Source organism: bacterium, from assembly GCA_004322275.1.
Classification (GTDB): Bacteria; Desulfobacterota; Deferrisomatia; order Deferrisomatales; family BM512; genus SCTA01.
Genome location: SCTA01000032.1, coordinates 57,672 through 114,666, shown reverse-complemented (window position 1 = coordinate 114,666; position 56,995 = coordinate 57,672). Strand labels below are relative to the sequence as shown.

At 58.9% G+C, this 56,995-nt stretch carries 46 protein-coding genes and 1 pseudogene (1 of these 47 running past the window's edge); 14 read left to right on the top strand and 33 right to left on the bottom strand.

Annotation, left to right across the window (positions count from 1 at the left end):
- Positions 1 to 225: 225 nt before the first annotated feature.
- From EPN96_09755 to EPN96_09735, 5 genes are all read right to left on the bottom strand, one after another.
- Positions 226 to 807: a DNA-3-methyladenine glycosylase I gene (locus EPN96_09755; GenBank protein TAL16406.1), complete on the bottom strand. Its 582-nt coding sequence runs from the start codon at positions 805 to 807 to the stop codon at positions 226 to 228.
- 12 nt (positions 808 to 819) lie between these two features.
- Positions 820 to 2,433, bottom strand: coding sequence for a response regulator (locus tag EPN96_09750; GenBank protein TAL16405.1), 1,614 nt, complete (start codon positions 2,431 to 2,433; stop codon positions 820 to 822).
- 18 nt (positions 2,434 to 2,451) lie between these two features.
- Positions 2,452 to 3,210 (bottom strand): response regulator, encoded by a 759-nt coding sequence (locus tag EPN96_09745; protein ID TAL16404.1) that lies wholly within the window; start codon positions 3,208 to 3,210, stop codon positions 2,452 to 2,454.
- A complete protein-coding gene (locus tag EPN96_09740) occupies positions 3,207 to 5,018 on the bottom strand; it encodes a PAS domain S-box protein (GenBank protein TAL16403.1) in 1,812 nt (603 codons plus the stop codon). The genes EPN96_09745 and EPN96_09740 overlap by 4 nt, the downstream gene beginning before the upstream one ends.
- 83 nt (positions 5,019 to 5,101) lie before the next feature.
- Positions 5,102 to 5,479, bottom strand: a complete 378-nt coding sequence (locus EPN96_09735; protein TAL16402.1) for a response regulator — start codon at positions 5,477 to 5,479, stop codon at positions 5,102 to 5,104.
- Between the two features lie 259 nt (positions 5,480 to 5,738).
- Between EPN96_09735 and EPN96_09730 the strand changes: the two genes are divergently transcribed.
- Together EPN96_09730 and EPN96_09725 are read left to right on the top strand one after the other, a co-directional pair.
- The gene (locus EPN96_09730) at positions 5,739 to 6,011 is read left to right on the top strand and encodes a DUF2325 domain-containing protein (protein TAL16401.1); all 273 of its coding nucleotides are present in this window, start codon (positions 5,739 to 5,741) and stop codon (positions 6,009 to 6,011) included.
- A gap of 216 nt (positions 6,012 to 6,227) precedes the next feature.
- The gene (locus EPN96_09725; protein TAL16408.1) at positions 6,228 to 7,325 is read left to right on the top strand and encodes a DEAD/DEAH box helicase; all 1,098 of its coding nucleotides are present in this window, start codon (positions 6,228 to 6,230) and stop codon (positions 7,323 to 7,325) included.
- 72 nt (positions 7,326 to 7,397) lie between these two features.
- On the opposite strand, the gene EPN96_09720 is transcribed toward EPN96_09725, so the two are convergent.
- From EPN96_09720 to EPN96_09710, 3 genes are read right to left on the bottom strand one after another with little or no spacing between them, the layout of a single operon-like run.
- Positions 7,398 to 8,855, bottom strand: coding sequence for a hypothetical protein (locus tag EPN96_09720; GenBank protein ID TAL16400.1), 1,458 nt, complete (start codon positions 8,853 to 8,855; stop codon positions 7,398 to 7,400).
- A 28-nt stretch (positions 8,856 to 8,883) separates the two neighbouring features.
- A complete protein-coding gene (locus EPN96_09715; GenBank protein TAL16399.1) occupies positions 8,884 to 9,558 on the bottom strand; it encodes a hypothetical protein in 675 nt (224 codons plus the stop codon).
- Positions 9,555 to 10,040, bottom strand: a complete 486-nt coding sequence (locus EPN96_09710) for a hypothetical protein (protein ID TAL16398.1) — start codon at positions 10,038 to 10,040, stop codon at positions 9,555 to 9,557. Before EPN96_09710 ends, EPN96_09715 begins: the two co-directional genes overlap by 4 nt.
- Positions 10,041 to 10,152: 112 nt before the next feature.
- Here EPN96_09710 and rlmD point away from each other — a divergent pair, with 112 nt between their 5' ends.
- From rlmD to EPN96_09680, 6 genes are all read left to right on the top strand, one after another.
- Entirely contained in the window at positions 10,153 to 11,328 is a 1,176-nt protein-coding gene (gene rlmD, locus EPN96_09705) for a 23S rRNA (uracil(1939)-C(5))-methyltransferase RlmD (GenBank protein TAL16397.1), read from the top strand.
- A 126-nt stretch (positions 11,329 to 11,454) separates the two neighbouring features.
- The gene (locus EPN96_09700; GenBank protein TAL16396.1) at positions 11,455 to 11,853 is read left to right on the top strand and encodes a hypothetical protein; all 399 of its coding nucleotides are present in this window, start codon (positions 11,455 to 11,457) and stop codon (positions 11,851 to 11,853) included.
- Positions 11,854 to 12,407: 554 nt separating this feature from the next.
- Entirely contained in the window at positions 12,408 to 13,421 is a 1,014-nt protein-coding gene (locus EPN96_09695) for a hypothetical protein (GenBank protein TAL16395.1), read from the top strand.
- Between the two features lie 346 nt (positions 13,422 to 13,767).
- Positions 13,768 to 15,225 (top strand): acetyl-CoA carboxylase biotin carboxylase subunit, encoded by a 1,458-nt coding sequence (locus EPN96_09690; GenBank protein ID TAL16394.1) that lies wholly within the window; start codon positions 13,768 to 13,770, stop codon positions 15,223 to 15,225.
- Complete coding sequence (locus EPN96_09685; GenBank protein TAL16393.1) at positions 15,222 to 16,877, top strand: hypothetical protein; 1,656 nt, start codon at positions 15,222 to 15,224, stop codon at positions 16,875 to 16,877. Before EPN96_09690 ends, EPN96_09685 begins: the two co-directional genes overlap by 4 nt.
- Before the next feature lie 154 nt (positions 16,878 to 17,031).
- Complete coding sequence (locus tag EPN96_09680) at positions 17,032 to 17,694, top strand: diguanylate cyclase (GenBank protein ID TAL16392.1); 663 nt, start codon at positions 17,032 to 17,034, stop codon at positions 17,692 to 17,694.
- Between the two features lie 197 nt (positions 17,695 to 17,891).
- Here EPN96_09680 and EPN96_09675 read toward each other — a convergent pair whose 3' ends face one another.
- Genes EPN96_09675 through EPN96_09660 form a run of 4 tightly spaced genes read right to left on the bottom strand, consistent with a single transcriptional unit; the run spans position 17,892 to position 21,417 of the window.
- Positions 17,892 to 18,365, bottom strand: coding sequence for a DUF386 domain-containing protein (locus tag EPN96_09675; GenBank protein TAL16391.1), 474 nt, complete (start codon positions 18,363 to 18,365; stop codon positions 17,892 to 17,894).
- Positions 18,366 to 18,384: 19 nt separating this feature from the next.
- Positions 18,385 to 19,551, bottom strand: coding sequence for a DUF386 domain-containing protein (locus tag EPN96_09670; protein TAL16390.1), 1,167 nt, complete (start codon positions 19,549 to 19,551; stop codon positions 18,385 to 18,387).
- A gap of 14 nt (positions 19,552 to 19,565) precedes the next feature.
- Complete coding sequence (locus EPN96_09665) at positions 19,566 to 20,123, bottom strand: GAF domain-containing protein (GenBank protein TAL16389.1); 558 nt, start codon at positions 20,121 to 20,123, stop codon at positions 19,566 to 19,568.
- Positions 20,124 to 20,154: 31 nt separating this feature from the next.
- Positions 20,155 to 21,417, bottom strand: coding sequence for a hypothetical protein (locus EPN96_09660; GenBank protein TAL16388.1), 1,263 nt, complete (start codon positions 21,415 to 21,417; stop codon positions 20,155 to 20,157).
- Positions 21,418 to 21,553: 136 nt separating this feature from the next.
- Between EPN96_09660 and EPN96_09655 the strand changes: the two genes are divergently transcribed.
- From EPN96_09655 to EPN96_09640, 4 genes are all read left to right on the top strand, one after another.
- Complete coding sequence (locus EPN96_09655) at positions 21,554 to 23,734, top strand: adenylate/guanylate cyclase domain-containing protein (GenBank protein ID TAL16387.1); 2,181 nt, start codon at positions 21,554 to 21,556, stop codon at positions 23,732 to 23,734.
- Positions 23,735 to 23,793: 59 nt separating this feature from the next.
- On the top strand, positions 23,794 to 24,288 hold the full coding sequence (locus EPN96_09650) for a hypothetical protein (protein TAL16386.1): 495 nt from the start codon (positions 23,794 to 23,796) through the stop codon (positions 24,286 to 24,288).
- Positions 24,289 to 24,302: 14 nt separating this feature from the next.
- On the top strand, positions 24,303 to 25,148 hold the full coding sequence (locus EPN96_09645; GenBank protein TAL16385.1) for a hypothetical protein: 846 nt from the start codon (positions 24,303 to 24,305) through the stop codon (positions 25,146 to 25,148).
- 449 nt (positions 25,149 to 25,597) lie between these two features.
- Complete coding sequence (locus EPN96_09640; protein TAL16407.1) at positions 25,598 to 27,685, top strand: glutamine synthetase type III; 2,088 nt, start codon at positions 25,598 to 25,600, stop codon at positions 27,683 to 27,685.
- Positions 27,686 to 28,996: 1,311 nt separating this feature from the next.
- On the opposite strand, the pseudogene EPN96_09635 reads toward EPN96_09640, so the two are convergent.
- The 19 genes and pseudogenes from EPN96_09635 to truA all read right to left on the bottom strand — a co-directional run bounded on the left by EPN96_09635 (position 28,997) and on the right by truA (position 52,941).
- Positions 28,997 to 29,394, bottom strand: a pseudogene (locus EPN96_09635) (hypothetical protein).
- 685 nt (positions 29,395 to 30,079) lie between these two features.
- A complete protein-coding gene (locus tag EPN96_09630; GenBank protein TAL16384.1) occupies positions 30,080 to 31,630 on the bottom strand; it encodes an ABC transporter substrate-binding protein in 1,551 nt (516 codons plus the stop codon).
- A 64-nt stretch (positions 31,631 to 31,694) separates the two neighbouring features.
- Positions 31,695 to 32,591, bottom strand: a complete 897-nt coding sequence (locus EPN96_09625; GenBank protein TAL16383.1) for a universal stress protein — start codon at positions 32,589 to 32,591, stop codon at positions 31,695 to 31,697.
- A 102-nt stretch (positions 32,592 to 32,693) separates the two neighbouring features.
- The gene (gene ftsY, locus EPN96_09620; GenBank protein ID TAL16382.1) at positions 32,694 to 33,692 is read right to left on the bottom strand and encodes a signal recognition particle-docking protein FtsY; all 999 of its coding nucleotides are present in this window, start codon (positions 33,690 to 33,692) and stop codon (positions 32,694 to 32,696) included.
- A 158-nt stretch (positions 33,693 to 33,850) separates the two neighbouring features.
- Positions 33,851 to 35,143, bottom strand: coding sequence for a 3-phosphoshikimate 1-carboxyvinyltransferase (aroA, locus tag EPN96_09615; protein ID TAL16381.1), 1,293 nt, complete (start codon positions 35,141 to 35,143; stop codon positions 33,851 to 33,853).
- A complete protein-coding gene (locus EPN96_09610) occupies positions 35,143 to 36,264 on the bottom strand; it encodes a histidinol-phosphate transaminase (protein TAL16380.1) in 1,122 nt (373 codons plus the stop codon). Before EPN96_09610 ends, aroA begins: the two co-directional genes overlap by 1 nt.
- On the bottom strand, positions 36,261 to 37,361 hold the full coding sequence (gene pheA / locus EPN96_09605; protein TAL16379.1) for a prephenate dehydratase: 1,101 nt from the start codon (positions 37,359 to 37,361) through the stop codon (positions 36,261 to 36,263). Before pheA ends, EPN96_09610 begins: the two co-directional genes overlap by 4 nt.
- The gene (locus EPN96_09600) at positions 37,324 to 38,166 is read right to left on the bottom strand and encodes an rRNA pseudouridine synthase (GenBank protein ID TAL16378.1); all 843 of its coding nucleotides are present in this window, start codon (positions 38,164 to 38,166) and stop codon (positions 37,324 to 37,326) included. The genes pheA and EPN96_09600 overlap by 38 nt, the downstream gene beginning before the upstream one ends.
- Positions 38,156 to 38,791 carry an SMC-Scp complex subunit ScpB gene (scpB, locus tag EPN96_09595; protein TAL16377.1) on the bottom strand — a complete coding sequence of 212 codons (636 nt, stop codon included), beginning with the start codon at positions 38,789 to 38,791 and terminating at the stop codon, positions 38,156 to 38,158. The genes EPN96_09600 and scpB overlap by 11 nt, the downstream gene beginning before the upstream one ends.
- Positions 38,792 to 38,793: 2 nt before the next feature.
- Positions 38,794 to 39,573 carry a segregation/condensation protein A gene (locus tag EPN96_09590; GenBank protein ID TAL16376.1) on the bottom strand — a complete coding sequence of 260 codons (780 nt, stop codon included), beginning with the start codon at positions 39,571 to 39,573 and terminating at the stop codon, positions 38,794 to 38,796.
- A complete protein-coding gene (locus tag EPN96_09585; protein ID TAL16375.1) occupies positions 39,570 to 40,211 on the bottom strand; it encodes a site-2 protease family protein in 642 nt (213 codons plus the stop codon). Before EPN96_09585 ends, EPN96_09590 begins: the two co-directional genes overlap by 4 nt.
- 265 nt (positions 40,212 to 40,476) lie before the next feature.
- The gene (locus EPN96_09580) at positions 40,477 to 42,687 is read right to left on the bottom strand and encodes a hypothetical protein (protein TAL16374.1); all 2,211 of its coding nucleotides are present in this window, start codon (positions 42,685 to 42,687) and stop codon (positions 40,477 to 40,479) included.
- On the bottom strand, positions 42,687 to 43,484 hold the full coding sequence (locus EPN96_09575) for a DUF4159 domain-containing protein (protein ID TAL16373.1): 798 nt from the start codon (positions 43,482 to 43,484) through the stop codon (positions 42,687 to 42,689). Before EPN96_09575 ends, EPN96_09580 begins: the two co-directional genes overlap by 1 nt.
- A complete protein-coding gene (locus EPN96_09570; GenBank protein ID TAL16372.1) occupies positions 43,447 to 45,492 on the bottom strand; it encodes a hypothetical protein in 2,046 nt (681 codons plus the stop codon). Before EPN96_09570 ends, EPN96_09575 begins: the two co-directional genes overlap by 38 nt.
- On the bottom strand, positions 45,482 to 46,384 hold the full coding sequence (locus EPN96_09565) for a DUF58 domain-containing protein (GenBank protein ID TAL16371.1): 903 nt from the start codon (positions 46,382 to 46,384) through the stop codon (positions 45,482 to 45,484). The genes EPN96_09570 and EPN96_09565 overlap by 11 nt, the downstream gene beginning before the upstream one ends.
- Positions 46,377 to 47,381 (bottom strand): MoxR family ATPase, encoded by a 1,005-nt coding sequence (locus EPN96_09560; protein TAL16370.1) that lies wholly within the window; start codon positions 47,379 to 47,381, stop codon positions 46,377 to 46,379. The genes EPN96_09565 and EPN96_09560 overlap by 8 nt, the downstream gene beginning before the upstream one ends.
- Positions 47,382 to 47,408: 27 nt before the next feature.
- Complete coding sequence (locus EPN96_09555; GenBank protein TAL16369.1) at positions 47,409 to 49,241, bottom strand: hypothetical protein; 1,833 nt, start codon at positions 49,239 to 49,241, stop codon at positions 47,409 to 47,411.
- Complete coding sequence (locus EPN96_09550) at positions 49,238 to 52,183, bottom strand: hypothetical protein (protein ID TAL16368.1); 2,946 nt, start codon at positions 52,181 to 52,183, stop codon at positions 49,238 to 49,240. Before EPN96_09550 ends, EPN96_09555 begins: the two co-directional genes overlap by 4 nt.
- On the bottom strand, positions 52,180 to 52,941 hold the full coding sequence (gene truA, locus EPN96_09545; protein ID TAL16367.1) for a tRNA pseudouridine(38-40) synthase TruA: 762 nt from the start codon (positions 52,939 to 52,941) through the stop codon (positions 52,180 to 52,182). The genes EPN96_09550 and truA overlap by 4 nt, the downstream gene beginning before the upstream one ends.
- Before the next feature lie 253 nt (positions 52,942 to 53,194).
- On the opposite strand from truA, the gene ychF reads away from it, so the two are divergent.
- Entirely contained in the window at positions 53,195 to 54,262 is a 1,068-nt protein-coding gene (ychF, locus tag EPN96_09540) for a redox-regulated ATPase YchF (protein ID TAL16366.1), read from the top strand.
- 10 nt (positions 54,263 to 54,272) lie between these two features.
- On the top strand, positions 54,273 to 54,731 hold the full coding sequence (locus EPN96_09535) for a hypothetical protein (protein TAL16365.1): 459 nt from the start codon (positions 54,273 to 54,275) through the stop codon (positions 54,729 to 54,731).
- An 817-nt stretch (positions 54,732 to 55,548) separates the two neighbouring features.
- Here EPN96_09535 and EPN96_09530 read toward each other — a convergent pair.
- The gene (locus tag EPN96_09530) at positions 55,549 to 56,271 is read right to left on the bottom strand and encodes a carboxypeptidase regulatory-like domain-containing protein (GenBank protein TAL16364.1); all 723 of its coding nucleotides are present in this window, start codon (positions 56,269 to 56,271) and stop codon (positions 55,549 to 55,551) included.
- A gap of 168 nt (positions 56,272 to 56,439) precedes the next feature.
- Positions 56,440 to 56,995, bottom strand: partial view of an alpha-amylase gene (locus tag EPN96_09525; GenBank protein TAL16363.1) — the 3' end only. 1,283 nt of this gene lie beyond the right edge of the window; the window shows 556 of its 1,839 coding nt (coding positions 1,284-1,839); its start codon lies beyond the right edge, outside the window — the gene reads right to left on this strand; the stop codon is at positions 56,440 to 56,442.

Below are 56,995 nucleotides of genomic sequence, written 5' to 3'. Positions count from 1 at the left end.
ACGGCCCAGCCGGAACGAAGTGGTCGCGCTTTTTAAAGCGCGAGCGACGGGTCCGGGCTGAGTTTTGGGCCACCTTTTGCTCACTCAAAAGGTGGCTAGGAGCGCGAGGCAAAGCCTCGCCAGCGTAAACGTGCGAAGCAAACAAAAGTCACTGGTTTCCCGCGCTTCGCGCGAGAATGACGACTGAAGAATGGTGCGTTACGCCGCTTTGCGGCTAACGGCACCCTACTTTACTGCCTTGTACCTGAAACAATCCACCTGATGGTCGTTGACCATCCCCACCGCCTGCATGAAGGCATAGCAGATGGTTGAACCGGCGAACTTGAACCCTCTTTTCAGCAAATCCCTGCTCATTGCGTCGGATTCTTGGGTGGTAGCAGGAATCTCTTTCATCGAGCGGACCTTGTGGTCCAGGGGCACGCCTCCGGTGAACCGCCAGATATAGGCGTCGAAGGAGCCGAATTCTTCCCGGACCTCCAGAAACTTTTGGGCGTTGCGGATGGTCGCGGCGATCTTGAGGCGGTTGCGGATGATTCCCGGATTATCGAGGAGCCGTTCCACCTCCTCTTCTCCGTAAAGGGCGATCTTCCGGGCGTCGAAGCCCTCGAAAGCCTTCCGGTAGTTTTCCCGTTTGTTCAGAACCGTCTGCCACGAGAGCCCGGCCTGCGCCCCTTCGAGGATGAGAAATTCAAAGAGTCTCGTGTCGTCGTGTACCGGAGTTCCCCATTCCCTGTCGTGATATTCGACCATGAGCGGATTGCCGCCCGTCCAGTCGCAGCGTTTTCTGGTTTCTGCTTTTCCGGTCATAATCCCTCTTTCCTACGCCGCTCTCTTCAGAGGAATCGTGAGGGAAAATCTCGATCCCTTGCCGAACTGGCTCTCGGCCCTGACCGTCCCCCCGTGGAGTTCCACAAGCCGTTTCGCCAGCACCAGCCCCAGGCCGATTCCTTTGTGTCTTTTGATGCTGGGGGATTCAAGCTGCTTGAATTCCGTGAAGAGTTTCCCCATGTCCTCGGATTTTATACCCATGCCCGTGTCTTCCACGGAGACCTCGATGAAATCTTCCGGCTGATTCTCCGCTCTTCGCCCTCCGGCGTAAAACGGATTCCCGGCAGATACCCTGCGGGAGCTGACCCGGACAAAACCCCATACCGTCGAGAAGTTCACGGCATTACTGATCAGATTGTACAATATCTGCTTTAGCAGCCGCTCGTCGGCCTCGATATCCACCTCCGACGAGGGGGAGATATCCAGGGAAATCGTGATCCCCTGCTCGGCGGCCTTTTCCTTTTCCATCTCAACTACCCCTTCAAGCAAGCTCCTCAGAGGGAACCGGGAGAGTTCCAGATGCGCCTCTCCGGTTTCGAGGTTGACCAGATCGAGGATGTTGTCGATCAGACCCAGCAGGCGGTTGCCGTTTGAGAATATGTTTCCCACGTACCCTTTCTGTCTGGGGTTCAGGGGGCCGTACATCTCGTCCAGCAGGACCTGTGAGAAGCCGATTACGGAATTCAGGGGGGTGCGAAGCTCGTGGCTCACGTTGGCCAGAAAGTCGGACTTGGCGCTGTTCGCCAGTTCGGCTTCAATCCTCGCAGCCTCGGCTTCCCGCCTGCGAAACTCCAGTTCCCTCGTCCGCTCCTCCACCCGCTTCTCAAGCTCGGCGTTCAGCTTCCGTATCAGAAGCTCTTTTTGCTTGCGCTCGGTGATGTCGCGCATGATGACCTGAACGGCCGGCTTGCCCTGATAAACGATGCGGGTTCCCACCGCCTCCACGTCGACCGGTGTGTTGTCAAAGCGCACAAACCTTATTTCAAGGGGCGCGCTGACGTCGCCATGCTCCTCAAGAAGTTTCAGCCACCCGCCCACTGGTTCCCTGTAATCGGGGTGGATAACCGACATGACGGGTTTCCCGATTAACTGCTCCGCCCCTTTTGCAACGAGAAGCCGGACCCCCGCATCGTTTACGAAATGGATCACTCCCCCTCTCTTTACGAAAATGGCGTCGGGAGCGCTTTTCACCAGCAGCCGGTAGCGATCCTCGCTTTCCCTCAGGGCTTTTTCGGTCTGCCGCTTTTCAATCGCCCGCCGGATATGAATCGTCAACTGCTCTATTTCATAGGGCTTTACCAGATAGGAGAAAGCGCCGGTGTTGGTCGCCTCGATAGCGCTGTCCAGAGTGGCGTTCCCGGTCAGGATGATTACTTCGGTTGAAGGAAACCCCTCTTTGATTTTTTTCAGCACCTCGATTCCGGAGATGTCCGGGAGTCCGATATCGAGAAGGACCAGGCTGACGGAATTATCCATCAGGGACGATAGACCTTCCCTCCCGGTTTTCGCGGTCAGAGGCTCAAACCCTCTGAGGCCGAGTATGTCCGAGAGGGTCCTCCGCAGGCCGGGGTCGTCGTCTATGATCAGGATGCGGGATTTTTTCATGGCTGCATTCACCTTCTCCTAAAAAGATTCGCCGAGAAACGCCCTGAGCTTCTTTTGGCGAATCCGCTCGATCATCTCCAGCAGCTCCTTTTCCTCGTAATTTTTATAGATGAAGGAATGGGCGCCTATCTTCAGTCCCTTTTCAATCGAATCCAGCATCTCGTCCCGGCAGGCCGTAGCCAGAATCACCGGTTTCGTAGGATATCTGGCGCGTATCTTCTCCATAGTCTCAAGTCCGCCGGTGTTTCCGATCTTTATATCGAGTATGACGACGAGCTGATATTTATCCTCCATGTGGGCGAGAACCTTGTCGGGATCGGACTCGGTCTCGACCTGATAGTCCCTTGCCCGAAGTATGGCACTGAGGGTTCTGCAAAAATCCGGGTCGTCGTCCACGACGAGGATGCTTTTCTCCTTCCGAAGGAGAGAGAGAAAGGAGAGAAGCAATTGAATGTCGATGGGCTTGGGGAGGATTTTAAACGCTCCCTCCAGCTCCGCCGCCTCCTCCTGAATTTCCGTCGCATAAGCGCTCATCATCAGCACCGGAAGGCCGGGAGACAGGTTTTTTAGTATCTTCAGCGTCTCTATTCCGTCGATTCCGGGCATCCGAAGGTCCATAAGCACGCAGTCCGGTTCAAGGGTCTTTACCTTCTCCACGGCCTCTTCGCCCGTAAAGGCGGTTTCGTACAGGTAGCCCTTGAAAGTCAGGATGTCGCAAATGGTCTTGACCATCCGCCGGTCGTCGTCGACCACCAGTATTCTGAAGGTATCCTTCATTGGCTTTCCCCCATGCCGGTCCCGGCGGCGGGCAAAGAAACGGTAAAGACCGTACCCTCTCCCGGCCTGCTCTCCACCCGTATTTTTCCGCCGTTCAATTCGGTCAGGTTTCTGCAGACGACCAGCCCCAGGCCTATGCCTTTTGCCTTTGTGGTGAAGAGCGGCTGGAAAATTTTCCCCAGATTCTCCTCCAGTATTCCTTCGCCGGTATCGGCTGCCGATATTTCAATGAAATCGGGTTCGAGGCCCGTGGCACCGGGTTTTATTTTCGCGCCGACGCGCAAACTTCCCCCTCCCGGCATGGCCTGAACCGCGTTGACGAAAAGGTTCTGGAAGACCTGTCCCATCTGGAGCGGATCCGCCCTGAGAGGCGGGATATCCTCAGGAATCGCGAACTCGACCGCGACGTTTTCGGGTATCGGGCATCTGTCGAGACCTGCTTCCACGATCTCACGAACCGTCATCGTCCTGATTTGCGGTTTTTTCGTGCGGGCGAAGTCGAGAAGATCGGCGATTATGCGTTCCGAGTTGTCGATCTCGTTTTTGATGATGTCCAGGTATTCTCTGACGTTGCCGGGGGGATCGGAAAGAACCATTTTCAGGTAAAAGACCGCGTTGTTCATGACTCCCAGAGGATTTCTGAGCTCATGGCCCACGCTGCCCGAAAGCTGGCCCAGTATGGCGAGTTTCTCTTTGCGGATAAGCTCTTCCTGGGCCGAGAGTAGCTGCCTCGTCCTTTCCCCGACCTTCTGCTCCAGTTCATCGTTCAGTTTCCTGACGCCTTCTTCAGCCCTTTTTCTCGCAAGGATTTCAAGAGACATGGAGGCGAAACCCGCTACGGCGGTTGCGTAACTCTGTTCCTCTACGGTCCATTTGCGGGGGGTGCCGGTATGCTCATGGCAGACCAGGCCGATTGTCTTGTCGGCGACGATTATCGGGACGTCGAGCATCGAGGTGATTCCGAGGGGCCTAAGGTATGTTTCCGAGAACTCGCTCGTCCTGGGGTCGCCAAGGGCGTCGTCGGCGCAGAGGCAATACTCCTCCTCGAGGGCGCTGAAGTACGCGGGATAATCGCGCGCGTAAAGAATCATCCCCTCTGAGTGGGTTCCCCGGCGGGCTTCGTACATATCCTTGCAAACTATGCCCGAATTACCGCCGGTGTAAAACCAGATGCTCACCCTGCCGACAGCCATGGCTCTCGCCGAAGCCTCGGTTATCGCCCTGAAAGCAACCCCGGCGTCGCCTCCGTAGATTTTTTCGTTGCGCGCAAGCTCGACAAGCGAGCCGTTGAGTTTTTCGACGGCGGCCCGCCGCCGGAGAGACTCTTCCTCCGCTCTTTTTCGTTCGGTGATATCCCGCGCAAGCGCTATGACGCCGGTAACCAGAGTTCTTTTTGGGTCGAAGATGGGAAAGGTGACGAGTTCCAGCCAGATTACAGCGCCGTTTTTTGTTTCTGAAAAAATTTTCGACGAAACCTTCCCGCTCCGGAGGGTTATCCGGCTCGGACAATCTTCGCAGAACTCGGTTCCGCAGTGATAAACCTCGACACATTTCCGGCCCACCAGCGGACCGCCTCCGGAAAAGCGCCTTTTCAGCGCGGAGTTTACCCTGACGATAGTCAACTCCTTGTCAAGGACGCTGATCTCATCCTGAATACTGTCAAGGATGCCGGAGAGGAACGATTCTCTCTCGGCGAGATTTTTTTCGTCATTTTGGCGCGCCGTGAGATCCCGGGCAGACTCGCTGGCCCCGGTTATTTCACCCTCGGCGTTGCATAGCGCCGTCGCGTTCCCCTGAATCTCAGCCATTCGACACCTCGACGCGGTTTCTGCCTCGTCTCGATTTCCCCCGGGAAATTGCGCTCTTTTGCTTCCGGCTCCCGGGGGCGCGGTCAACCCTCACGACTTTTCAGCCATTCGCGCACCTTGCCGGGCAGTTCGAGGATTGCGACCGGCTTGGACAGGTAATCGTCGAATCCGGCCGCCAGTATCCGCTCCCGGTCACCGCGCATTGCGAAGGAGGTCAGGGCTATGACCTTCACTCCCTTCAGGAAGGGGTCTTTCCGCAAGGCGGCGAGAGTGTCGAAACCGTCCATGACCGGCATCTGTATATCGAGAAGGACAAGGACCGGATTATGGATTTTCGCCATTTCCAGTCCCTGCGCTCCGTCGGCCGCTTCTACAACCTCATAGCCGTGATACTCCAGTACGTCCCTGAAAAGCCTGCGGTTCATTTCCGTATCGTCAACGATCAGCAGTTTTTCACTCATGGCCTCACACTTTTTGTTGATTCGCCCGGTAGCGCAAAAATGAAAAAAACCCGCCGTCACTAATTTTTATAATCCCCGGTTTCAGGAAAGCAAATTTCAGGGTCGATAAACCCGCCTCCCCGGCTCCTGTCCAACGTGAAAAATGAAAAAATCACAGCCTCCTACGTCTACCGACTATGAGGGCAATAAAATTGCTATTGACACATTATTTTGGTTAAGTATATTTGGAGTAATTAACGCAATTTAAAGGAGTTGATGTATGCCGTCTCAGGCCGCTCTCATCGTCGGGTCGGATTCTCTCGGGGCGCTTCCCGCAAAGCTCGAAGCGAGAGGCTTTCGTGAGATTATTCACTGGGACGGCAGAAACCGCAGGGTGGAGCACAAACCCCTGCCGAAGCGAATCGACATCGTGGTCGTACTGTGCGACAGGGTGAGTCACAGGCTCATGCAAAGCGTAAAGCGCCAGTCGAAGGCCGCGGGAATACCCATAGTCTTTACCGACGATTTCAACGATATCGGCTGGGGAATATGAATGTGAAAAATTCAATCATTTTATTTATTTGTAATTAAGACGGGTTAAGTGTATATTTCAATTCCCTTCTTGAATTCCCGCGTCTTTTAAATCCCGAACAGACAAAAGGCGTAAACTTCAAAAGACCGGAGAGGCAATGTTGCCTGCTCCAAATGCTTTGCCTTATCAAAAGGATTAGATTTGACCTTCGATTCACTGAAACTCTCGCCCGCGCTGATGGAATCCATCAAAACGCTGGGCTACGCAACCCCCACGCCCATCCAGCAAAAGGCGATTCCCCACGTTTTGTCCGGCCGCGATCTTCTCGGCCTGGCGCAGACGGGAACAGGCAAAACGGCGGCCTTCGCGCTGCCGATACTTCACAACCTGTATAAAGAAAAATCAGTGAAGACGCGGGTGCTGGTAATAGCCCCGACCCGCGAGCTCGCCGAACAGATAAAAGACAGTTTCATCGAACTTTCCGGCAAGAACCGCATAAACATCATCACCGTCTACGGCGGCGTGAGCATGACCGTACAGGTCCAGAACCTCAGAAGAAACCCCGACGTGATCGTCGCGTGCCCCGGCAGGCTGCTGGATCATCTCAAAAAAGGCACCTGCGACCTCTCCGGCGTCAAGACCCTTGTCCTCGACGAAGCCGACCAGATGTTCGACATGGGCTTTTTCCCGGACATCAAGCGCATCATCGCCCGGGTCCCCGTGGCGCGTCAGACGCTGCTCTTTTCCGCCACAATGCCGGCAGAGGTGCGAAAACTCACCGAAGCGGTGCTTAAAGACGCCGTGACGGTGGAGGTGGATTACGCCAAGCCCGTCGCTACCGTTGAACAGGCGCTTTACCCGGTCAACGACCAGACCCAGAAGACGCCGGTACTGCTCAGGCTCCTTCACAAGAACGATTCCGGCTCGGTGCTGGTCTTCACCCGCACCAAGCACAGGGCCAAAAGGCTCGCCGAAGCGCTCGGGAAGGCCGGACACACCGCGACCTCCCTGCAGGGCAACCTTTCGCAGAACCAGCGCCAGATCGCCCTCAGCGGCTTCAAGTCCGGCAAGTTCCGCATAATGGTCGCCACCGACATCGCGGCGCGCGGCATCGACGTAAGCCTCATCACGCACGTCATCAACTACGACATGCCCGCTACCGTCGAGGCCTACACCCACCGCATCGGGCGCACCGGCCGCGCCGAGCGCACCGGCAGCGCGCACACCCTAATCACCAGCGAGGACCACGGCCTCGTCCGCGCCATCGAGAGAACCCTCTCCGCGAAGATAGAGCGCAGGCAAATACTTCACCCGGCCAATCAAAAGACCGCCTGAACGATTCGATAGCCTAAATAGAAAAGGCGGACCTTTGAGGGGTCCGCCTTTTTTTGTTTGGGAATTCAGCTCTCAGGGGAAGAGAGGAAAGCGAAGCGCCTCAAGAAAGCACCCTCCGCCTGAACCCCCGCCGCCCAAACCTTCCGGCGTTCCCAGGATGAAGCGGTAGTACGCGGTGCCCTCGCCTGGGGAGGTGTTAACCACGGCGGCGTAAGCGGGCGCTCCTCCTCCTTCCGGCGGGACCAGAGGGAGGGAGAGATCGGGAAGGGTCACGGCGGAACTGCCGTAGGCCGAAAGGGCCAGAGTCAGTTCTTCGGAAGAGTCGTCGGGCTTTAGCGAAACTTCTATCGGGAGAAGCGCGGGGGCGACGGTGTAGAGATTCGCTCCGAACCTTCCCGGCGCCTTGCCCACCGGGGGATCGAAGCTGTCTGGAGTGGAGGCGATATCGGCGTAGATTCTCGGGGCTCCGTAAGTAGCGGAGACGTAGAGTGCGCCGTCCGGCCACTTGTCCCACGGGTGTATGGCGAGGCTCCAGAACTTCGCCACCGAGTCTTCGAGGGTGTCTCCCGAGTAGAGGGAGACGTACTTTCTGATAGAGGGCTCAAGCCCCTGCGGATAGGCTTCGTTAAGAATTCCCAGCAAGGTCTCCTGCCCCGGCGACATCAGCCTGACCCAGCCCATGAAGATGGCCGCGCCGTACTGGTGAACGCCGCCGCTTTCAAAGTAAAAGAGAGGCAGCTGCGGAGCGGTGAGAAACTTGGTGACGTAGCTGGCGTAGTCGTTTATCTCGGGGTAGGCCTCTTCCTCCATCCAGGTCGCCGAAGCCTCGATCCACCAACCCTCGACTGACCAGCGCTCATTATCGATGTAGTCGGGGCCGTCTTCCGGGCTCTCGGCGTCCCAGGGATAGCCCGCGCCGCGCTGGACGGCGTGAAAAAGCTCGTGGGCGCAGGTGGCCCTCAGCGCCGGGATTTCGTTGGAGCCGTAGCCGGAAAAATTGTCGTTGAAGACGAAAAAGGCGACCGAATAGTCGCGGTCGATCTGGGTGTAGGCCAGATAATTCTGCTGGTCGGTTATCTTTATCTCATTGTAAGTCCCGGTTTCTTCGGAATAAAGCCTCACCCCCGTGTTGGCGATGTAGACGTCGATATAGTAATCGCCCACCCCGTAGGGGGGCGGATAGCCCATCGAGGCGTAGGAGTCGAAGGAGTACTCCAGGCTCTCAGCTATTACCTCGACCCACAGAGGAATACCGTCGGCGTCGGCGTCGCTCCAGTCGGGATTGAGCCTGTCGTAGTCGTTGCCCCAGACAAGCTGGAAATGCGTGGTGAGGAGGGTTTGCGCGTTTTCAAAGGGGACGGGGACGACGACTCTCGGACTGGAAAGGCCGATGCGCCTTGCCAGAGGCGGAGCGGGCTTGAATATCCCTTCCCTCGCGCTGCGAAGGCCGGTGCCGCACTTTTCGGCGAGCGCGGGAGAAACGGCGGCGAACAAGACAAGCAAAAACGCCGTAAAAACTGTTTTTTTCATCCTTTTATATAACTCCCCCCGTGAATTTCTATCTGTTTTGGGGTACGAAGGTCTCGGTGACGCTCTTCCCGGTGATTTCGGCGGGTATTCCCGCCGCGTCGAGAAGCTGCCCCCAGCTTTTCTTGCCCGAAGTTGTCTCTTTGAAGATATCCAGAGGGCTTTTCCCGGTCTTTTTAGAGAGCAGAAGGGAAAGGGTCGTCTCGGCGGTGGACGCCCCGAGAGTCCGCAACCCGCTTACCTCCGCCTGCTTCTGGCCGAAACGCTCGGTAAAGGCGAAATCGGCCAGCGCCGCCGCCATCGCCTCTTCGTTTCCGGCATTTCTCGCGCTCTCGAACTCCTTGCCGAACTTTCCTGTGTCTACCGGTATAGCCGAAAGCGCGGCTGACCACGAGGGATTTTTCTCTCTCGCCGAAAGCAGCGCTTCGGCGGAGACGCCGGTCTCCTTCGCCAGAAAAAGGCCGAGCCAGAGGTCGCCCTCCGTGGAGCCGGTCATGCGCTTCTTCACGATAGCCCCCTTGTCGACTCCCGAGGCTACCGCCGCTATGGTGTTTCTGGCCGTGGCGAGTATGAAGGGGTCGGCGATGAAGGGCGCTTCCGGGTCAAACTTCCTGTCGTTGAAACAGTGGCAGGAAACGGCTGAGAAACCCTCGGCGGCGAAAGCGAGCAGGAGAAAAGCGGCCAGCAGAACCTTCGCGACTCTCATTTACTCTCTTTCGGTTTCGGGTTGCCGTCCGACGGAAGTTCCCGGCCTTTGGAGGCTTTCCAGAACTCGTCCTCTTTAGTGAACTTCACCTCCAGAGCGCCGCCGCTGCCCTCCTTCCAGGGAGAGGCGAAGAGAGAATCTAGGGTAATCGCCTCCCTGTAAAAGAGGGTGAAGCTCACCCTTACGAGGTAAGAGCCGTCCTCGTCCCTGCCGTAGAGGAAAGGTTCGCCGTAAACCCGGTAAGCCTGGCCGGAAGCCTCGTGGCAGCTGTGGTTTGGCCGGTCGAAGGTAAAGGTCGGCACTATTCCCGCAGGGGCCTTCTGATCGGAATCGCGGATGGCGAACTCTACCGTCTGAAGGGTGGTGAACTTGTTTGTCACCACGTCCTTGAGGCCGGGAGGCCACTCAAGGGCTTCGGCCCTGGACTGAACCGGACAGAAAAGAAAGAACGCAAGCAAAAGAGCGAAAGCTTTTGTCGTCATAGCCAACCTCGCTGATTTCAATGTAACGGGCAACTCCAGCGGCCTCGCTAAAGTATAAACACATTTCACGGCTTATGTTGACAAGCAATGAGTCCCCGGCGATTATTGCGCCATGAAAAAGAACCCTCCGCAGAGTCCCTGCCCGCACCCCGAGTGCCCCGGCTGCCCCCTGATAACGGCCGATTACGCCGCCCAGCTTGAAGAAAAGCGCCGGATAGTTACCGTGGCTTTTGAAAAGTGCTTCGGACCGGGAAATTTTCCCGAGGTGGAGGAAGTCGTCCCGAGCCCCTCCCTCCTCGGCTACCGTAGCTCCTCGAAGCTGGCGCTCCAGAAGAGCGCGAGGGGCCCCGCCGTCGGAATATACCGCGAGGGAACCCACGGCGTCGTAGACATCCCCGGCTGCCCGGTGCACAGCCCGCTGGTCGCCCTCGGGGTCCGCAAGCTCCGCTCGCTCCTGCGGCTTATCCCCTCCCTTCTTCCGACACGCCGCAGCCCGGCGGGGTGGCTGCGCTACGCAGTCTTCACCGCCAGCGAGGAGGAGCAGAAACTTCTCGTCACCCTCGTCACGGCCACCGGCGAAGACGAAGGGCTCCTCAGGTCGCTCGCCGCCCGGCTGCAAGAAGAGATACCGAACCTCGCCGGAGTTCTCGTAAACGTCAACCCCTCGGAGGGCAACGAGATCTTCGGCAGCGAGTGGAAGGTTCTCCGTGGGGAAGGCTTCATCAGGGAGCGCTTCGGGGAAGTAATCCTTCGCGCCAGCGGGGGTTCCTTCCTTCAGGCGAACAGGGCGCAGGCGGGAGCGGCGTACCGGAAGGCGGTTGAGCTTCTAAACCCGGTCGCGGAGGATATCGTCTACGACCTTTACTGCGGCGTGGGCGGGTTGGCCTTAAACCTCGGGCGAAGCGTCGGAAAAGTCGTCGGCATAGAGGTAAATCCTCTTGCGATAGCCGACGCCACCGCAACCGCCGAAGAGACGGGGGTGAAGAACGTCTCCTTCGTGCAGGGAGCGGTCGAAGAGGCGCTGCCGGAACTTCTGAGAGAAGGCCCCCCGCCTTCCATCGTCACGCTAAACCCCGCGAGGAAGGGAGCGGACGAAAAGGTGCTTTCGGTCATAGTCGAGGCCGCGCCGCGCGCTGTGCTCTACCTCTCCTGCAACCCGGAGACCCTCTCGCGGGACGTTCACATTCTCAAAGGCTCCGGACATTACGAGATCGCCCTCATAAAGCCCTTCGACTTTCTGCCGCAGACGGCGCACGTCGAAACGCTGGCCCTGCTCAGCAGGAAGTAGAAGGTTTCAAGTTTCGGTCGATTTAGTGTAGAATGGTTTACGTTTCGGGCAGGTTTGAGTCTTTTTATTTCATATTAAAAGCCCTTGCGGAGCGATTCGCAGAGGTTTTTTTAAAGGAAAATAAACATGGCAAACATTCTCGATTACGGAAAGGCGAAGCAGATTTTCATGGTGGTCGCCCCCGTCGTCACCATCGCCGTCATAGTTCCCGTCTTCTTCATAACCGATAAATCGCCCAAATCGCTGGCGATCTACGCCGCGCTGATCCTGCTCTACCTCTTCCCCCTGCTCGCCGCGAAAAAACACATCTACTCCGGCATGGAGAGACCCGAAAAGCTTCTCGGCTCCCTCATAGGCCTCTGCGTCTACGGACTCTTCGTCATCTACCACGAGGGTGTGTTTTTCCTCAGCAGGGGCGAGGGCGAACCGGGCAGCCTGATCTACATGCCGATAATGGGGGTGGTTTTCTGGGTCATCATCTACTGGTCGATAGTCCTGATCTTCAAGAAATTCAAAATCTTCTGATAATTCACCCCCCGCTCTCCCCGCGACTTGAATGAGACCCGCCCGCTGACAACAGGCGGGTTTTTTAGTTTTGTAGGTCGCGATTGAGCGAAGCGAAAATCCGACATTACCTTAATTGTTTTAGCTACTTATGTAGGATGGGCTTTAGCCCATCGGTCTACGCCTGTGGGGCTCTGCCCCACTCCCCTTGTCACTTCTTTTAGAAAGAAGTGACCAAGAAATCGGCCCGGACCCGTCGCTCGCGCTTTAAAAAGCGCGACCACTTCGTTCCGGCTGGGCCGTACGGGGCACCCACTTCGCTGCGCTCACTAAGACCCCGCGCCGGCCCGACGCCTCCACTCGTTGCGCCGCGTACGGGCCACGAGGAGGACGAAAAGAAGGCTCGCCCAAAAACTAGATAACGGAATGTTTTTGGACTCGAAGGTAGAATTTTACACGTATTCTGAACGGATTTAAAAATTGCCCGCGATGGAGATTTTCAGTAATATAATATACATGCTTAAAATGGCAACTTGAGCCCACCTCAGACTGACCTGATTGTATGGGGAGACATAATGAAAAACTTACTCTACTACCCTTCTTTCGAGGTTGCCGACGAAACATGGCTCAAGTTTGCATTGCTTTATTTTAACGAATTGCAGCCTATAGTACCATATAGTGGCGAACAATACTTATCAGGGCGCTTTAGAGAAATTATTGACTCAACAGACTTAATTAAATTCTATAGACCAGATTACAAAAAAGGCGTTAAAGCAACAAAAGAAGCAATAGAAACATGCGAATCAATGCTCAGCCGCCCATATGCTTTCAAGGATTTTTTTAAATGCCATGATTTTATAAACGTTTGGAAATCACCAGAATTTCATACACATACAATATTTCGTGAAAAATACTCTGATGCTTGGGAAGATTTCCTAACCAAAAACAAACTTGGAACACCATCAGACAATGGTATCGCAGTTTCAGAGCATCTTGCATTAATATATATGACTTTATTGGCACAGGCTATTTCTGCCAATGATAATATGTCTCCTATAACGGATATTCCTGAAATAGATAAATTTTCTATTTCATGTTTAAGCACTAGCCCTGCTACACCAAAATGCGTAGATGTCGCCCGTTTCACAATACCAATGGTGTTACCTGCAAATCTTCAGGAAATATCAATAAATAGTATTATTAAATTGAGAAACAAAAGCGGATTCAAGCAAAAGCTAATTGCCTTTAACCATGAAATAGAATCTTTCATTAAATCATTGGAGGGCAGCAATAACAGCCCTGAAACAATTGCTAAAGATTTCATGGAATTCAGGTCTTCTTTATGGAGAGAATTCTCAGATGATGTAATTGCTATTGGTTCTGGTGCTATTCCAGCCGCCTTGGGAATTTGGCTCGTAATAGATGCTGAAAATTTTGATAAGTACAACTACATTAAGGAGGCAACTGCAGCCACAGCACTTTTAGTTACTTCAATAATATCAATCCGCAACACATGGCAAGACTCAAAAAACCGACGTCACACTAGACGCTATCTATCGGATCTAAAACAACTTAAAGCGAGCATTTAGATAGCGACGAAGCCCCGCGGCAAAAGCCGAAGCCGTATAAGTGTACACGCAACCGGGGTCGGAAATGATGCGCCGACCCATCCCACCGCAATCCCTTGACTCCACTTCCTCTTTTGGGTAGATATAATGGTTCGTTTTTGGCGGGCCAAATTGCATGATTGTTTCTTTTTTACATACGGCACAGGATTTTGCTGCCGGGCAAGGAGCCCGCAGGGAGCGCGACGAAGTCAGTAGCGTGACTACGGCGAGGAGCGCGAGCGAGTAGCGACGAAGCCCCGCGGCAAAAGACGAAGCCGTCGAAGAGTAAGCAACGCAGAAAAATTTGCTTTAAAAGGATGCATAGGAAGTGTTCAAGAAAGTTCTAATAGCCAACCGCGGCGAGATCGCGGTGAGAATACACCGGGCGTGCCGCGAGCTGGGCATCCCGACGGTGGCCATCTACACCGAGCAGGATTCCCACTGCGTCCACGTTTCAAAGGCCGACGAGGCCATTCTGGTGGAGCCCGGCCCGCGCGGCGGGTATCTGGACGCCGAGCAGATCGCGGACGTGGCCAAAAAGATGGGGGCGGACGCGGTACACCCCGGCTACGGCTTTCTCTCGGAGAAGTCGGCCCTTTCGATCGCGCTTGCCAAGCGCGGGATTACCCTCATCGGCCCGAACGTGAAGGCCATCGATATGATGGGCGACAAGATCGAGGCCCGGCAGGTGGCTATCCGCGCGGGCGTTCCGGTCATCCCGGCGGCCCCGGCGCTTGAGAACGTCAAGGAGGCCCTCAAGTGGGCCGTCAAGATTGGCTATCCGGTGATGCTGAAGGCGGTAGCGGGCGGCGGCGGCAAGGGGATGCGCGTCATCCGCACGGCCTCCGAGATTCAGACCGGGTTCGAGAACGCCTCCTCCGAGGCGCAAAAATCCTTCGGCGACGGCAGGATGTACCTCGAACGCTACATCGAGCAGCCGCGCCACATCGAGATTCAGGTCATCTGCGACAAGCACGGCAGCCGCGCCCACCTCGGCGAGCGCGACTGCTCTATCCAGCGCAGACACCAGAAGCTCATCGAGGTCGCCCCCTCGCTCGTCCTCGACGAGAAGACCCGCGCCGAGATGGGCGAAGTGGCAATCTCGCTCTGCAAAGAGGTGGGGTACGATTCGGTCGGCACTCTTGAGTTCCTGATGGAGCCGGACGGGCGTTATTACTTCCTTGAGATGAACACCCGCATACAGGTCGAGCACACCGTAACCGAGATGGTCACGGGCATCGACATCGTCAAGGAGATGATTCGGGTCGCCGCTGGCGAGAAGCTCTCCTTCACGCAGGAAGAGGTCGCCCTTCGCGGCTACGCCATCGAGTGCCGCATCAACGCGGAAGATCCGCTTAACAGCTTCATGCCCTCGCCGGGCAAGATCACCCGCTACCTATCCCCCGGCGGTTTCGGGGTCCGGCTGGATTCCTGCATCTATTCCGGCTACGAGGTCCTCCCCTTCTTCGACCCGATGATCTCGAAGCTCTGCGTCTGGGGGCGCACCTGGGACGAGGCGCTCTGCCGCCTTTCGAGGGCGCTGGAGGAGTACGTCATTCGCGGCATCCAGACGACGGTGCCCTTCTACCGGCGAATCATCGAAGACCCCGATTTTAGGGCGGGCAATTTCAACAACAATTTTCTCGAAGAGAAGGCCGATTCCTTCCACTATCCCGACCCGGTGGAGCCCCTCGACCCCTTCTTCCTGGCCGGGGCAGCCCTTTTCGCACACTGTATCGCCTCGGGCACGCCGCCTGAAATTGAACGCATGGAGAACGAGCCGTGAGACCTCCCGTAGGAATATACGACGCAACTCTCCGCGACTCGGTGGGCGATTTCGTCTCCCTCCACCTTCGGTCGCATGAGTTGGGCGAGGTCGTAAGGCTTCTGGACAAGGTGGGTTACGCCGGTGTGGACGGCTTCGGAGGCGGAAGCGCCGAGAGGGTCGTTCATCTGCTGCGGGAAGACCCGTGGGAGAGGCTGCGCGTAATACGCCGGGGCCTTCCGAATACCCCTCTGCAGGTGGTGCTGCGCTCGAAGCTCCTCTTCGGCTCCAGTCCCGCGCCCCTTTCCACCATCCGGGCCACCCTGCGCCTGCTGAGCGACCTCGGCGTTGACCACATCAAGGTTTCCGACCCCGGCATCGATATCGACGGCGCACGCATGGTCGTCGAGATGGCAAAGTTCACCGGCTTCAAGGTCACCGCCGCCGTTCCTGTCGCCTGGGGACTGATGCAGGACCCGAGAGACGCGCTGCTGGAGGCGGGAGTTACCTTTACCGACGCCGGGGCCGACGAGATAGCCCTTCAGGACCCCTTCGGCCTCCTTTCGCCCGCGCACCTCGCGAGCCTCGTCCGCTCCTTCACCCAGCACTGCTCGCTGCCCCTTCGCCTGCACGTCCACGACACCAGCCTGATGTCGGCGGCCGCGATAGAGGCGGGAGTAAGCGCCGGGGCGGCCTTCGCCGACGCCACCGTCTCCTCCCTCGCCTGGACCTACAGCCCGCCGCGCGCCGAATCGCTCCTGATGGCCCTTCGCGGCTCGAAAAGGGCTCCCGCGATAGACCTCACCGCCCTCGAAAACGTCTCAAGGTGGTTTGACGAGGCGAAGGAGAGGAAGGGCTTCGGCCACAAGGTCCTTCACGGCGTCGATCACGCTCTCCTTCGCGGCGAGATGCCCTCGACGGTGAAAAGAACCCTCGCAAACGAGTTGATGCGCCGCGAACGCTCCGATCTGATGACGAGAGCCTGGGAGGAAGCGCCCAAGGTCTGGGAAGATCTCGGCTGCCCTCCCCTCCTCACTCCGCTGCTGGAGGCGGTGTGCTCGCAGACGGCTGAAAACGTCTGCAACGACGTTCCCTATTCGTCCCTCACTCCGCGAGCCGTAACCTACCTTCGCGGCGCCTACGGCCAGCCGAGGCACGCTATCCGCGGCGACCTCGTCACACGCGCAAAGGACAAGTCCCTCGATAGCGAAGCGCCCCTGCAGGACTTCGACCACGCTGATTTCGGCCCCACGGCAACCGCCGCCGAGAAGCTGACCATGATACTTTTCGGCGACGGCGAGGGCCTCGACCTTTTAAAGTCCGCGAAAACCTCCGACGAGACCAGGAGCGAGATGCCCGCCGATTCGCGCATTCCGCGAAAGGTTATCGTCGAGCACCAGGGCGAATCCTTTGAAGTCAACCTCGAAGGGCTGGGCCCGATGAAGGGGAACAAGCGCACCCTCTTCATGCGCATCGGCGGAGAAACCTCCTCGATAGAGGTCGCCTTCCCGCCGGCCGACTCCGCGCCGGAATTCGTCCTCAAGCATCACGGCAAGAGCCACCGCATAAAGATTCTGGAGATACTTCCGAAGGGGAAGCGCACTTTGCCGGTGGTGATGAGGAAGGATGGGCAGGTTGTGGAGATTCTCTACTCTTTCCCGAAGAACATCTGATTGTCCGGCTTCCTCTTTCGGTGAATGGCTGCGTCGTTTCTCGGGCGCGGGTCTTGGCGTAGTCACTCTACTGCCTGCGACCTCGCGCCCTGCGGACTCCTTGCCCTTCGCCGAAATAGTTTGCCGGAATCTCCCGCGCGAAATCTTTTAGTAAATGGATACTCTGCCGGTTCCTCTTCTCCCCTTTCTTCCGCTCGAAACCGGGTGGGATTCTCCGCTCCTCGCCGGTCTCCCCGCCGTCTCCCTCAACCATTTCCGGCCTGAGGGAAGCGCCCACCGCCCTGCAACGGAAATCAGGCTCTACAGGAGCGTCGCAGGGCTTCACGGCCTCTTTCGCGTCCGCGACCGCTACGTCAGAAGCGTCCACACCCGGTTTTGCGACCCCGTTTACGAGGACAGCTGCGTGGAGTTTTTCTTTCGCCCCGACATATCCGCCGGATATTTCAATTTCGAGTTCAACGCGGGAGGGGCGATGCTGGCGGGTTTCGTCACGGACCACAGGCGGACCGGCAAGGGGCTCCGGGGCTTTACTCCCCTTAGCCCGGAAGACGCAGGAAAGGTAGGGGTGAAGTCCTCGCTGCCGCCCACGGTCTTCCCCGAGGTGCAGGAGCCTCTCCACTGGACGCTTGCCTTTTTCATTCCCTTTGAAATAGTCGAAAAATACGTGGGGAAACCGTTGGGCGGAGATAACCGTTGGCGGGGGAATTTCTACAAGTGCGGCGACAGGACCTCACACCCCCACTGGTCTTCCTGGATGCCTCTACCCGAAAAGAACTTCCATCTGCCTGAGACTTTCGGCGAGCTTGTCTTTGAATAGTTGCAAGCTGCCGTCTTCGGGCTTAGAGCTTCGACGGAAAAGCCATAGAATAGCAGTAGCTTTTAGAATTTCCGGCGCGGTTTTCCGTTCCCGGCAAGGAATCCCGCAGCGAAAGGGCGAGGCAGTAGCAGCGCTACGGCGAGCCCTTGAGCGAGGACATGACGAAGCCCGGAACGGAAAGGATGCGCCGGACACCCTTAGATTCTTACTTTAACCACCGTCTTCCTTACGATAGAAGGCCCGGAGGCGGTGCTGAGGCCGGGGGCGTGAAGGTCTTTCGGGTAAAATACCGCGACCATTCCCGCCTTCAGGATGATTTCGCCCCACACCTTCGGCTTGTAGAAGGCGATGTCCTTTTCCTCGTCGTAGGGAACCGAGGGCTCTAGCTCGTCAAGGCGGGTCAGAAGTATCCGCTCCTCCCCTCCGAGTATGTACTGCAGGTCTATGTATTTTTTATGGCCCTCGAAGCGCGCGGCGCTTTCGGGGCTGGTGGCGTAAACCTGGTGAAGGGCGAAGAGATTCTCCTCCTCTATCTCGAACCTGCCGACGAACCCCGGGCCTTTTTGCGCCATGAAATCCGGCGAGAGGGCTTGGAGGAATTGCAGCCCCGGCAAAAGTTTCTTGTCCTTCACCCTGGCGATAAGTTCATCGAGCATTCCAGCGAGCGCCATTTTTTAACTCCTGTACTTTTTATCCAACCAGGAGGCCCGCGTGCTTTTCGTAGAGGCGGTTAACCCTCGGCTGGATGAACCAGATGCCGACAGGGTAAAGGCAAATCATTAAAAAGGGACCCGCCCACTCGGCGAAAAGGGCTCTTTTCATGGTCTCGGCCATAATAAGGCGGGTTGCGACGTAATAATTGGCATAGAGCATAAAAACAGCCGACAATAAAATGAACGGAATCAACAGGGCGTAGAAAAAGTAGCCGAGACCGTGGTGCATGGGCAGTCCCATCAAATTACCCGCCACCCACAACGCAGCGACCCAGAAGATCGTGTATGTCTCACTGTAGATTATGCAGGTCCGGAAGAAACCCGTCTTGTCCCTCAATTTTTTGGGCAACCACCCGTGAAACCTCGTGCCAAGCGCCCACAGCCAAAGGTTCAGTGAACCGAGAAATACCGGCATCATAAAGGCCATTACCGCTACGGCCCAAAATTCCCCTCTACCGGAACCGGCCCAAATCAGAATCGGAACCTGCGTGGCGAAAACCGCAGCGCAAACCATCCACGCCTTCAAACCAAGAATGCGGTCCAGAAAAAGCCATTTGCGGGATTGCTTCTCCTCCGGCGCCGAAGCTCCTCTTGGGACTTGAAAATTCTTTGAGGTAACGTCCGGCGACTTCGCATTAACTTCCAGCCGAGGAACGCCGGTCTCCTCGGCCCAAGAGGAGTCGATACGCACTTTGACTACTATTTTTCTTACCAGAACCCCTTCGCCTCCGGGGTCAAGGCCTGTGGAATGGATGTCGTCGGGGTAGAAGATGGCTGCGCGGCCCGCCCTGAGTATAAACTCGTCGCCCTCACCGGGCGCGTAGAAGGCCACGTCATTCCTTTCGTAATAGGGCTCCTGCCCCTCAATCTTTGCGACCCGTGCCATCTCCTCGCCGGAGATTATGAAATGAATGTCGATGTACTTCTGGTGGGCCTCGTACTTGGCCTCTTCTGTGGGCTTGGTCTCATAGACCTGGTGAAGAGCGAATATTTCGCCACTGGATATATTAATGCGCTCATTGTGACCGGGCCCATAATTTCGCAGTAAGCGCGGGCTGATGGACTTGAGGTAGAGAAGCCCTATATTGGTCCGCTGGTCGTCTATGCCCGCCAAAAGCTCTTCACGAGTTCCCGTAAGGGCCATCCGCCGCTCCTTTTTCAGAGTGTTTCCGCAGCGTGGCTCGCGAAGGCCGCCGCAAGCTCCTCAAGGCGCCTCGGGAAAGAGACTATCTCTTTTGTCGCGGGATCGATGGAGTTGATGAGCTGCAGGACCCCGATTACGGAGCCGTTCTTGTTCCGGAGCGGAACCACCAGCATCGACTTTGACTTGTAGCCGCTCTTCGCGTCGTACTTTTTCGGGCCGGAAAAGTCGAAGCTGCTGCTCAGGTAGACATCGGGGATGTTGAGGGCAAGCCCCCTGGAGGCGGCGAAGCCGGATACCGTGGTCTCGTCGATCGAAACCGGCTGAAGCACCAGAACGGTCTCCGAGGTAGGGCCGTAGTTTATGCCGATGGTGTCGTTCTGAAAGACCTTGAAGTGGAGCCTGCCGCCGCTTACCACGTAAAGGGTCCCCGCGTCGGCGCGGGTAAGCTCCCTCGCCCCGGACAGTATCTTCTCAAGGAGAGCGTCCTTGTTCTTTTCCGCGGCCAGATCCTGAATTATCTCGATCAGGCGGCTCTTTATCTTTTCATCTTTTAGATATTCGCCCGGCGACATTTTATCCTCCGCAGCCTGTGCATTTTAAGTTTTAATAATTGTACGCCGTCGAGAAGAAGAGGGCCATCGTCTCGGTTGTAACGTCCTGCACCGAATCGGTGTCGGCGAAAAGCTGCGCGTCACCGGCGCCCCGGCTGTAAACTCCGCCGATGGTGATGGAGGTTCCCTTGGAAAAGAGGGTCCCGCTCAAAGTGCCTCCGAAGATGTCAACGTGGGGGTCCTGATTCGCCTCGCCGGTCTCGACCTCATCGGTGCTGGCTCTGTTGGTGAAAAGACCCGCGCGAAGAGCCCAGGAGCGGCTCGGATAGTATTCCATGCCCACGGCGGCGTTCCAGGTGGCGGCCTTGCCGGGGTCGAAATCCGTCTCGCCGGTGGAGGTCCAGTAGGTGAAATCGCCGGAGAGCATGAACTGGTTGTTCGGGAACCACGCCGCGCCCACTCCTATCTCGTAGGGATATTCCCTCTTGGAATCGGTGTTTGTCAGGGTGGCGGTAAGTGTGTCGGGATCGTAGACGGGGGGATCGAGGCTCGTGATGTACCCCCTGCTCGACTGCTGGATGCGGATGTCGCTGTCAAAAAGGAAGGTGTGGGCAAGCCGCGCCCCCACCGAAACCCTGTCTGCCGGGGTCCACATCACGCCCAGTATGGGGTGCAGCCCCGACTCGTTGGACTTGAAGTAATTGTTCTGCCAGTGGGAGGTTCCGTCGTTGAAAAAAAGCATCTGGTTGTTTATCAGGTCGTGCTTGCGGGAAAAGTAGTTGAGGGTGAGGCCGACGGACAAATCCTTGTCCGGAGCCCAGGCTATCGAGGGGCCGAAGAGAAGGACGTTTATCTCCTCGCGGAAATTTATGAGGAAGCGGTCCACCGAAGCGTTTAGGTCGAGAAACTCCTGATTCTGGTCCTCGATGGAGGAATCCGGCACGGCGTAGGAAAAACCGATCGCCCAGTCGCCGAAGTTCCGGGTGACGCCGAAGAAATTCGGGATAAGCGCTCCGGATTCGCGGTTCCAGTCTATTCCGCCCAGCTCTTCCAGATTCTCGTAGGTCGTCCTGGTTTTCTGGTAGGCGTTCATGGAGGCGCTCATCTCGTCTCCGGATCCGAAGACAATGCCGGCGGGATTGTAGTACATCCCCGAAGGATCGTCGGAAACGGCCGTGTAGGCCCCCCCCATGCCGGAAGCCCTGTCGCCTATTATCATGTTGACGTAATGGCTGTCGTCGGCGAAGGAGGAAAAGGCGGGCAGGACGAGCGCCAGGGAAGCGGCGAGGCTGAGCGAAATGCGTCTTGGTCTCATGGGTACCTCTCTCACTCATTGGGGAATTTTCACGATTATCTTATTGGAATTTTGCCACTCAAGTAAAGCATTCGCAGCAATGTTTGTTAGGGGAGGCGTAAATGAGCTAAAATGAAGAGAATTTTCGGTGCAGGGAATGAAAAAACTAAAAAAGACAATTATCGCCCTTCTGGTCGGAATCGTTTCGGCGCTGCTCGTCATCGCCGCAAAGGACAGCTACGTCCTGGACCGGCTCGAACTGATCTCCTACGACATCAGGATGGTCTTCACGAGAAGCGACAAACCCGCCAATCAGGGCGTGGCGGTCGTCCTCGTAGACGAGGCATCCCTCAAGGCGATGAACCCCGTCATCGGGCGCTGGCCCTGGCCCCGCTCGGTCATGGCCGACATCCTCGAATACATCTCGATGGGGGAGCCAAGGGCCGTGCTTCTGGACGTTCTCTTCGTCGAAAACGAGAGGAACGGGGTTAATCAGGACTCCGGGTACAGCGAAGGGGATATGCGCCTTTCAGGAGTCACCGCTTCGGCCGGAAACTATATCCACGCCGCCCAGTTCATGCGCGACGCCGAGGACGAGTTCAATAAAGACCTCCTCGGGAAACCCCTGCCCCCGGAATTCATCGAACGTTTCTCGGTCAGTTACACCCCCGATTCCATGAAGCAGGCCGCCGATTCTCTGCCGAATTCCTACGCCCTGCCGATTGAGCCGATACAGTCCGCGGCCCAGGCGGTTGGCGCCGTCGATTTCGCCCCGGATTCAGACGGGGTCTTCCGGCGCACCCGCCTCCTGCGCCCTTACGACGGCGATTACTTCCCCATGCTCGGCTTCACCCCCGTAGCCTTCGGAGAAGGCGGTCACCCTTTCCGCCTCACCCCCGAGCGCCTTTACCTCAAGGATTACTCCATCCCTCTGGACGGAAAGGGAAACTACCTCGTCAATCTGTACGGCAACTTCAACACCTATTCGATAAGCGGAATAGCCGCCTCCATCCAAATGATGATGAAGGGCGAAACCGAGCACCTCATCATCGCGCCGGGCGAATTTAGTGACAAATACGTCTTTATCGGGTCGAGCGCCGTCGGGGTCTACGATTTGAAGTCCACCCCCCTCAGCGGCAAGACGCCGGGGGTTTTCCTCCAGGCCTCGGTGCTCTCCAACTGCCTCGACAAGGACTTCCTCACCCCCGCCCCGCCCTGGTTCGGCAACGTCATAGCCATTCTCCTCGCCATATTTGCCTCCTGGGCGGTCACCTTCGCCCCGAGGCTGTGGGAGAAGGTCGCCGGTCCGCTCTCCTTCATCGCCCTTTACGTGGCGGGAGCGGCTTACGCCTTCGTCATCGGCTCGGTATGGCCGGTGATGATCGTAGCGGCCTCGGGGGTTCTCTCGGCTTCCTCCGCCTTCGTCGTCTTCTCCATGACCGAGGGGCAGGAGCGAAGGAGGGTCCGGAAGCTCTTTTCCGTTTACGTGCCGCCGGAGGTAGTCGAAGAGCTCATCTCGCACGACGAAGAGCGCTCGGCGGCGCAATTCGGCTCGGAGGAGAACGTCACCGTACTCTTTTCCGACATAAGAAGTTTCACCACCATCTCCGAGCAGCTTACCGCTCCCCGCGTGGTCGAGATGCTGAACGTCTACTTCTCCGAAATGACCGACGTCATCTTTGAATATCGCGGTACAATCGACAAATTCATCGGCGACGCGATAATGGGGTTCTGGGGCGCTCCGATACGCGAGCCGAACCACGCCGAAAAAGCCGTTCTCGCCTCCCTCCTGATGCTGGAGAGGCTGGAGAAGGTCAACGCGGAGCTTCAGAAGAGGGGTTTCGCGCCGCTGGCGATAGGAATAGGGCTGAACACCGGCACGGCGGTTCTCGGCAACATCGGCTCCGCAAAAAAACTCAACTACACCGTCATCGGCGAGACGGTGAACCTGGCTTCGAGGGTGGAGGGACTGACCAAGGGCTACGGCTGCCCGCTCATCATCACCGAATTCACCTGCCGCGCCCTCGGGGGCAAAATCCCCTGCGGAGTCCTCGACGCCGTGAGGGTGAAGGGCAAGACCGAGCCGGTGCGCATTTACCAGCCGCTTGTGAGGCTAAACCCCTCGCCCGAGGAGCTGGAAATTGCGCGCGCCACGGCGAAGGTCATGGAGGAGGCTTTCAACCTTTACCTCGCCAGGAAATGGCAGGAATCGATAAACCTCTATTTAACTCTGGCGCAAAATGTGTACACTCGTAAAATGATAGAGAGAATAAACCATTACATGCAAAACGACCCCGGAGAAAACTGGGACGGGGTCCTGGGCATGGAGACGAAATAACCCTTGTTAAGAGGTTGTAAAAACGTCGGAACCTCTTACCCGGTGAGGAGGGTAAAGCCTTGAAAAAACTGCTGGCCGTGCCGGTAGCGGCAACCATCGCCGCGCTTTTTTCGACTGCGGCAATCGCGGCGGAAAAGCCCGCCTACGTCAAGAGCCTGGTCGCCAAGGTCTATTCGGTTCCAGACTTCGGGGGAAAGGTGGTCGGAACCGTCCCCCGGGGCGAAGCCGTAACCGTCATGGAATCCCGCCCCCAGTGGAATCTGGTCAAGAGGGCGGAACTCAGCGGCTGGGTTTCTTCGATGATACTCTCCGAGACCCCTCCCCTTCAATCCGGCAGCGTCTTCGAGTCTCAGGAGCACGATCTCTCCAAGGGCGCGAGACGAAGGGCCTCCTCGGTCGCCACCTCCGGGGCCAGCAGGGGGCTGGTTTCCGAAGAGCGCCAGAGACTCGAAGAAGTGGGGACGAAGGCCGATTATCTTAGCCTCAAAAAGGTCGAGGAAAGAAAAACCGACCCTGAAAAGGCCCTCTCCTTTTTAAACGGCCTCGAAAAGTGAAGGGAGTATATCCGATGGGAATCAAAAGAGCGCTCCTGACCGTTTCGGCCCTTCTTCTGACCTGTATCACCCCCGCTCCCTCCTTCTGCGCCGGGGAAGAGTTTCGCACCCGCATAAGCAGCGTAGGCATAGCCGATTACACCCTCGAAGACGTGGGAGCGGAGGTCGAGTTCGGGCGCGAGGTCGCGGCCCAGATTCTCGGAACCTTTCCCCTCTACGAAAACAAGAAGATTGACGATTACCTCGGCCTCGTAGGGACGGCGCTTGCCATGAACGGCCCCCGGACCGAGGTCGATTACCATTTCGCTATACTCGACACCGACGTGGTGAACGCCTTCGCCGCGCCGGGAGGATTTGTCTTCGTGACGAGAGGAGCGCTGGAACTGATGGAGGACGAGGCCGAGCTTGCCGCGCTTCTGGCCCACGAAATCGCCCACATAACGGGCCGCCACATCATAAAAGAGATGAACGTCCGTTCCTCCGGCAACGAGATGATCACCGGCCTCTCGCAGGTAATCGGCGCGAACACCAAAACGGCCAGGATGATCTTCAAGGAAATGGTCGATTCCTCAGTGAACATCCTCTTCGAGCGCGGCTACAAGATAGAAGACGAGTTTGAAGCGGACAAGGACGCAATAACCCTCCTCGCAGCGGTCGGATACGACGTCAACGGACTGGAGCGGCTCCTGGCGAAAATTGCCCAGAAGGACGGCGGCAAAAAGAGGTCCGTGGGGGCAACCCACCCGCCGGCGGCGGAGCGCGAGAGCCGCATAAAAGGCTGGAAAGAGAGTCTCGGAGTCGCGAATTTTCAGGGAAAGTCCGGCGCGGAGAGATTTACGGCGAGCGCCCGCCCCCTGTAGACACCGCAATTCCCTCCTCAAAAAGCCCCGCAAAACAACGGGGCTTTTTTTATATTTCCCTCCGTTTGTCTTTTTTAAAATTATTGCTTTTCTTTGGCCTGCGATTTGCTTTTTATAAAGGAGCAAGTAAAGTATCCGCAAAGGGACGAAAACAGGAAAATACCGGCCCCGGCGGCGGTTTTTTCCGTAACGGGGTAGCCTTGGCCTGTTTTTGAGGCACATATATGTAGTGCAATTGGGGCCAGTGCTACAATTTTGTTAAAATTATTTCATTTCAGCGCGTTTTTTCGGTTTTTACCCTCTTGAGCTAAAACCGAAAGAATAGGATGATTCAGCGCAGCGAAAACACTGTGGCTACAATTTTGTAACAGAATACTTCTCTAGCTTGGTCAAAGTTGATACCGGGCCAAAAACCCGCATCCACAAAGGAGAATTCAAAGATGGGCAACATGAATGTCCCCGAGGTGTTCGGCAGCAACGTATTCAACGACAAGACTATGAAAGAAAGGCTTCCCAAGGAGACCTACAAGGCCCTCCGGGAGACCATTGAAAAGGGCCTGCCCCTCAATCCCGCCGTAGCCGCTATCGTGGCGAACGCCATGAAGGACTGGGCGCTTGAAAAGGGCGCGACCCACTACACCCACTGGTTCCAGCCCCTCACCGGCATCACCGCCGAGAAGCACGACTCCTTCATCGCCCCGACCGACGACGGCGGCGTGATAATGGAGTTCTCCGGCAAGCAGCTCATCCAGGGCGAGCCCGACGCCTCCTCCTTCCCGAGCGGCGGCCTTCGCGCCACCTTCGAGGCCCGCGGCTACACCGCCTGGGACTGCACCTCGCCCGCCTTCCTCAAGGAAGACGCCTCCGGCGACGTAACCCTCACCATCCCCACCGCCTTTTGCTCTTACAACGGCGAGGCGCTCGACAAGAAGACCCCGCTCCTTCGCTCGATGAAGGCCGTCTCCGACCAGGCTCTGCGCGTCCTTCGCGCCATGGGCGACACCACCGCCTGCAAGGTAATCGCCACCGTAGGGCCGGAGCAGGAATACTTCCTCGTCGACAAGGAATACTACCTCGAAAGGCTCGACCTCATAGCCTGCGGCCGCACCCTCTTCGGCGCGCCCGGCCCCAAGGGTCAGGAACTCGAAGACCAGTACTTCGGCGCAATCAAAGACCGCGTCGCCGATTACATGAAGGATCTCGACCTCGAACTCTGGAAGATGGGCATCACCTCCAAGACCAAGCACAACGAGGTCGCCCCGGCCCAGTACGAAATGGCCCCCGTCTTCTCCACCACCAACATCGCCGCCGATCACAACCAGCTGGTCATGGAGACGATGCAGAAGGTGGCTCTCCGCCACGACATGGTCTGCCTGCTGCACGAGAAGCCCTACGCGGGCATCAACGGCTCCGGCAAGCACAACAACTGGTCGCTCTCCACCGACACCGGCGTCAACCTTCTCGAACCCGGCCACACCCCCTCGGAGAACGCCCAGTTCCTCGTCTTCCTCTGCGCGCTTCTTCGCGCGGTTGACACCCACGCCGACATCATGCGCGCCACCTGCGGCAGCTCCGGCAACGACCACCGCCTCGGCGCCAACGAAGCCCCGCCCGCGATCATCTCCGCCTTCCTCGGCGAAGAGCTTTCCGACATCCTCACGAAGATCGCGCAGGGAGAGAAGGCCGCCAAGAAGGCCGCCGAGATCATGAAGATCGGCGTAGACACCCTTCCCGAGTTCCCGAGGGACAACACCGACCGCAACAGAACCTCGCCCTTCGCCTTCACCGGCAACAAGTTCGAGTTCCGCATGGTCGGCTCCTCCCAGTCGATCTCCGGCCCCAACGTAGCGCTAAACACCATCGTCGCCGAATCGCTCGACTACGTCGCCAAGCGGCTTGAAAAAGCCAAGAACGTCAACACCGAGATCCTCGCCATCATCAAAGACACCGTAAAGGAACACGGCCGCATCATCTTCAACGGCAACAACTACTCCGACGAGTGGGCCAAGGAAGCCAAGAAGCGCGGCCTCCCCAACGTCCGCAACACCATCGACGCCCTCAAGGCCTTCGTCTCTCCCAAGGCCATCGAGCTTTTCGGCAAATACTGCGTCCTTTCCAAGGAAGAGCTCCACTCCCGCTACGACATCTACGTCGAGCAGTACTCCAAGCACATCAACATCGAGGCCCAGGCCTCCATGCAGATGGTAAAGCGCCAGTACATACCCGCCGTAATCCAGTACATGGAAGAGCTCGGCAACTCCGCCGCCCTCTCCGGAGAGCACGGCGAAGTGCAGCGCACCCTTCTCGCCGAAGTAGGCGGCCTCCTCAAGTCCGCCTACAAGAACCTCAAGGCGCTTGAAGTTATCGCCAAGGAAGCCCAGGGAGTCTGGAACGTAGAGAAGCAGGCCAAGGTCTACAGAGACAAGGTCTTCCCCGCCTGCCAGGCCCTTCGCGCCGACATCGACGCCCTCGAAGCCGTCATGCCCCGCGACCTCTGGCCCGTCCCCGTCTACAGCGACCTCCTCTTCAAGCTCTAAAAGTTTGTAATTATGATGTAAAAAAGGGAGCCGAAAGGCTCCCTTTTTGTTTGCTTCTAGTTGCCGGTTTTTCGTTCCTCAACCGGAAGTGGATAATTGTGAAGGTTGATCCAGAACTAAATATGCCTTTGGAGCCTCGCGGTTTAATCCTTTTAAATAAGTTTTAACAAGCCTGCTACCGGTCTCGTCAAAGCTGACGCTGCCTATTAAAACCGACTCGGCAACGTCAGGATATTCTTGCCGCATATCAAGGTAGTATTTTCGAGTCCAGGATTGAACTGCTTTGGCTAGTGCATAGGAATCCCTGTCAAAATCTTTCTTAGTGTTTGTCGTCATTCCAAAAACGTTCAAGCAATAGCCAAGGATCATTGCACCCTTATAATTTGGGTGTTTGGTCATTATCGCGATTTCATCGTACAGAAGGCGACGAACCTTGAAGCGCACAATTTTAAAAGCTTTCCCATCCTTACCACCGTACCTAGTGAAAATACGGCTCCAAATCATATTGTGGTGGATGGACCAACATGTCTCAGGTGGAGATTTCACCATTGAAGCGGCTGATATCATGTCAAAGATCAGAAGTGCCAGATGATCGTAAATATTCTTCGGATATGTTCCCTCACGAATTCGGCGTAACGGCTCAGGTGGATTGGGATGCTTATCGATAAGATCGATAGCATCCTTTACAAATTCTACAACCACGCGAAGCCGCCCATATGTATCGGTAAGATATTCATAAGGCGTATCGTTGAGTTTGTACAAATCGCGATAGGCGCTTTCCATGTTTTTAAACGTGCGATTAAGAGCATAGGAATGTTGAGAACCATAACCTTTTTCTAAATAGTCTTTAAAAGTGATAAGTGTAGCACGGCAATAGGCTTCCCATTGTTTGGCATCCCATCCCCATTGCTCTTCGTAATGGAGATCTAGCGGCGAGTCAAAGTTGTTCGCTAGAGCTTCCACGAGTGAATAGTCCCCATACACTGCTTTAGTCACCGGTTTTAGATAACCCAGCAACCCCGAATAGTATCCATCGGCTTCATCGTAAAGAAACGACCCCTTTTGAGCCACGGCTTCGCTGGAGATATTTCGTGCGAACTGCCCTATCGGGATGTCGAACTTGCTTGCGCTGGTCATCTCCTCAAAGAAAGCTTGGGCGGTTACGGGTGACGATCCAACAATATTTCGACAAAACTTGCGATTGGCGATTAGCAATAATATGTCGTAGGCATAATCTTCAACCCCAGCCCTCTTTTTGTGGGGTTGCCCCCTTAATGTTTCTACATCAGAAGTACGGCGATTTAGACGCCTGCTATGCATGACCAAAGGTTTCGCAGACTTGGCTAACTCGTCCGCAATAACCTTCAGTTCTTCGTCATTTCCACGCTGGATGTACTTGTAAAGCACTTGTCCAAAACGAAGAGCATTGCGGCGGCAGAAAACCGGCGGGCGGATAAATGCGCAATACATCCAAGTTAAAATCGTGGAAAGGAATAGCAAGCCAAAGATGCCCTGCCATGTGGAATGCGTGAGCCAGCGGTCTTTGGAACCCACCAGCCTTCATTGATCCACACTTCGGTAAGTAGTGTTTGCAGACCGATTATAGCGGTTAAGTAAAATGTTGTGGCATGAAGCGATCCAAACCGGCTAGGTGTTACGGCAATCCGAAATTTATATCTGACATCGGTAACCGTATAGACAACTGCCAGTAGTGCTACTGCGGCGAGGAATTCGGAAAATCCGAATATCTTGGTTGCAGGGCTTGCACTAACGGGTTCAAAGCAGAGAAACCAATAGCACTTTTCGGTCAAAATACATTTCTCCATGCTTATCACTCGTCCGCTCGGCGAGCGTGCAAATCGCCTTCGGCTCATGGCAAGCTCGAAACCCCCTCGCTACCTCGTTCGCTGGGCACCGGAGAGCGTGGGGAACGTAAAGATGGCTCGCCGATAAGTGAAATTACATGTACTTATCGGCTCGAAGGTAAATTATTTACAACTATTCACTGCATACGTGTAAAAATTTTACCTTCGAGTCCAAAAACATTCCGTTATCCTGTTTTTGGACGAGCCTTCTTTTCGTTCCCCCTCGTGGCCCGTAGGTGACGCAGGGAGCGGAGGCGGATAGGGCGGCGGGGGGGTCAGCGAACGAGTGCCCCCTCACGCCCCCGCCGTAGCGACCGGTCGCTCGTAGAGCGAGCGTCTCCTTCCGGGCCGATTTCTTGGGTACTTCTTTCTAAAAGAAGTACCAAGGGGTGTGGGGCAAAGCCCCACAGACGTAGACCGATGGGCTAAAGCCCATCCTACAATAAACCCCTGGATTCCCGCGCTTCGCGCGAGAATGACGATGGGGAATTGGTGCGTTACGCCGCTTCGCGGCTAACGGCACCCGCGACTACCTGACCCTCCTGACCTTCGCCAGACTGGTATATTCCCCGCCGGGATAGGGCGTAAAGCCGTCGAACCCCCTGTTCATCACGACGACGTTGTCCAGCCACCAGAGGCTGACGTAATAGCACTCGCTGGCTGCCTTCTCCTGCGCCTTCCTGTAAAGCTCCATCCGCTTGGAGAAATCGGGCTCGCTTCGCGAGGCGTCGAGCCAGGCGTCTATTTCGGCGTCCCTCACCCTTCCCCTGTTGGCCCCCGCCGGGGGCACAGAGGAGGAGTGGAAGATATAGTGGAGGACATCCGGGTCGGTGAGCCCTATCCACCGAAGGCTCATCATCTGGAAGTTGCCCTTCTTCACGTCGCCGAAGAAGGTCCCCCACTCGAAGCTGCGCACCTCGACGCCTATTCCCGCCCGGCGAAGCTGATTGGCGATGACCTGCGCCACCTCGTTGGCGGTCTTGTCGCTGGAGGTCTTGTACGAGAGCGAAAAGCGCATGGCGGGGCCGTCGCCGTCGGGGTCGGGGTACCCCGCAGAGTCGAGAAGGGTCTTCGCCTCTTCGAGGTCGAAGGGAATCTCCTCCGCTCCCGGCGCGAAGGCGATGTGTTCCGGGGAGAAGAGCGCCTTCGCGGGCCGCGCCTGCCCCTGCAGAACGAACTCTATGAGGGATTTTCTGTCCAGCGCGTGGGCTATCGCCCGCCTGACCTTCGCGTCGCCGACGATTTTGTCTTCGAGATTGAAGCCGAGATACTGGTAGGAGGGGCCGGGAGCGCGTATGATTTTCAGGTTTTCCTCGCGTTCGAGAAACTTCACCGAGTAGGGCGGGACGGCGTTCTGCAGGAGATCGATTCCGCCGGATTTAAGCTCCAGAAGCCGCGTTGTGGCGTTGCCCAGTATCCGGAAGCGCAGTCCTTCGACGAGGGGAGCGCCCCTGTAGCATTCCGGATTGGGCAAAAGGGTAATCTCCTCGCCGGGCTTTATTCTGTCGAGTTTGAAGGGGCCGGTTCCGGTTAGCTCTTCCCCGAGGTCCTTTTTGCCCGCTAGCCTCTCGGGCAATATCCCCTGCCGGAGCTGGTAGGGAAAGGAGACGAAGGGCTCTTTGAGCCGGAAGACTACCGTGTAGCCATCGGGGGTCTCTACGGAGGAAAGCGCCTTCAGCGAGCCCGCCGAGGGGCAGCCGTTGGCCGGGTCCATGACGTAGGAGAAGGTGGCCTTTACGTCTTTAGAGCTAAACGGCGAGCCGTCGTGAAAGCGGACGTTCTTTTTGAGGGTCAGGCGGTGAGTCAGCGGATCAGGGTTCTCCCACCTTTCGGCGAGATCGGGAACGAGCGCCCCGGAGGGCTCCTCGGTTAGGAGGCCGTTGAAGAGGAGGGGAATTATCCTCACGCCGTAGGCGTCGGTCGCGTAGCGCGGGTCGAGGCTGGCCGGAGCGCCTTCGAGGCCGACGATGAACTCGTCCGGCGCTCTCCCCTGCCCCTCCCTGCCCCGGCAGCCGGTCAGGCACGTCAGAAACACGAGCGCAAAGACGGCCGGAAGAATTAATATCCTGAATCTTTCCATCCGGCATTTTTATTTGAAACCCGCAGTAAGGTCAACCGCTGCGTTACCTTACCTTGCGCTCAAACTACTCGCAGGCAGTCTTTTTCGGCAGCGGCACCAATATGACCGGGACGGGGGATTTCTCCACGACGCGGTGGGAGAGCGACCCCTTTACCGCCTCGACGACTCCCCGGCGTCCGGTCGTTCCCATCAAAATCGCCGTCGCATCCCTTTCGGCGCAGACGGTGATTATTTCGCGGGCGGCGTCCCCGGCGTAGATGTGGGTATCGGCCAGAACCCCGAGTTCCAGCAGCTCCGCCGCCATCCCCTCCATGAGCTTTAGCCTGCCCTCCTCCACGGTCCGTATCTCCTCCGGGTCGTGGGCGGCGAAGTCGTCGTCGGTGAGGAGGTTGACTATCTCGACCTTGTCCACAGCGCCGGAAAGTCTCTTCAGGAACTTGTAAGCTAGGTCGGAGACCTCAGAAAAATCCGTGCAGTAGATGATCGTTTTGAGGGGCCTCGGATTAAGGGGGTGCGCTACGGCCGCTTCGGGAGATTTGAAGATCATTACCGGTATCGGCGAGCGGCGCGCAACCCCCATGGGAACGCCGCCGAGGTAGACGGAATCGAGGGGAAGGCTGCGCCTTTCACCCAGGACTATGAGATCGACCCCCTCGCGGCAGGCCACCTCGATGATCTTGTCCTCCACCCTGCCGAGCTCTATTACGTGGCGCGCCGAAAGTCCTTCAGCCGCTACGCGCTTTTCCCACTCCACGAAGCGCAGCCGCGCCGATTCGCTCAGTTCGTCGGCGATGTGCTTGTCAAAGCCGTAGCTCGCCGCGACGGCGCTCTCGTCGTAGTGGACCACGTTGAGGAAAATCATCTCCTCAAGCCCGGCCTCCCTGAGGGAATAGAGCGATTCGACTGCCCTGAGGGAAAATTCTTCGAGTCTCGTGGAGAAGAGCAATTTGCGAAGGGACATGCGAACCTCCTTTCTCCGGAATGATAGTCCAAAAGAAAGAAGATGGAAGGCGTCCGAAATCTAATTCGGCCCTATATGGGCGGGAGAATATCTGGCTTTGATTTAAAAGAGCGCTTCGACGAACTCTTTCGCATCGAAAGGTCTGAGGTCTTCGACCTTCTCGCCGATTCCGACGAATTTGACGGGAATTTTAAGCTCGTCGCAGATGCCGACGATCACCCCGCCCTTGGCTGTTCCGTCAAGCTTGGTCAGCGCGATGGAATCGACGCCGACCGCCTCCATGAACTGCTTGGCCTGGCTTATGGCGTTTTGCCCGGTGGTGGCGTCGAGAACCAGCATCGTCTCGTGGGGTGCCCCTTCGAGGCTCTTTTGGGAGACGCGGCGTATCTTCTTCATCTCCTCCATCAGGTTGTGCTTGGTGTGGAGCCTCCCGGCGGTGTCGATGAGGACGAGATCCGCCCCGCGCGCCTTGCCCGCCTCTATCGCGTCATAGGCGACGGCGGCGGGGTCGGAGCCGTGGGCGTGGCGGACGACCTCGGCCCCGGCTCGCTCTCCCCAGACGGCGAGTTGCTCGATGGCGGCGGCGCGGAAGGTGTCGGCGGCCCCGATTATCACCTTTTTGCCCTGCGAGGTGAATTTGGCCGCGAGTTTCCCTATGGTGGTGGTCTTTCCGACGCCGTTTACGCCGATGACGAGGACGACGCGGGGCTTTTCAGGTCCGAGGTCGAAATGCCCCTCGTCCTGAAGGAGTATCTCGCCGATTCTCTTCTTCAGATGCTCGCGCAGCGCCTCCGGGTCGGAGAGTTCGTTGCGCCTGACCCTCTCGCTGACCTCGCCGACCAGCCTAAGCGCGGTGTTTACGCCTATGTCGGCGGTGACGAGCGCTTCTTCAAGCTCTTCAAGGGTTTCGGCGTCCACTTTCTTCTTGCCGAAGAGGGCGCGGTCGAGCCCCTTCTGGAAGGTGGACCTGGTCTTGGTGAGGCCGTCGCGCAGGCGGGCGAGAAAGGAAGCTTCGGCGGAAGTTTCCACGGGAGCTTCGGCCCCGCCGCCGGTTTTGCCGAAAATTTTCCCGAGGAAACCTGGCTTTTTATCTTCTGACAATTAATTTCGCCTTTGCGTTCGAGAGTTGAGAGGCGCGGTTTTTTGTCTTCCGGCGAGGAATCCCACAGCGACAGGCCGAGACGGTAGCAGCGCTACGTCGAGGCCTTGAGCGAGGACATGACGACGCCGGGGGCAAAAAGGATGTGCCGGATTCATTATCAGCGAGAGGAAAGCCCGCTCAGGGTTTTGAAAAACTCCGGGTAGGAGACCTCCGCCGCCTCGGCCCCTTCGACGACGCCGCCGCCCGGAAGGGCGAGGGAGAGTATCGCCGCGCTCATCGCGAGGCGGTGGTCGCCGTGGGAGTCGAAGGCGGCTGAGTTCAGCTTGCCGCCACCGGTTATGCGAAGCCCGTCGCGGAAGGTATCGACCTTCACCCCGGCCTTGCGCAGCTCTCCGGCGAGGGCGTCGATTCTGTCTGATTCCTTGAAGCGAAGCTCCTCCGCGCCGGTGACCACCGTTTCGCCTTCGGCTATCGCCGCAATCGCGCCGAGTACGGGAAACTCGTCTATGGCGGAGGGAACCTCTTCCGGTGAGACCTCGACGCCCCTGAGCTTTGAATACCTCACGCGAAGATCGCCCACCGGCTCTCCGGCCGCGTCGCCGGTCAGGGTCATTTCAAGGTCGGCTCCCATCCTCTTTAAAATCCTGAAAAAACCGGTCCGGCCCTCGTTCATGGAGATGGCTTTGACGGTCAGATCGGAGCCTGGAACCATGAGGGCGGCGCTGGCCCAGAAGGCAGCCGAAGAGGGGTCGCCGGGAACCTCTATCTCTATGGGCCTGAGTTTCGGACGCCCTGCTATGCCGACCTTTCCCGCTCCCTCCCGGAGAATCGTCGCTCCCATCCCGCCCAGCATCCTCTCGGTGTGGTCGCGGGTGGGACTCGGCTCGATAACCCAGGTCGTCCCGCGTGCGTGGAGACCCGCGAGGAGCACGGCGCTCTTTACCTGCGCGCTTGCCACCGGGGTGGTCCATTCCAGGGCGCGAAGAGACCCGCCGCGTATGACGAGCGGGGCCTTGGTATCCTCTTCCCTGCCGAGGGCCAGAGCGCCCATCTCGCGCAGGGGGTCGAGGATGCGCGCCATCGGGCGCTTCCGAAGGTGTCTGTCGCCGGTGAGGACGGAGAGGAAGGAGTGACCCGCCAGCACCCCGGCCATGAGGCGCATGGTGGTGCCGGAGTTGAGGCAGTCGAGAATATCTGTCGGCTCCGAGAGGCCGCCGATCCCCCTGCCTTCGACCTTCAGGACGCCGCCCTCCTCAAAGACCTTTACGCCCAGCGCCTCGAAACACTGGCGCGTGGCCTTCACGTCCAGCCCCTTCTGGAGGCCGGTTATCGTCGAAACTCCCTCGGCAAGAGCGGAAAACATAAGGGAACGGTGGGAGATCGACTTGTCGCCCGGAACGGTGACCGTCCCTTTCAGCGGCCCTCCCGCGAGAATGGTCTGGCTTGCCATCACACCTTCCCCAGGCGGGCCTTGACCCGCAAAAAAGCCTTCTTGAATATCTCAATCTCTTCGGGGAGCCCAATGCTCACCCGTATCCATTCCGGCGCTCCGAACCCGCTGGCGGAGCGTATTATGACTCCCTCGTCGAGCATCGCCGAAAAGAAGGAATCGCCGTCGCCCACCTTCGCCATCATGAAATTGGCCTCGCTCTTTATGTACTCGACACCTTCGGCCTCGAAAAACTCGTAGAGGGCCTTTCTTCCGGCGGAATTGACGGAAAGGGATTTCGCCAGAAATTCCTCGTCGGAGAGGGCGGCCCGCGCCGCCTCCTGCGCCGCGAGGTTGGCGTTGAAGGGAAGGCGCAGGCGGTTCATGTAGTCGATAATCTCGGCGTCGGCGAAACCATAGCCGATGCGGAGCCCCGCGAGGCCGTAAGCCTTGGAGAAGGTCCGCGCCACGATTAAAGGCTTTCCCTTCCGGATGTATTCCAATCCGTTCGGGAAATCTTCACTATCCGCGAACTCCGCGTAAGCCTCGTCGAGAAGGATTGCCACGTTCTCCGGCAACCTCTCGAAAAAGCGCTTCCATTCCTCGCCGCCGAAGACCGTGCCGGTGGGGTTGTTGGGATTGCCGAGGATAACCAAAGAGGTGTTCGCGTCTACCGCTTCGAGAATCGCCCCGAGGTCCACCGCGTGGTCCTTGAGGGGGACTTCGACCACCTCGCCTCCCTGCGCCTTCACGGTGATGTGATAGATGCTAAAGGAGGGGCTCGCGACGACGGCCTTTTTGCCCGGCCCGCAAAAGAGGCGGACGGTCATCTCTATTATCTCGCTGGAGCCGTTCCCGAGGGCTATCTCCTCGGGTTTCACGCCGAATTTTCCTGAGAGCGCCTTCTTGAGCTCGTAGCCGTAGCCGTCGGGGTAGAGGTTCATCCCGCCCGCGCACTCGCGCAGTCTCTCAACCGCCTTCGGGGAGGGGCCGAGGGGGTTTTCGTTGCTGGCCATCTTGATTATCCGGGACAGCCCCTTCTCGCGCTTCAGTTCCTCTATCGGCTTTCCCGGCCTGTAGGGCCGAAGGTCAAGCACCGTCGGGGAGACCAGCGCCTGAAACCTCGCTTTTTCCACGCTCATTCGGGCTTCTCCCCGCAGGGGTAGGAACCGAGCACCTTTACGAACTGGCAGACCTTTGAAAGCCCCTCTATGGCCCTCCGGAGGGCGGGATCGTTCACATGGCCCTCGCAGTCGAGAAAAAAGACGTACTCCCAGGCCTTCCGCTTCATCGGGCGCGATTCGATCTTCGTCAGGTTTATCCCGTTCTCGTCGAAGGGCTGGAGCATGTGGTAGAGCGCCCCCGCCTGGTCTTTTATCGCGAAGAGAAGCGAGGTCTTGTTGCACGAGCCCGCCTCCGGTATCTCCTTGCCGATGACCAGAAAGCGGGTGAAGTTGTTGGGGTTGTCCTCTATCTTCGCCTCCACCGTTTCGAGGCCGTAGAGCTCTCCCGCGAGCTGGCCCGCCACCGCCGCCACCGAGGGGTCTTCCGCCGCCATAAGCGCCGCCTGCGCCGTCGAGGAGGCTTCGAGGGTGGGCACCTCGGGAAGGTTCGCCTCAAGCCACTCCCTGCACTGGGGGAGGGCGTGGGGATGGGAGTAGACCTTGTGGATGTCGCTCTTCTTTCCGGTCTTGTTCATCAGGTTGAGGCTTATGCGCAGCATCACCTCGCCGACGATCTTGGTTTCGGAGTCGAGGAAGCGGTCGAGGGTGTTGCTGACAGCGCCCTCGGTGGTGTTCTCGACGGGAATAACCCCGAAATCGGCCTTGCCCTTTTCCACGAAGTCGAAGACCTCGGAAATCGAGCGCACCGGCAGGTAAAGGGCGCTCAGGCCGAAGTGCTTGCGGCACGCCTGATGGGTGAAGGAGGCCTGCGGCCCCAGATAAGCCACGGTGAGAGGCTGCTCCAGCGAAAGGGAGGCGGAGATAATCTCCTTCCACACCGGGCGGATCGCCGAAGAGGGGAAGGGGCCGGGATTTTTCTCCTGCAGGCTCCTCACGATATCGTCTTCGCGGGAGGGAGCGTAGAAGGAACCCCCCTTCGCCTTTTTTGCCTCGCCCACCTCGACCGCGACTTTTGCGCGTTCGTTGAGGAGTTCGAGAAGCTTCCCGTCAACTTCGTCGATCTTCCGGCGAAGCTTGCTAAGCTTGTTTTTTAGTTTGTCGTCGCCGGTCGCCATCTTTGTTCTCCGAAATTGAGGTCTTCGCAGCCGGTTTTCTTCCCGGCGCGGTCCGGGCGGTGCGCTTCTTGTCCACCGTCGCCGAGGCCAGCCTTTTGAGGACGGCGACCTCCCTGCGGGTAAGAATCCTCCAGGCTCCCTCGGGTATGTCGCCAAGGGGTATTCCAGCGAAGAAGGTGCGGGTAAGTTCCGAGACCCTTCCGCCGACGGCTATCACCATCTTTCGTATCTGCCGCTTCTTGCCCTCGCGTATCGTTATCGTGAAGCGGATCTTCTTGCCCTCGATGCGGACGTTTTCTATCTTCGCCGGGGCCGTCTTCCCCTCCTCGATCTCGACTCCGGAGGCCAGCTGCTTCATCTCCTCGGGGCCTATTTCGCCCCAGGCGTTCACCCGGTAGGTCTTTTCGATGCCGTGGGAGGGGTGGGTCAGCTTGTGGGCGAGGTCGCCGTCGTCGGTGAAGAGGAGGAGCCCGCGCGTATCCTTGTCGAGCCTGCCGACAGGGTAGACGCGGCGGCCGGGAATCTCCACAAGCTCCATGACGGTGTGCTCGGCGTGCGGGTCGCTCACGGTGGTTACGTAGCCTTTGGGCTTGTTGAGGGCGATGACGATGGGCTCTTCCGGGGCGGCGGTTATCTCCAGCCCTTCGACCTCGATCCGGTCCTTGTCCTCGTCCACCTTCGTGCCGAGTTCGGTGACGACGACGCCGTTCACCTTCACCTTGCCGGAGGTGATAAGCTCCTCCGAGGCGCGGCGGGAGGCAACGCCCCTGTGGGCGAGCACTTTTTGCAATCTTTCAAGAGTCATTTTCATCCATTGGGAGTTCAGGTATTTCTCTGGGTCTCGGTTCCGCCCCGCCAAAAGAGAGGGACGGCTGGGAAGAGGGCGAAGCGCCGTCTTCCGCTGCTTGGGTAAGCTCCTCGATCTCCCGCAGGGTCGGCAGATCGGTCAGGGAGGAGAGTCCGAAGACCTCCAGGAATTTTCTCGTTGTGCCGAGCAGCATCGGCCTGCCGGGAACGTCCTTCTTCCCCACGACGCGCACCAGCCCCTTTTCCATCAGAGTCCTCACCACCGCGCCGCTGTCCACCCCGCGCACCTCCTCTATGTCGGTGCGGGTGACGGGCTGGCGGTAGGCTATTATCGCGATGGTCTCCAGCGAAGCCTGCGAAAGTCTTGAGGGGCGCGGCATGTCGAGCCTCGCCACGTAATCGGCCACATCCGGAGAGGTGCGAAACTGCCACCCCCCGCTCACTTCGCAAAGCTCTGTCCCCCTGCCCACGAAATCGCGCCGCAGGCTGTCGAGGGCGTCCATGAGCTCGCTCGCCGAAACCTCTTCGGGCTCAAAGACCTCAAGGAGCCTCTTTGTCTCCACCGGCTCGGAAGAGACGAAGATTACAGCTTCGATAGCGCGGATAAGCGCCGTCCGCTCCATTACTAATCTTCCTCTATGCTGACGGCCATAATTCTTATTTCTCCGAAAGCCACCGGCTGCCATATCTTTATGGCGCTCATCTTTACCAGCTCCAGAAGCCCCATGAAGAGGGCGACGATACGGTCCCTTCTCGGCGGGCCGGAAAAAAGCTCGTGAAACTCTATCGATTCGCCGTCCCCCAGGAGGCGGAATCTGTCGAGAAGTTCCGTCATCGCCTCCTGCGTCGTCATCCGGTCGCGGCTGACCTCGTGGATGAATTCCTCCGGCGCGTCCCTCAGCACCTCCCTGAAGGCGACGAGAAGGCTGTAGAGGTTGGTCTCTATCGGAGGCTCGGGCCGGAGCGCCTTCTTCTCCTCCTGATTCTGCGGCCGGAGGAACACGTCCCGGCCGAGCAGCGGCTGCCCGGCGAGGCCGAGCGCCGCCTCGCGGAACCGCTCGTAATCGAGAAGCCTTCGGACCAGTTCGGCCCTCGGGTCGCCGCCCTCTTCCTCCTCCTCGGGCAAGGCCGGGCGGGGAAGGAGCATCCTCGATTTTATCTGCGCCAGCGTCGCCGCCATCACCAGAAACTCTCCGGCGAGGTCGATGTCGAACTCCTGAAGGGCCTCTATTACCGCGAGGTACTCGACCAGTATCGCCGCGATGGGTATGTCGTAGATATCGTACTTGTGCTTCCTGATGAGGTGCAAAAGCAGTTCGAGCGGCCCCTCGAAACCTTCGAGGCGCACCAGATAGGTGTTGTCTTCCCCGAAGAGGAGAAGCTGACGCCCATCGGTCTCGCTCATAGCCCGATCATCACCCCCGTCAGCTTGTTCACCAGCGGGAAGAGCACCCTGTCGAAGGCCCGAAAGAAGATCAGCGCGAAGAGGATTATAAAGCCGTACTGCCCTATCCTCCGGTATTCCATCTCCAGCCTCGCGGGGAGGAGCGCCGAGACCATGCCGCTTCCGTCCAGGGGCGGTATCGGTATCAGGTTGAAGAGGGCGAGGCCGATGTTAACCTTCACCGAGATGAGCGACACCCCGAGAAAGAAGACAAGCGGCGTCTGGGCGGCTCCCGCCTCCGGCACCGCCGGGGCTATCGAGACCAGAAAGCGCCAGAGCCCCGCCATCAGAAGGGCCAGCGTGAGGTTCGAGGCCGGACCGGCGAAGCTCACCAGAAACTCGTCGCGGCGCGGGTGGCTAAAGTAGCGCGGGTTGACCGGCACCGGCTTCGCCCAGCCCAGCCCGACGACGAGAAAAAATATCGCGCCGATGAGGTCCAGGTGCGCGAAGGGGTTGAGGGTAAGCCTCCCCATCACTCTCGGCGTGGGATCCCCGAAGGAATCCGCCGCGAGGGAGTGGGACGCCTCGTGAACCGTCAGCGCCAGCAGAAAGGAGAATATCCAGAGAATCGCCTCCTGGGGCGACTCGAAAAAGAGCATTTCAGACCTCGTTCATCGGTTAACCGGGGTAATTTGTTATTGTTAGCAATCGGGTCTAAAAGGTCAAGAAAAGTAATACAGTGTCTCTTGAGCCACGGCAATTGCAGTGCAAGGCGACACAAGAAACTAACGTTACCCTCTCGGCAATCTATTTCGGTGAAGGGCAAGGAGTCCGCAGGGCGCGCGGTCGAAGGCAGTAGCGTCACTACGCCAAGACCCGCGCCCGAGAAACGACACCGCCCTTCGCCGAAAGAGATTGCCGGGGCTACTCGTAGAGCCTGCGCAAAGTCCAGTCCAGCGCGAAAAGCGACAAAGCCAGCAACATCACCATCCAGTTAGCCCACGGCTCCTCCACCTTCTTGCCAACGACTTCGAGGCGCTTCTCGCCATCTTCCCTGAGGGCTTTGAAAAGCCCTTCCTCGTCGCCCCGGAGCACCCGGCCGCCGCTCTTTTTCGCCAGCTTCTCAAGGTACTCTTTGTCGAGGCCGACCCTCTGGGGCTCGGGGCTGGCGGGACCTACCGGGAAAGCCAGCTCGTCGCGCCCGAGAACCATCGCCCCCTTTTTCGCCTGAGCCTCCACCCGGTAGATGCCCCTCGCCTTCAGCGGTATCTCCTTCGCGACGTATTCCCCGGGCGCTTCTTCGCTAAAGACGAGTTCAAAGCTCTCTCCCTTCTCTCCGGTCAGCTTTCCCGTGACCTCCGCCCCCGCGGCGGGCTGGTATTCGGCGTCGAGGACCCTGGCGCGAAGGGTGAGGCCGTTTCCTTCCCGCAGCGTGGAGACGGGGGCGAGGAGGCGAAGGAGCTCCATGTCGGGGTCGTGCATCAGCCACCGCAGCGAGCTCGACCAGAAATCCCGGTAGACCGCCTCGTCGCCGCCGCGCGCCGCGTAGGGCAGCTTCCAGCGCCAGAGGGAATCGGTCAGCACCGCCATCGTCCTCCCCTCGCCGTACTCTCCGATTACTATGAGCGGCATCGGGCCGTATTCGTTTTGCGCCTGCGGGTTTTCGGCGAGGACTACTCCCCCGCCGCTAGCCCGCAGCGACCAGTTCTGGCCGTCGAGCTCGGGGAGGGAGTTCCAGAGTTCGCGGTTCTTCTCGGGGTCCGGGTCCCACTGGAAGATCGGGTGGGCGCTCCCCGCCTTCGTCAGACGGGGGCGGAAGGGCCCGTACCGCAGGAGGGAGCCCCCGAGGGCTCCGCCAAGTTCCACCGGCAGTATCTCTGTCAGCTTCGTCCCTTCGTACCCTCCGAGTCCGAAGGAGCGGTCGCCGCCGAGCATCGCGAAGCCGCCTCCGTCCTCCCGCACGAACTTTACGATGTTTTCGAGGTACTGAGGCGGCGCGTAGGGGCCGTAATCGAAATTGGCGTAAATCACCGCGTCGAAGGTGTGGAGTTCCTTCTCGAAAAGCTCCTGCGTGGGGAAGGGAATGAGCGAAAGCTCGCTTTCGGGAACCATCGACAGGTCGCGCGGGGTTCTGAGGATCAAAAAAGTTATCAGGTCCACCGAGGGGTCGGCGTTAAACCTGTCGCGCAGGAATTTCACGTCCCAGGTGGGGGTTCCGGCCACCAGAAGCACCCTCGTCTTGTCGCGGATGACCCCCACGGAAAACTGGGCGCTGTTGTTCTCCGCCGAATCCTCGCCGGGAACGGGCGAGAGTTCGAGCCTGTAGGCCTTCCTCCCCGTCCTCTTTGGGCCAAAAACGACTTTCGCCTCGTTTATGCCCTCTTTCAGTTCCACCTGCGTCGATTCGAGGAGGGTAGAGCCCTCATAGAGGGAGAGGCTGGTCTTTCCCGGCTTCAACCCCGAAAGGCCGATGCGGACGCGGACCTCCGCCGGGGTTCTGATGAAGGCGACCGGCGGGGTGTCCACCCCCTCTATCCATACGTCCCTGACATCTCCCCCGCTGAGGCCTACCGGGTAGACGGGTATGGAAATATCCGGGGGTTCGGTGTCTCTTGCGCGGTTCTCCCTGCCATCGGTGAGGAGAATTATACCGGCGATGCCGGGCCGCGAGCGCGCGACGCCCAGCAGGGTCGCCGAAAGGGGAGATTCCTGCTTCGCGAAACCTTCCGGGCCGAATTTAGCTTCCTTCGGCAGCGCGGGGGGCGGGTCGCCGAGGGTGAAGCGCTCGACGGCGTACCAGGGCTCAAGTTCCGAAAGGCCGCTTTCGTTCTTCCCCAGCCAGTCCAGAGCGGAGGCCGAAAGGGGGTTTTGCCCAAGCCCCATGCTGGCGGAGTCGTCGATGACCACCGCGAGGGGGGCTCGCTTTATCCTCGTGAGGTCGGTGTGGCGGGCGGGCCGCATCACTGCTATCACAGCGAGGAGGACGGCGAGCGAGCGGATGGCAATGAGCAGAACCCTTTGACCCGGCGGAAAACCGCGCGAGGAGGTAAACCCCGAAAACACGGCGAGGCCAAGCGCCGCGAAGGCCAGAGCGACGCCGGTAAAACTCGCGCCGAGAAATTCCCAGCCCGCCATCAGCGCTTTCTCCGCTTGAGGATGAAGGGGATGTGAACCTGATCCTTTTTGTAATTGCCCGTGAGGGCGTACATGGCGAGGTTAACCCCCAGCCGTATCGCCAGCTCGCGCTGACGCTCTCCTCCGGGAATGCAGGGGTTCGCGTAGCCGCCGAGCGGGTCGCCGTCCCACGCCCCCGCAAGGTCGTTATGGGTGAAGATTACCGGGGTCAGGTTCTCCCTCTCGATGCCGGTGAGCACCGGCCGGACTATCTTGCGACCGGGAGCCCCTGTGAGGAGGTAAAAGCTCTGGTAGACGGTGTGATCCGCCGGAAGGGGCTTCAAGGTCTCGCCGGGAAAGGCTTTTTCGAGCCACTTTTCGACGCCCCGAGCGAAGCCGGAGTTTTCGATGCCGGTGGCGTCGTCGAAGAGCACGAAGCCGCCGTGCTCCACGAAGCGGCGAAGCCAGAGCGCCGCCTGCTCTCCGGGGTCGGGAAAATCGCCGCGCCCGGCTATGCAGAGGAAGGGCAGGTTGAAAAGGCTCTCGTCCCCAGCCTCGACCTCTATCTTCCTCACGCCCGCCTCTATGCTGGTGCGTTTGCGAAGCTCCGCCATGAAGCGCGAAACCCCGTTGGGACTGGGGTCCCACGCTCCGGGATAGCGAAGCTGCGCCCACTGGAAGTAAGGGCGGGACTGCACCGGCTCCTCGCGCCCGCCCATCCCCGCGAAGGCCAGAGCGCCGTAACCCATCGAGAAGAGGAACTGCCGCCGCGTTATCGGCCTATCCATCGCTGCCCCTTCCCGCGAAGTCGAAGGCATCGCCACGCTTCCCGCTCTGCCAGCGGCCCGACAGAAGAGCCTCGAAGATCAGCGCCAGCAGGAGGAGAATGGCGACAATCGCCGAGACATCCCTTCGGCCCGCAGCCTTGCCCGCTCCTCCCTCGCCGATGGTGATACTTGCCGTACCGGCCGCCTTTTCAAGCTCCTCGGGGGAGATTTTTTCAAGGTCCGATTCGGCGGGGTCGATGCGGGCTACGAAACCCGCCACCGCGCGGCCGCCGCTTTCGACGAGGTGCGCCCCGGCTTCGGCCGGGATGAAGTCGGAGCCCCCCGGAACCAGAGAGGTCTTACCGCCGGACGGAGCGACCACAGTCACCGGCTCGCGGAGGGGAGAAAGGCTCCCCTGTCCTATGACGAGGTAGGGCGGAACCTCTCTTCGCAGCCGCCCGCCCGCGTAGAGGAGGAGCTTGTCCACGAAGGGAAGGAACTGGGGCTTGAGGCAAAGGTCCGACCAGTCGCGATCCACGGAGGCCGCCACGGTGACCAGCCTGCCCTTGCCTTCACCGCGCTCGACCACGAGGGGGGCCTGATCCAGAAGTCTGGCCAGCACGTTGGTCCCGCTGCCCGCTCCGACCTCCAGCAGCCAGTACTTTCTGGTGTGCGCTCCGGCGATGAGGGAAAGTTCGCCCTCGCCGAAGGGTTCGAGCGCCCCCGAAAACCCCTGCCTGTCCATCTCCTGATAGGGGGGGCGCAGCTTTCCCGCGCCGCCTGATACGGCTACGTCCCGAATCGGCGCGGCAAGGAGAGAAGCTAGTCCGCCGGGAGAGGAAGGGTCCTTTAGCGAATCCCCCGCGCTGACGATGAGCCCCATGCCTGAGCGAACCCTGGTGAGAATCAGGCTGGCCGCCGCCTCGGTAATAGCGCCGGGGTTTGCGAGCCACGCCACGTCGATGTCTTCAAGATCGCGCTCGGCGAGCTCCGGCAGGCGCACCTGCCGAAGGTCGAAACGCCCCTCCATCTTTCCGCCCGAGCCCAGAGCCCTCCTTAGGAAGACCGTCTCGTCCAGCAGCTCGAACCCCCTCGGGTCCCCGTTTATCAGAAGAACCTTCGTGGAGCCCCCCGAGGCGGCGACGAAGGGAAGGGAGTCGTCGGTTTCCAGGTCTCCGCCGGGCTCCGAAAACACCTCCACAACCTCCAGGGATTCCTTTATCTCCGGGCGAAAGAGCGCCTTTCCGTTTTCGACGAAGGCGGTCAGCTCCGTACCCGAACCCGTCCGGAGCCTTACCGTGCGCTCCGGAGGAGTCCCCTCGCCGCTGGAGCCGAGGGTCACCGAAAGCTCGTCGCCCCTCTGGACAACCTCGTCAATCCAGCCGTTTTTGGGATTCTTCCCGCCCACGTCGATAACTGTCACCGGCGCGCGCAAATTCTCCGCGCTCCCGATGCTCCTCCAGGCGTTTCGCTGCATGTCGGTGAGGACGACAATCTCCGCCCCTCCGCCGGAAGCGGCAAGCGCCGCGCCCCGCTCCAGCGCCCCGGCGAGCCCCGCGTCATCGTCGGCCGGAACCAGAGACTCAATCCGCCCCAGCGCCCCGGCGGGATCGGTAAAGGAATCGACCTCGTCGCCCTCTTTGGCCCTGGCCGTCGTGATTATGGCGAGACGGGCGGACTGCGTGGAGGAGCGGACGATCTTCTCCGCCTCCGCGACTGCCCTGCCGAGAGAACTTTCCCCGTTTTCCTTCGCCAGCATTGAGCGCGACACGTCCATGATTATGACGCGCCTCGCCGAGGAGCCCGCACCCGCCGTTTCGCACCCCGGCCCGGCGAAGAGCGCCGCCAAAAGCCCCATCACGGCGATTCTGGAGAGGAGGAGCAGGAGTCTTCGCAACCGCCACCTCGCCGCCGATTTCGCCATCGCCTTCTCCAGAAAGCGAAGGGTGGCGATCTTTATCACCCTCTTTCGCTTCCTGCCGAGGAGGTGTATGAGCACCGGCGCGGCGAGGGCGGCGAAGCCGAAGAGCAGTTCGGGGCGAAGCCAGCTAAAGGGCACGGCTGTCCTGCCTTTTGAGCGCCGCCGGCAAAAAGCGCCTCGCCTCTTCGATGTCCCGCAGGAAAACGTAGGGGAGCCCGGCCTCGTGAGCGCGTCCTGAGAGCTCGCGCACGAACGCTCTCAGCTCCTCCGCGTAGGCTTTCCGGAGCGCCGCCGGATCGGCGACGAGGAAGGAGGCGCTTTCTAGGTCCTCGAATCTTGTGGAATTCTCGAAGGGAAGGCCGGTTTCGTCCGGGTGCAGGAGATGGACGATGCGGGGATAAATCCCCCTCGCCTTCAGGGTGACGAAGGAGGAGAGGGTCTCGTCGCCCTCGTCCAGAAGGTCGCCCACCCAGACCAGCGCGGAGGGCTTGGGAAGCCGCTCGGCGCAGTACGCCAGGAGGGTGTCCTTTCCCGCGCTCCCGGCGGGGACCGTGGACGCAAGCACGTCCAGAAGCGAATCGAGCTGCGCCATCCCTCCCCTCGGCGGGATGAAGAAGGGCTCGGCGCCCGTTACGCAAAGGCCCACGGCGTCGCCCTGTCTCAGGAGCGCCGAGGAGATTGAGACGGCGATTCTGGCGGCTAGCTGGTACTTGGAACCCGTCAAAGTCCCCGAAGTTCCGCCGTAAGACATCGAACTGCTCGCATCCACGACGATAAGGGTCTTGGCCAGCCGCTCATCCTCGTACCTGCGCACGAAGTAGCGGTCGGACTTGGCGTAGACCCGCCAGTCGAGACTGCGGAGCTCGTCGCCGGGCATGTACTCCGTATGCTCGGAAAATTCGAGGCTCGACCCCCGAAGCCTGCTCCGGTGGATGCCGCGCACGGGAAAGGGCGTCGGCCTGCCGGGAAGCGGCGAGCGGCAGAGGGCCGCCAGAAGCTCGGCGTCGTAAAGGGATTCCCTGTCAAGCAACCGGCGTCTTCTCCATCACGGCTTTGATGACCTCCGCTACCGGGACGTTCTGGGCCTCGGCGCGGAAATTGAGCACTATTCTGTGGCTCAGGACCGGGGCGAGGAGAGCCTTCACGTCTTCGGGACCTGCGGCGTAGCGGCCGTCCAGAAGCGCCCTGGCCTTGGCTCCGAGGACGAGGTGCTGCGCGGCGCGCGGTCCCGCTCCCCAGGCCACCCACTCCCTTACCTTTTCGCTCGCCCCCTCGCCGGGGCGTGTCGCCCGGACGAGATTTACCGCGTACTCGACGGCCTTGTCGGCTATCGGCATCTTCGGGACGGCCTCCTGAAAGCGGGCTATCTCCCCGGGGCCGAGCACCTTCTGGACGCTCTGCGGCAAGCCGGAGGTGGTCTTTTTGACTATCTCTATCTCCTCCGCCATGTCGGGGTAGCCGACCTCTATGGAGAACATGAAGCGGTCGAGTTGCGCTTCGGGAAGGGGGTAGGTTCCTTCTTGCTCTATCGGGTTCTGGGTGGCGTAGACGAGGAAGGGCAGATCGAGTTTGTGGTCGGTCCCCCCGGCGCTCACCTTGTACTCCTGCATCGCCTGAAGGAGGGCGGCCTGAGTCTTCGGCGAGGTGCGGTTTATCTCGTCGGCGAGGAGAATGTTGGTGAAGATCGGCCCCTTGACGAACTTGAAGACCCTCCTGCCGGTAGCGTGGTCCTCCTCCAGAATCTCGGTGCCGGTGATGTCGGAGGGCATCAGATCGGGAGTGAACTGCACCCGGTTGAAGCCCAGGTCCAGAGCGTCGGCGAGGGTGTGGATGAGAAGGGTCTTCGCCAGCCCCGGAACGCCTATGAAAAGCCCGTGGCCGCGAGAAAAGAGCGAGATAAGGAGAAGCTCCACCACCTCTTTTTGCCCCACTATGACCTTTGAAAGCTCGGCAGTGACGCGCCCCCTGGCCTCTACGGCCTCGGCAACGAGTTTTCCGTCCACTTCTGTCGATTCGCTGCGGTTCATCCGGTTATCCTCATCTTGCCAATGCCCTCAGGGGTGCGGTTTTGCCGCTCCTTCAAAGGTCAGTATCTTCAAGAGTTTTAGCTGACGTTCGTACTCGGCTGTTTTGCCTGATTTTTTAGCCGCCTCGACAAGACCCATCCTGCCCGGCTCGTCGAAGGGGTTTATCTCCATGAGTTCCCCAAAGACTTCGTAAGCCTCGCCGTACCTTCCGAGTCCCATCAGCGCCTCGCCCTTTCTGGACCAGAGCACCCCGCGATCCTCGTAAATCCCTATCACTCCCTCGACCGCCGAAAGCGCCTTTTCGTATTCGCCCAGAGACAGCCTTCCGAGGGCGTATCTGGAGACGATGGAAGGGTTTTTCGGCGAGAGGCCGAACCCCTTTTCGTATTCCACAGCCGACGCCTTCATCCTTCCGCGCGAGCGCAGCATGTCGCCGAGGCGCGAGTAATCCTCCGCAACGGGGTCCAATATCCTGCCGGGTTCGAGGGCTCTTTCCCCGCCCTCGCCCCTAAGCTCGATGCCGAGCACCTCGATCTCGCTCTCCTGAGGAGGAAGGCTCCTGACCCACTCCTTCCACTCCTCCTCGAAGGAGGCGAAGGAGGAGCCCCACACCGCTTCCACGGCTTTCCGGTCGTCATCCCCCTTGCCGATGAGGCGCACAAGCTCCGGCAATCTTTCGGCTCCCTTCTTCTCCGCCAGAAACGCCATCATGGTGCTTACCTGCGCGAAGGCCAGGGAGGTGTCTTCCGCCGAGGGGAGCTTGGCCACCGAAGGGGACATCTTTTCGAGGGGAATCAGCGTCCCTTCCTTGAACCTCTTCGTGAGGAGGGCGAGGGCGAAGGGAGTCTCTCTTCCCGTGCGGCCGCGCCACGCCCCCTCGAAATGCCTGGCGAGCCCCTCGTGAATCCAGATCGGGGCCTTGCCCGCGCTCATCCGGAAGATGGCGAGGTGGACGTACTCATGGGCGAGGGTGTCAAGCCACCTGTAGCCCCAGACGGTCGAGCGGGGGCTCGCGATCATGATGCGGTTGAACTTGCAGAGCCCTACAGTCCCGCTGGTCTCCACCTCGGTCCTAGTAAGGGTCGAAACGGCGGTGAATTCCGGTATACCGGGGTAAATCTCTACGCGGACGATCCCCTCGGGAACGAAACCGAGTTCCTTTTCCAGCGCCTTTTGGGCCGCGTCGAGGGCTTCGAGGGCTTCGTCGGCCATGACCTCGTCGCGCGGGTTGTCCCAGTATACACGAAAACGCCCCTTCTCCCTCGATTTGAACTTCGCGGCGGAATCGCTCGTCACCTTCACGAGGTCTCTAAAGCTGTCTTCCAGCTTGTAATCGTCGAGAATCTTCAGGGCTTCGGAGTACCTTCCCTCGAAGAACCTGACGTGCGCGTCCAGAAGGTCGGTGGCGACCCCGGCTTTGCCCGCCTTTTTAAGAGAGTCAACGGCCTCCCTCGCCTCGGCGACCCTCCATTCCCCCAGAAGCTGGTTGCCCCTGTAGAAATCCACCGTTTCCCCCGAGACCCCGTAGACCTCGTTGGAAAGGGAACTTACCGGCAGGAGCGTGATTAGCGCGAGCACAAGGAAAAAGATCGACGTTACCCAAAAACTTCGCGATAAGAAACGGTTGCGCACCGATTCGCTTTTCTTGTCCCGGCGATGTCCCGAATCCTCCGGATATATAGCCGGAATAGTCGTTTTCTTTCTATCCCGGCTTTCTATTTCGGTGAAGGGCAAGGAGTCCGCAGGGCGCGCGGTCGCAGGCAGTAGCGTTACTACGCCAAGACCCGCGCCCGAGAAACGACGCGGTCCTTCGCCGAAAGAGGAAGCCAAAGGCCGGAAGCAGCCGCCACAGTGGTTCATTTTATGAGCCTTTCGTAATACCGCTCCACTTCCTCTTCGTAACCCTTGGGGAACTTGCCGCCGCGCATCTCCTTTAACACCTCTTCGCGGAAGCGCTTGAGCTCTGCGGCGTCCTTCTCGCCCGGTATCTCAACCCTGCTCTTGTCCACGGCGCGGCCTCCGCCGGGTTTTTTCCCGCCTCGGCCAGGCCCTTCCATCTCGCCGCCCATCCCCTCGCCCGCCTCCTCCATAGACTTGGCCAGCTCGGAGAGCTTTTCTATCGTCCCGCTCTGCTTCGGCATCGAGCCGAAGGGGTCGCCCTCGCCCATCTTCATGGAAGCTTCGCCGGAGGACTTTTTCGCTTCTCCGGCGATTCCCGGAAGATTGCCGCCGACGAAGGGTGTTTTTTTAGACAGTTCCGCAAGCTCGTTTTCCATTTCGCCGATGCGTTCGGAGAGAGATTTTTCCTTGCCGGAAAGCTCTTTTAGCTGCTTTTTGGACTCCTCGGGCACGAAATCCTTTCTCGAATCGAGCACCGACTGCAAATCTTTCTCCACCTCGGAAAGGGCCTTCTCCCCGTTCGCTCCCTTCTCGTCGATAGAGGTCTCGCGCTCGCTGTCGCCGGAGACCGCCTCCTTCGCCGCTTCCTTGAGGCCGCCGAGGTTCTCCTTCATCTGCCGCACGGACTCTCTGGCCTCGCCGAGGTTTTCTCTAAGCGCCCGCCGGGTCTGCCGCGAGGAGCCCGACACCTCGTTTAACTTCTTTATGGGCGTCTCCAGGGGCTTTTCGGGGTCCGGGGAGCGGTTCAGCTCCTCCGGTGGAATCTTCTGCAGTATCTCCCCCGCGCTCCTGTCGGCCTCGTTGATCCTCTTTTCCTGCAGGGCCAGAAAAGAGTCCTTTTTCTTCTCAAACTCGGCGAGGGCGTTCTTCGTGGCCTCGTCGGAGGCCTTGCGGGTCTCCCCCATAATCTTTTCCTGCTCGGCGAGAGCGGTTTTCGCCTTCTCGATCAGCTCTTTGAGCTTCTTCATCTCGGGCGACATCTCGCCCTCTCTGGACTTTTTGGCGGATTCCCCCATCTTGTCCATCATCTTCTGAATGTCGTTCATAATCTCTTCGGCGAGTTTGGCGGCTTTTTGGGTGTCTCCCGCCTTCAGCGCCTCGCGAAGCTCGGCCAGCTTCTGCGCCAGCCCGGTTTTCTGCATATCCTTCACCGCGTCGGAGTTTACGAAGGAATCCGGCATCTCTCCGTTTTTTGAAGCGAGCTTGTTCTGGAGCTCACGGAGGAGTTTTTCGATCTGGTCCACCGCCCTTGAAAGCTCCCTCGGGTCGTCGCCCTTTTGAAGCCTGTCGAAAAGATCTCTCTGGAGGGCCGCGAGCTCGTCGCCAAGGGTGAGCGCCTCGTCCATGCGCAGCCTCTTTATCAGGTCGTCGAGGAAGATTATGTCTCGCTCCAACTCGAAGACCAGAAGCGGCTCGGTCTTCTCGTCCTCCAGAAACTGCCCCAGCGTATCCCTTAGAGTCGCCTCTATCCCGGCGAGAGCTGTGGATTCGATGAACCCCTGCTCCATCCCCACGGCGACCCTTCCCATCAGCCCGTCGAGAAGCTTAAGGAGGTCCCCTGAGGTCTCGCGCAGCTTTTCCACCGTTTTGGCGTCCGGCGCGGGGTTTTCCAGCAGGTCTCCGAGGTGCGAGATCATCGCCTCCAGAAGGCGCTCTTCAAGCCCCTCGATTTCCGACTCCACCTTCCGGCGCGAAAGAAAGGTCAGGTAAACGGATTTGCTTGCCGCGATCTTGGGCCCCTGCACAGTATCCGAATCCTTCACCTCGACGCGAAGGTACGCGCCGTCGCCGAGTGTCGGATACGAAAGGGGCAGGAAGGAGAAGGTCCCCAGAGCCGTGGAGCCGGGCTTTACGGTTATCGGCAGGCGGACCTCCTCCGCTCCGGAAAGCACCAGTTCCGCGCTCTCCACCGAGAAGTCGTCGGTAGCAGTAAAGGCGACCAGGACCGCCTCGGTTCCGGCTATTTCGAGGTCGCCCGCGGGCTCCAGAAGCTCGACGGCGGGCTTTTCGTCCTCCAGAAGGGTGATCGTCCTCGCCCCGAAGGAGGAAGGGGCGGAGAGGCCGGACTTTTGGAAGGCGAGCGTGTAGACCCCTCCCTTCATCAGCGCCCAGCTCACGGTGAAAGCGTCTCCCGAGACGGCCAGGGGAATTTCCTCGCCGCCCGGCCCCTCGAAAACGCCGGAATCCACGGCGTAGGAGAGTTTTCCCGCCAGAGTGACCTTCGAGCCGGGGTAACCGCGCACCTCTCCGCCTACGCCTGCCTCCTTAAGCGGAGGAAGGCCGGTATAGGCCGGATACTCGACGGTCACGGAGAGATTGCCGACGGTCAGCTCGGGATTGGGGGCCTTGCCGGAGACCATGGCGAACCCGTCCCGGTAGCAGACCGGGCCGAAGTTGTAGAGAACGACCCAGAGAAGGGCGGTCCCGAGCATCGCGAGGGTCTTCGCGAGCGCTCCCCTGAGGGGAACGGCGGCTGAAACGTCAACCTTTTCAAGGGATTTTTCAGCCTTCTCAAGGTGGAGCTTCCGGAGTTCTTCGCTCGCCCCGCGCTCTTCCGCTCCCTCTTCTCCCCACGAGGAGAGGTCCGCGCCGGTGAGAAGGAGGTCGGCGAGATTCTTGTCGCCAAGGCCGATAAGGAGGGCTGTTTCGCCTGTCGAGCGGAGCGGCCGGGCTCTTTTCCATACCTTGAGCGCCGCGAAAACGCCGGTTATGGAGCCGAGAAGGAAGGCTACGGCGGCGGCGGTGTTCGCCCCTTTGCCGAACCAGCCGCAGAAGGGAAGCACCAGCGCAGGGAGGAGCGGCGCGACGGCGAGGAAGGTGAAGAGAGTCTCGATGATCCCGAGGACCATCAGCCTCTTTCGCGCGCCCTCGATTTTTTCGAGGAATTCCAAGGCGCGGCTCAAGGGTAGCTCTCCAGCACAGGTTCGCCGTAATAGACTTCCTTGAGCAAAAGCCCCTGCGGGGGAGCGGTGTCTCCCGCCCTCTTGCGGTCTTTACTCTCGATGATTCCGGGGACGGCGGAGGGTTCCAGCCGCCCGAGCCCCGCTTCCACCAGCGTTCCGGAGATGATCCTCACCATGTGGCGCAGAAAGCCGGAGCCGGTGACCTCTATTTCGATTATATCGCCTTGCCTTTCGACAGTAAGGGAGGTTATTTCGCGAAAGGCGTGGGGGGCGTCGCAACCGGTGGAGCGGAAAGCCTCGAAATCGTGGGCTCCGACGAGAAACTCTCCGGCCTTCGCCATCGCCCTGTCGTCGAGGGGCTTTCGGACCTGCCAGGTAAAGCGCCGCTGCAGCGCCGAGGCGATCTGCGAGTTATAGATTCTGTAGAGGTAGGTCTTGCCGAGGGCGCACCTTCTTGAGTCGAACTCCTCCCCCACCAGGTCAGCCCGCCAGACGGAAATATCCCGTGGCAGAAGGGAATTGAGGCCGTGAACGAACCCTTTGAGGGGAATATCCCTGGAGGTATGGAAATTGGCCGTCTGACCCCGCGAGTGGACGCCCGCGTCGGTACGGCCGGAAGCCTTGAGCTTTATCTCCTCGCCGGTCATGAGGCAAAGCGCGCCCTCCATGAGCTCCTGTATGGAGACTCCGTTGGGCTGGTACTGCCAGCCTACGTAATCGGTACCCTCATATTCGATGAGAAGCCGGATATTTCTCAAACCATGCCAGACTCCGCGCGGCGGCGGACGAAAAGAGGACGAGGCTGTCCGGAGGCGGCGGGAAACAAAAGAGGCTTTGCCGCCTGTCATCGGACGGCCCGACCGCCTGCCGGGTTTACGCTTTCCCCGAAAAAGAATAAAATTATCAAAACCTTGCGGCAGCGGCAAGGGCCGTGCTTGTAAACCCTTTAAAAAGGCGGTAACTTCCAGGTGTCCGCCGCAGGGCGCTTAACCCAAGGACCACGGAGCGACTATGGAAATTGGAATCTTCGGCCTCCCCCTCTCGGGAAAGACGACCCTCTTCAACCTCCTGACCAGCTCCCACGCCGAAACGGGGTATTCCTCCTCCAAAAAGAAGGCCAACGTGGGGATGAGCAGGGTTCCCGACCCACGCCTCGACAGGCTTAGCGAGATATGGTCGCCGAAGAAGACAACCTACACCACCGTCCGCTACGTAGACGTGGCGGGCGAAAAGGGGCTCTCCCCGGAGATTCTCGCCGCGCTGAAGACCACCGACGAACTCCTCATTGTGGTGAGGGATTTCAAGAGCGACGCCGTGCCCCACCCCGAAGATACCATAAATCCCCTCCGCGACGTTGAGATTCTCTCCTCCGAGTTGCTCCTTTCCGACCTCATCATCATCGAAGCGCGGCTAGAGCGCATCGTAAAATCCATGAAGGGCAAAGTCACCGACGAAGTAATCCGCGAAAAGGAACTGCTGGAGAAGCTCAAGGCGCTGCTCGAAGAGGAAAAGCCCCTTCGCGACGTGGAACTTACCGAAGACGAAAAGAGGACGATAAAGGGGTTTCAGTTCCTCACCCAAAAGCCCCTCATAATCGCCCTGAATCTGGGCGAGAACGAGATTTCCTCCGCCGACGCCAAGGTCGCGGAACTGGCGAAAAAGATCGCCTCTCCGGGGGTCGCCGTAACCCACCTTTGCGCCACCATCGAGCAGGAGATAACCGAACTCTCCCCCGAGGACGCCAAAGTTTTCCTCGGCGACCTCGGCATAACCGAGAGCGCCACCGACAGGATAATCCGCACCTCTTACGGCCTTCTGGGGCTGATCAGCTTTTTCACGATGGGCGAGGACGAGTGCAGGGCGTGGACGGTGAGAAAGGGCGCGAAAGCCCCGCAGGCCGCGGGGGTCATCCACTCCGACCTCGAACGCGGGTTCATACGCGCCGAGGTGGTCTCGTACGACGACTTCGTCCGCGAAGGCTCCTACGCCCACTGCCGGGAAAAGGGTCTTCTCCGGGTCGAGGGCAAGGATTACGTGGTCAAGGACGGCGACATTCTGAACATCAGATTCAGCGTCTAGGGGGGTTGCCGTGGAGATAAATTTCCGCCTCACCAAAGGGCAGTTCATTGCGCTGGCAGCTGCCGTAGTCTGTTTTTTCGCCGTCTACCACCTGCTTCTCAACAACTCCGTGGAGGAAGGAAAAGAGCACTTCCGCAAATACCTCGTCACGGATTGCAAATCGAAGCTCGATCTTCCGGAGCCCGGCGAAGTGGACGAGGAGAGCGGCCAAAAGCTGGTCGAAGACATACAGGCCTGCGACAGTATTCAGATAGACGACATTTCCGCCAACGGAGGTGTGCTCCTCAGCGTTTCGGTGCGGGTCGAGCTGGACGACGACGGCTACATACCCAATGGGGAGAAAGTCCGTTACCTGGCCATGAGCAAATCCATGGTCTTCCCCTTCACCACCTTCAAAATCATCTCCGGCAACTGGAACGAATACCTCTACCGCCGCACGAACGCCTTCTTCTATTACGCAAGGCTCTAGTTGGGGCAGGATAGTCATGCAGATCCTTTGAACGCAGCAAAAGTGGCGTAGGGTGTGTTAGCCGCGAAGCGGCGTAACGCACCACAATATGTGTGCTTGGCACCTTTACAGTTGCGGGGCTTGGCGCGCCCCGCACCCGCGCCCCACTTTTTGCCGAAAAAGTGGGGCAAACTCGGCCCGGGAGGTTCCGCTCGCTCTACGAGCGACCGGTCGTTGCGGCGGGGGCGTGAGGGGGCACCCGTTCGCTTGCGCTCACTAAGACCCTCCCGCCGCCCTTTCCGCCTTAAGCTCCCTGCGTCACCTACGGGCCACGAAGAAGACGAAGTGATGGCTCGTCCAAAAACGAGATCATGAAATGTTTTTGGACTCGAAGGTAGATTTTTTACACGTATGCATTTTTTGAATAGTTGTAGACAAATTACCTTCGAGCACACGAGCTAAAATATCCTTGCTCGTGTGCGAGCCATCCTTTCGTTCCCCCTCGGGGCCCGTACGCGGCAGAGCGAGTGGAGGCGTCGGGCCGGCGCGGGGTCTTAACGGAGCGAAGCGAAGTGGGTGCCCCGTACGGCCCAGCCGGAACGAAGTGGTCGCGCTCTTTTGAGCGCGAGCGACGGGTCCGGGCTGAGTTTTGGGCCACCTTTTGCTCACTCAAAAGGTGGCTTGGGGCGCGGGGCGGACAGCCCCGCAAGCTGTAAACAGGCGGGCCGAGCCCGCCCTACCGTTTAACTATCTACTTATTTTAGGGTTTTATCACCCTCTCCTCAAAAAATCCCCCGTATTCACAACATTCCGGCGCGGGCAGCAGCCAGCCGGGAGTTTAAAGGTGGCACTGGTCGCAGAGCGCGTTGTCTTCGAGCGGAAGGCGAAGGAAAGAGCCGTTTAGCGTTGCGAGATGGTTTGTATGGCAGGTCACGCACTGGAGATAGCGGTCCTGGCACAAAACCAGCCCCTCGGGGAACTTGAAACTCGTCCCCGGATGCGCATCGACCCCCAATTCGGCTTTTTTCATATCGGCTCCGAGGGGATGGATAGTCTGGTAGAGGCAGGTGCCGTAGGAATCGACGTCAACGCCTTCGCTGCTTACCCGGTCGATGAATTTTTGCATCTCTTCGGAATTCGGGAAGAGATAGGGAGTCGGTCTGTTGTTTGCCTGAAGCTGTTCCAGAGACAGACCTTCAAAGCAAGGGTCCCAGTTGTGGCAGGACATGCAGTAGCCATCCAGCGATTCCTGGCTGTTTTCGTTCAGGGCCAGCACGACGGGCTCATTCGATTTGGTCCCGACCACCTTTACCGCCATCAGGTTTCCGGCGGAGGCGGAGAGGGCGTAAAAAGTCGTGAAGGTTCTCACCTCCCTGCACTCTGCGCGGTTTCCGTCCTTGCTGAGGCAGGACACCTTTATCGCTATGGGGCGGTTTTTTTGTAAATCGCGGAAGACAAAACCGCCGTTCTCGTCGGCTTGCGTCAGCGAATCGCCGATGCTTACCTGCGCTCCAGGAACAGGCGCGCCGGAATTATCGACGACCTTACCCCTCAAATCCATTACCTCGCCTGCAAAGGCGATTCGGGGCGACGCCAAAAGCACGCAGGCAAGAGCAAAAAGCGCAACGTGAGCAAGGGCAGACGTTTTCATGGCTCTCCTCCACCCTGCCGCTCATAAGTTTAAAACCCTTCAATTCCGATAAGGTTATCCGAAGCGCAAACAGCCCGTTCAGGCTAGTATCTGCGCCTCCATCGGTGCGAGACTCACCTCCACGGTGTGAAAATCTCCCCTTTGCACCGTCATTTTCGGCCCCGGCCTCGACCCCTCGCTTGAAAAGAGGCACTGCCAGCTTCTGCCGAAGGGATGGAGATTTCTGTCAACCACGACGTGAACGCTTGCCGGTTCGGCGGTTTCGCAGCAGGTGTTGGCCACAACGAGGATTTCGCGGCCGTTCAATATCCGCGAGAAGGCTATTACCCCGCCTTTATAGGGAGAGTAGCCGAAATCGATCCCGTTGCCGCTCACTTTGCGGAAATACTGGCGGCCGTAGCGGAGCGCCGGGTAGAGTTTCCGCATCTTCGTGAGTTCCTTTATCTGCTTGTACAGCTCATGGCCCTCCTGGAACGCCCCCTCAGTGCCCCAGAACGCCTCCCTGACGTATTCGCGGGTGTCTCCGCGGCCGGATAGGCCGTTTTCTGTGCCGTAGTAGATACAGGGAATGCCCTGCATCGTCATCAGGCAGGTGAGCGCCACCTTTGTCTGCCCCTCCCAGCCGGGATTGTGG

Coding starts and splice junctions, on each gene's coding strand:
- EPN96_09580 (TAL16374.1), bottom strand. CDS start 42,687: ATGGCGGGCTGGGAATTTCTCGGCGCGAGTTTTACCGGCGTCGCTCTG.
- EPN96_09630 (TAL16384.1), bottom strand. CDS start 31,630: ATGGAAAGATTCAGGATATTAATTCTTCCGGCCGTCTTTGCGCTCGTG.
- EPN96_09660 (TAL16388.1), bottom strand. CDS start 21,417: ATGAGACCAAGACGCATTTCGCTCAGCCTCGCCGCTTCCCTGGCGCTC.
- EPN96_09600 (TAL16378.1), bottom strand. CDS start 38,166: ATGACTCTTGAAAGATTGCAAAAAGTGCTCGCCCACAGGGGCGTTGCC.
- EPN96_09695 (TAL16395.1), top strand. CDS start 12,408: ATGAAAAACTTACTCTACTACCCTTCTTTCGAGGTTGCCGACGAAACA.
- EPN96_09610 (TAL16380.1), bottom strand. CDS start 36,264: ATGAGCGTGGAAAAAGCGAGGTTTCAGGCGCTGGTCTCCCCGACGGTG.
- EPN96_09645 (TAL16385.1), top strand. CDS start 24,303: ATGGGAATCAAAAGAGCGCTCCTGACCGTTTCGGCCCTTCTTCTGACC.
- EPN96_09740 (TAL16403.1), bottom strand. CDS start 5,018: ATGGCTGAGATTCAGGGGAACGCGACGGCGCTATGCAACGCCGAGGGT.
- EPN96_09715 (TAL16399.1), bottom strand. CDS start 9,558: ATGAGAGTCGCGAAGGTTCTGCTGGCCGCTTTTCTCCTGCTCGCTTTC.
- EPN96_09625 (TAL16383.1), bottom strand. CDS start 32,591: ATGTCCCTTCGCAAATTGCTCTTCTCCACGAGACTCGAAGAATTTTCC.
- EPN96_09665 (TAL16389.1), bottom strand. CDS start 20,123: ATGTCGCCGGGCGAATATCTAAAAGATGAAAAGATAAAGAGCCGCCTG.
- EPN96_09560 (TAL16370.1), bottom strand. CDS start 47,381: ATGAACCGCAGCGAATCGACAGAAGTGGACGGAAAACTCGTTGCCGAG.
- EPN96_09735 (TAL16402.1), bottom strand. CDS start 5,479: ATGAGTGAAAAACTGCTGATCGTTGACGATACGGAAATGAACCGCAGG.
- EPN96_09640 (TAL16407.1), top strand. CDS start 25,598: ATGAATGTCCCCGAGGTGTTCGGCAGCAACGTATTCAACGACAAGACT.
- EPN96_09675 (TAL16391.1), bottom strand. CDS start 18,365: ATGGCGCTCGCTGGAATGCTCGATGAACTTATCGCCAGGGTGAAGGAC.
- EPN96_09700 (TAL16396.1), top strand. CDS start 11,455: ATGGCAAACATTCTCGATTACGGAAAGGCGAAGCAGATTTTCATGGTG.
- EPN96_09530 (TAL16364.1), bottom strand. CDS start 56,271: ATGGATTTGAGGGGTAAGGTCGTCGATAATTCCGGCGCGCCTGTTCCT.
- EPN96_09670 (TAL16390.1), bottom strand. CDS start 19,551: ATGGCCCTTACGGGAACTCGTGAAGAGCTTTTGGCGGGCATAGACGAC.
- EPN96_09555 (TAL16369.1), bottom strand. CDS start 49,241: ATGAACCACTGTGGCGGCTGCTTCCGGCCTTTGGCTTCCTCTTTCGGC.
- EPN96_09745 (TAL16404.1), bottom strand. CDS start 3,210: ATGAAGGATACCTTCAGAATACTGGTGGTCGACGACGACCGGCGGATG.
- EPN96_09730 (TAL16401.1), top strand. CDS start 5,739: ATGCCGTCTCAGGCCGCTCTCATCGTCGGGTCGGATTCTCTCGGGGCG.
- EPN96_09720 (TAL16400.1), bottom strand. CDS start 8,855: ATGAAAAAAACAGTTTTTACGGCGTTTTTGCTTGTCTTGTTCGCCGCC.
- ychF (TAL16366.1), top strand. CDS start 53,195: ATGGAAATTGGAATCTTCGGCCTCCCCCTCTCGGGAAAGACGACCCTC.
- scpB (TAL16377.1), bottom strand. CDS start 38,791: ATGGAGCGGACGGCGCTTATCCGCGCTATCGAAGCTGTAATCTTCGTC.
- EPN96_09710 (TAL16398.1), bottom strand. CDS start 10,040: ATGACGACAAAAGCTTTCGCTCTTTTGCTTGCGTTCTTTCTTTTCTGT.
- pheA (TAL16379.1), bottom strand. CDS start 37,361: ATGGCGACCGGCGACGACAAACTAAAAAACAAGCTTAGCAAGCTTCGC.
- EPN96_09680 (TAL16392.1), top strand. CDS start 17,032: ATGGATACTCTGCCGGTTCCTCTTCTCCCCTTTCTTCCGCTCGAAACC.
- rlmD (TAL16397.1), top strand. CDS start 10,153: ATGAAAAAGAACCCTCCGCAGAGTCCCTGCCCGCACCCCGAGTGCCCC.
- EPN96_09575 (TAL16373.1), bottom strand. CDS start 43,484: ATGCCTTCGACTTCGCGGGAAGGGGCAGCGATGGATAGGCCGATAACG.
- EPN96_09655 (TAL16387.1), top strand. CDS start 21,554: ATGAAAAAACTAAAAAAGACAATTATCGCCCTTCTGGTCGGAATCGTT.
- EPN96_09750 (TAL16405.1), bottom strand. CDS start 2,433: ATGAAAAAATCCCGCATCCTGATCATAGACGACGACCCCGGCCTGCGG.
- EPN96_09590 (TAL16376.1), bottom strand. CDS start 39,573: ATGAGCGAGACCGATGGGCGTCAGCTTCTCCTCTTCGGGGAAGACAAC.
- aroA (TAL16381.1), bottom strand. CDS start 35,143: ATGGCAAGCCAGACCATTCTCGCGGGAGGGCCGCTGAAAGGGACGGTC.
- EPN96_09725 (TAL16408.1), top strand. CDS start 6,228: ATGGAATCCATCAAAACGCTGGGCTACGCAACCCCCACGCCCATCCAG.
- EPN96_09755 (TAL16406.1), bottom strand. CDS start 807: ATGACCGGAAAAGCAGAAACCAGAAAACGCTGCGACTGGACGGGCGGC.
- EPN96_09585 (TAL16375.1), bottom strand. CDS start 40,211: ATGCTCTTTTTCGAGTCGCCCCAGGAGGCGATTCTCTGGATATTCTCC.